Origin of the sequence: Laedolimicola intestinihominis, assembly GCF_040096155.1 — a bacterium.
Classification (GTDB): Bacteria; Bacillota; Clostridia; order Lachnospirales; family Lachnospiraceae; genus Laedolimicola; species Laedolimicola intestinihominis.
In genome coordinates, this window is record NZ_JBBMFE010000006.1 from 1 (window position 1) to 57671 (window position 57671).

A 57671-nucleotide genomic window follows, 5' to 3' on the forward strand; every position below is an offset into this window, starting at 1 on the left:
TCCCGCTCCGGATAGACCACCTCCGCGCCGATTTTCTCCAGAACAGCGCCCTGATCCTGACTGGTGGCCTTGGAAATCACGTGGGGCACGCCCAGGGAAACCACGTTCAGGGTGGTCAGGATACTGGTATCGATACGGCTGCCGATGCAGACGATGACGGTATCGCAGTTTTGGATTCCCACCTCTGACAGGGTAGCCTTGGAAAGGTTGTCGCAGACAAAGGCGTACTCCGTGTATTGCCGCATAGCCTTGACCTTTTCTTCATTCTGATCAACGACAATGACCTCTTTCCCGGCCTCCGCCAGAGTGATGGCAAGAGCAGTTCCGAAACGGCCCAGGCCGACGATTCCAAAGGTAGAATTTGCATTTTTCTTCATCTTTTTCGCTTCCTCATTTCTATAATGATAGCAGGCAAAAGAGCCTGACAAAACATGTTATGTTAACCGATGGTGATGGATTCTTCCGTGTATCGGGCGTTCTGCTCCGGCCGTTCAATCCACATGGCAATAATCGTAAATGCGCCCAGTCTTCCGATAAACATCAGGAAAATCAGGAGCAGCTTGCTGGCTGCATGCAGATTGGCCGTGATTCCCGTGGACAGTCCTGCGGTGCCGAAGGCGGAGACAACCTCAAAAAGTAGCTGCCTCATTTCAAGGGAAGGCTCCAGGAGACAGAGCAGAAAGGTTCCGATGAGAACGACACTGAGGGACAGCTGGGTAATCAGAAAGGCCCGGGAGGTGTTTTCCGGGGAAATACTCCGGTGAAAGGCTCCCATGTGCCGCTTATTCAGGGCACTCCGCATGGTCTGTATCAGGATGAAGAAGGTGCTGGTCTTGATACCGCCTCCGGTGGAGCCTGGGGACGCGCCGATAAACATCAGCAGAATCATCACAAAGAGTCCCGCATGGGAAAACTCATTTATAGGGTAAGTGGCAAAGCCGGCAGTCCGGGGGGTGACGCTGTTGAAAAACGCGCCAATCCAGGGCATATGCTCCGTAAAACGAAAGACCAGGGTACCCGCAATCAGAAGCGTCAGGGTGGTGCTTATGACTACCTTAGAGTGGAGGGTCAGCTTCCGGAAGGAACGGTTTCTCAGGACGTCCAGGATCACCAGGAAGCCCAGGCCGCCGAAGATAATCAGGCCGCCGGTAACCAGGTTCAGCAGGATATCGTTCTGGTAAGGAATGAGGCTCTGGCCACCGCCCAGAATGTCGAAGCCGGCGTTATTAAAGGAGGAAATGGAATGAAAGATACTGATTCCGAGCGCCTTCAGGGGCGGATAGTCCCGGACAAAGACCGGAAAGCTCAGAAGCGCACCTACTGTTTCGAAAATTAAGGTGGTAAGCAAGATAGCCTTTAACAGCCGGACGATGCCCCTGAAGTTGTCCACATTGAGGGCTTCCTTTAAGAGAAGCCGGCTCTTAAAGCCTACCCGTCGTTTGGTAGCTAGCATAAGGCCTGCGCCCATGGAGGTGAAGCCCAGACCGCCGGTCTGGATCAGCAGCGCCAGAATCACCCGGCCGAAGACCGTATAGGTGTCTCCGGGGTCTACGGTCACCAGGCCTGTGACACAGGTGGCGCTGGTGGCGGTAAAAAGCGCATCCAGAAAGCTGGTATGGACGCCGGGGCGCAAGGATACCGGCAGCATGAGGAGACAGGCTCCGGTCAGGATAATCAGGAAAAAGCCCGCGACAATCAGTCTTGCGGGCGGCTGGTTTTTAATAAAGCGTAAAATATGTTTCATAGGATCTCCCTTGATTTTTAACGACATGTCTCTATTATACGAGGAAAAGGTGGAAGGAACAAGAGATTCGGGAAAATTTAAAAAAAAATCAAACTCTATTTTCAACGCCAACGGTCAGCAGAGTTGACATACTAACGTAATAACGTATAAAATAAGGTTGTAAAATTTTATGGAAGCGCTCCATTATAAAATGCAGGTGATATCATGAAAATAACCTATATCAACCACAGTGGCTTTTTGGTTGAATCCGGCGACTGCTACTATATTTTCGACTATTACAGGGGTGAATTGCCCTCTCTCGACAGAAAAAAAGAGGTGATTGTCTTTTGCAGTCACTTCCATAAGGATCATTTTAATCCCAAAATCTTCGAAATGCTTGACCATATGGGGATGACGTATCAGGCAATTTTGGCGAAAGATATACGCAACAGGAACCACCTGTCGAATATAAAAATTACATACGCCTATCACGATCAAACCTATGAACTGGATCATGGTACCCGGGTCGATACGTTACTTTCTAACGATAGCGGCGTCGCATTTATCGTTCAAACGAAAGAGGGCACGATTTACCATGCCGGCGACTTAAATGACTGGTATTGGGAAGGAGAGCCGGAAGCGGATAACCGGCGGCTCACTTCGGCGTATCGTGCGGAAATCCGGAAAATTAAGGGTATGCACTTTGACGCTGCATTCGTTCCCCTTGATCCGAGGCAGGAAGCCCGCTATGCCGATGGAATTCTGTATTTTCTGGAAAATGTAGATTGCAATGCTGTTTTTCCCATGCATTATTGGGAGGACGCCAGCGTAATAAAGCGGTTTATCACAGAATATCCGCAATACAAATCACGTATAAAAAACACAGAATGCGCAAAAGGAGAAGTGCTATGAAATTTAAGATGATTCATGAAAACTATAATGTATCCGATCTGGACCGTTCTATAAAATTCTATAACGAAGCTCTCGATCTGCACGAAGTGAGACGAAAGACGGCCAATGATTTTATCATTGTATATCTGAGTAATGAGGTAAGTGATTTTGAGCTGGAGCTTACCTGGCTGAAAGAGCATCCGCAGCCCTATAATCTGGGCGAATGTGAATTTCACCTGGCATTCCGGGCGGACGATTATGAAGAGGCGCATAAAAAGCACAAGGAGATGGGCTGCATTTGCTTCGAAAATGAAGAAATGGGGATCTATTTTATCGAAGATCCGGATGGCTACTGGCTTGAAATTTTGCCGTAAAGCTGTCTGTTATGAAAACGCTGCAATTTTTTTGGAGGAAATGGCACTTGCACCACCTACGAAACCGTGTTATGATTTAGCAGTGAATAGTAGTGAAACAAATGTTAGCAAAGGCTAACCTTTGAAAACAGGAGGACAGTTTGATGTCAATTTTGGTAACAGGCGGTGCAGGCTTTATCGGAAGCCACACCTGTGTAGAGTTATTGAATGCAGGCTATGAAGTAGTAGTTGTAGATAATCTGTATAATGCAAGTGAAAAAGCGCTGGAACGCGTGGAGCAGATTACAGGAAAGAAGGTTACGTTCTATGAGGCGGATATTCTGGATCGTGACGCCCTGAACGCCATCTTTGATAAGGAGCAGGTTGAATCCGTTATTCATTTTGCAGGCTACAAGGCCGTAGGTGAGTCGGTACGCAAGCCCATCGAGTATTACTATAATAATATTACCGGAACTCTGATTCTCTGTGACGTGATGAGAAAGCACAACGTAAAGAATATTGTGTTCAGTTCCTCTGCTACCGTATACGGCGACCCGGCATTCATCCCGATTACCGAGGAGTGCCCAAAGGGTAAGATTACGAACCCGTACGGACAGACCAAGGGCATGTTGGAGCAGGTACTGACCGATATTTATGTATCCGATCCGGAGTGGAAGGTGGTACTGCTTCGCTATTTCAACCCGATTGGAGCTCACAAGAGCGGTCTCATCGGCGAGGATCCGAAGGGTATCCCGAACAATCTGGTTCCCTATGTAGCGCAGGTAGCCATCGGCAAGCTGAAGTGTCTGGGCGTCTTTGGAAATGATTACGATACTCCGGACGGAACCGGCGTGCGTGATTATATTCATGTGGTAGACCTGGCAAAGGGCCATGTGGCGGCAATTAAGAAGGTGGAGGAAACCGAGCCCGGCGTACTGATTTACAATCTGGGCACCGGCAAGGGCTACAGCGTCCTGGACGTGGTGCATGCCTTTGAAAAAGCCTGCGGCAAGGAGATTCCCTATGAAATCAAGCCCCGCCGTGCGGGCGATATTGCTACCTGCTACGCGGATCCCACCAAGGCGAAGAATGAGCTCGGTTGGGTAGCGCAGTATGGCATCGAGGAGATGTGTGAGGATTCCTGGAGATGGCAGACCATGAACCCGAACGGTTATGCAGACTAAATTTTTCATAATATAGAACTGTTTGGGGATACTGCTGCTTAAGCGTGGCAGTGTCCCCTTTTTGGGTTAAAAAGTATCCGGAAGAAGCTGTCGCTGGCAGGTTCTGCAGGTGAAAATAAAATACAAAGGGAGAAGCAACATGAGAAAAGGATTTGACAATGACAAATATCTGGCTATGCAGTCGGAACACATCCGGGAGCGTATCGCCAAGTTTGATAATAAGCTGTATCTGGAATTCGGCGGAAAACTCTACGACGATTACCATGCGTCCCGTGTACTGCCGGGCTTCGAGCCGGACAGCAAGCTGCGGATGCTGATGCAGCTTGCCGATCAGGTGGAGATCGTTATCGTAATCAGCGCAGAGGATATCGAGAAAAATAAGGTACGAGGCGACTTAGGTATCACCTACGATTCTGATCTGCTTCGTCTGAAAGCCATTTTCGAGTCCAAGAACCTCTATGTGGGCAGCGTCTGCATTACACACTACGCAGGCCAGTACAGCGCCCAGATGTTCCAGAGTCGTCTGGAGAAAATGGGCGTGAAGGTGTACCGTCACTATCTGATTCCGGGCTATCCGAACAATATTCCGCTTATCGTAAGCGATCAGGGTTATGGACACAACGAATACATCGAGACCACCAAGCCGCTGGTAGTTGTCACCGCGCCGGGACCGGGAAGCGGAAAGATGGCTACCTGTCTGTCCCAGCTTTATCATGAGCACAAGCGGGGCGTCCGTGCGGGCTACGCCAAATACGAGACCTTCCCCATCTGGAACCTGCCCCTCAGCCATCCGGTCAATCTGGCTTACGAGGCTGCCACCGCAGACCTGAACGATGTGAACATGATTGACCCGTATCATTTGGAAGCCTACGGTGAGACTACGGTCAACTACAACCGTGATGTGGAAATTTTCCCGGTACTGCGCGCCATGTTCATGGAGATTTACGGCGACTGTCCGTACAAGTCCCCCACCGACATGGGTGTCAATATGGCCGGCAACTGTATCGTAGACGACGAGGCCTGCCGTGAGGCGTCCGGACAGGAGATTATCCGCCGTTATTACCAGACTCTGGTGAACATTGCAAGGGGTAAATCCAAGGAAGAAGAAGCTTACAAGATCGAGCTTCTGATGAACAACGCAGGCGTAACCGTGAAGGACCGCAAGGTGGTACCTGCAGCCCTGACCCGTGCCGAAGCCACCGGTCACACCGCTGCAGCCATGGAGCTGCCCGACGGCACCATCATCACCGGCAAGACCAGTGAACTGCTGGGCGCCTGCTCTGCCCTGCTTATCAAGGCCCTGAAGCATTTGGCAGGCATTGACGAGGATGTGCTTCTGATTACGCCCAATGTGATCAAGCCTATTCAGAAGCTGAAGGTAGATTATCTGGGCAGCCGTAACCCGCGTCTTCATATGGAGGAGGTGCTCATCGCCCTTTCATCCAGCTCCGAGAGCAACCCGCTGGCCGACCTTGCCCTCCGGCAGCTCCCGAATCTCCGCGGCAGCCAGGTCCACACCTCCCGTATGCTGAGCGCAGCCGATGAGAAGACCTTCCAGAAGCTGGGCGTGATGCTGACCTCTGAGGCGAAATAGATATAGAATATGAAAAGGTAGAGCTGGCGTCAGGCGGCTCTGCCTTTTTTATGTAACAGAAAATTCATCACATATTAATCCTATTGACAAAGTAGGAATACAAGTATATGATGAATGAAATACAGAATTAGAAGAAGCCGCTCCGACAGCCGCCAGGCCTTTCGGAGGGAGTACAAGGAGACGATGAAGCATGAGCGATATTTCCAGAGAAGAGGCATTTGCCTTATTAAAAAAGTACAATCAGGATCCCTTTCATATCCAGCACGCACTGACGGTAGAAGCCGTGATGAAATGGTACGCACGGGAGCTGGGCTACGGTGCAGAGGAGAAATACTGGGGCGTCGTAGGCCTGCTGCATGATATTGATTTTGAACTGTATCCGACGGAGCATTGCCTGAAAGCGCCGGAGCTTCTGCGGGAAGGCGGCGTGTCGGAGGATATCATTCACGCAGTCGTTTCCCATGGCTATGGAATCACCGTGGAGTGCGGCAAGACCCTGGATGTGGAGCCGGTGCAAGAGATGGAAAAGGTGCTGTTTGCAGCAGATGAGCTGACCGGTCTTATCTGGGCAGCTGCACTGATGCGTCCGTCCAAGAGCACCAAGGATATGGAACTGAAATCTCTGAAGAAAAAGTACAAGAGTAAGGGCTTCGCGGCAGGCTGCTCCAGAGAGGTTATTGAGCGGGGCGCCGAGCAGCTTGGCTGGCCGCTGGAGAAGCTGCTGACTATGACGCTTCAGGCCATGGCGGACAGTGAGGACGAGATCAACCGGGAGCTGGAAGCGGAAACTGCTCAGCTATATGCGAAGAGATGAGCGGATCTTTTTACCTCGGGAGAAGAGGGGAAAGCTTGCTTGATTTTATGTAAACTATAATAACCTTTTGAAAGATAAGCAGAGGAAAAGGTAACATGAAAAAAGCATATTATCACTTACCGGGCTTGTTTGAATTCTACGAGTTGTATCAGGTATTCCTGCCATTATTCCGTCGGCACCGGAACTGGTTTTACGACTGGTGCGATATCGGCTCCATCTACGGCGCTCCGGCGGACTGTATCTGGGGCGGCGGCCGCGCCGGGTTTGGGGAAGCAGAGCCTAAGGAGGTTCTGGAACTCATGCAGGGATACGGCATTTCTGCTCGGTTGACCTTCAGTAATTCGTTGCTTCGGGAGGAGCATCTTTTCGATAAAAAATGTAATGCGCTCTGCGCTTTATTCGAGCAGAAAAGTGCGGTACAAAACGGCGTCATTATCCACTCGGATTTGCTGCTGGATTATTTAAAGAAGACCTATCCGGGACTTTATTTTGTCTCTTCTACCACAAAGGTTCTGACGGATTTTCAGCAGTGCCATAAGGAAATTGAACGAACGGAGTTCCGATATGTGGTGCCGGATTTTCGCCTGAACAAGGCACTGGATAAATGGGAGACATTATCACAGCCGGAGAAAGACAAGGTCGAATTTCTCTGCAACGAATGCTGCCGGCCCGGCTGCAAAGATCGGAAGCAGTGCTACGAGGCCGTCAGCCGCAAAAATCTCGGAGAAGACGTGGAGCACAACTGCCCGGCTCCGAACGCTGCAGAGGGCTATCGCTTTTCTAAAGCCATGAAAAATCCGGCTTTCATCAGCATCGACGACATTCGTACCAGATACCTGCCTATGGGCTTTTCCCAGTTCAAAATCGAAGGCCGGAGCCTCGGCAGCGCCCTGATTCTGGAATTTCTGCTCTATTATATGACAAAGCCGGAGCATCAGTTGGAGGTGCGGGAAGAGATTTATCTGGATAATATGCTGGATCTTTTTTAAAGGAAATTCTGTTTCAATTAAAAGGTTGGACAGGAACGAACATAGAAAATAAGCGGAGGAGTATCGGATTCCGGATCGGAGTCTGCAGATCGCGGAGCTGCTGAGAAGAGCGTAAAATGAGAGAACACAAAAGAGGTTATACATGGATACATTTGTAATGCTGGAGGAATTGCTGGAGCAGGATCAGTTTGAATTATTGCCAGCAAAAGAGGGCGATACGGAGCGCAGGTTAGTTTATCTGATGAACGATGCCGTGGAAAGCTTTCTGGTATTTCGTGGCGCAGCGCTGACCGGCCATTATCTGGAGGATTATGAGGGAGCGCTGACCTGGTCCATGAGTCGGGATGCGGCCAGGTATGTGCTGGTGGTCCGGCAGGGCGATAACGCGGTGACGTTGCTGTTTGAAAATCTGGATTTGGAGGTGCATCTCTATAATTATGGAGAAATCGCGCATTTCTGGGTGCCTGGATATGAATATCTGCGGCAGTTGGAATATCGGATTGCGATTCTCCGGGATAAATGCGAATATCTGGGGCCGGAATATTGCACCCCGGAAGAGCGGCGACTGGCGCATCTGGCCTATTTTCCACCGCTGAATTACTGCTGTTATCCGGCTGTCCCGGCGAAATACATTGTGCCGATTCCGGATCCGTGGAATCCTTCGGAAGAAGCGTTGAATGTCATGGAGGAGCTGGCGCGGGAATGCGGAAATAAAAAGCTTGGGTGGCGGCTAAAGTTTTACCGAAGACATCCCTGGCCCCTTCTGGCAAAACGGATTGCGGCCATGCTGCATCGCACGGAATGCGAGGAGGTGGTAGACCTGTTGTCCCGGCGATTGCGGGAAGCAGTGCAGGATTATCCCAGACGTTCCTTTGGGAAAGCAACTGATAACGCGATAAAACGGCTGGAGCAGCAGGCCGAAGAGCGTCGGCAGGAGCTGGCCCGACAGGGAATCCGCGCGGAGGTGCTACGGGAGGAACCCTTTACCATCGCGCAGGATAATCTGGAATTCCATGTATATCTGATGATCTGGGAAACCAGAGGACGGGACCGCAGGGTGCGGATTGAGACGATAAAATAGATAGGGAAGGGAAAGAGCATCGATGAAAAAATACATCCCCAGAATTTTCAATATTGCAGTAATTTCTACCCTGGCAGTCAGCCCATTGCTATGGAAGAGTAATTGGCTGAATTCGTGGGGAATTTTATTATTATTCCTGTGCCTGATTTTCATCTGCATGAAACCGGGCTGTTATATGGACATTCTACATTCCCGGCGGCTTCGGACCTGTCAGAACGGTGTGGAGCTTATCTATCTGTTCCTAAGCTCTTGCGTGCTGGCCGGTGGATTCTGGCTGGCGACATTTGCAGGCTGGACGTTACCGCAGGTGAAAGCGGAGGCGGACTGGCGACTCTGGCTGGGAGCGGCGGCAGTTCTGATTCTGGTGGAAGCCGTGGTATTCTGGAGCGGGATTCTACGGATTTACCTGTCTTCGGCGCAGATCGGGATAAAATGGCGCCTTATCGGTATCGTCTGCGGTATGATTCCGGTGGTGCATCTCATCGTCCTGGGCAGGTTGGTAAAACTGGCAGCCCGGGAGGTGCAGTTTGAAAATGAGAAAATCGTGTTGGACGAAAACCGTGCGGCAGATCAGGTCTGCGCGACGAAATATCCGATTCTAATGGTTCATGGCGTCTTTTTCCGGGATTTCCGTTACCTGAATTACTGGGGACGGATTCCGGCGGAGCTAGAGAAAAATGGAACCGTTATTTACTATGGAAATCATCAGTCGGCGGCCTCTGTGGCCGATTCGGGAGCGGAGATTGCGGCCCGGATTAAGGCCGTACTTCAGGAGACTGGCAGTGAGAAGGTGAACATCATCGCCCATTCCAAGGGTGGTCTGGACAGCCGCTACGCCATTTCCAGGCTTGGGATGGCTCCTTATGTGGCGTCCCTCACCACCATCAACACACCCCACCGGGGCTGCGAATTCGCAGACTATCTGTTGAATCTGATACCTGAAAAACAGAAAAATGCTGTAGCAGCCGCTTACAATGCCACGTTGAAGAAGCTGGGTGACGATAACCCGGATTTTCTGGCAGCTGTGGGCGATCTGACAGCCAGCGCCTGCCGGAAGCTGAACGAAGAACTGCCGGATCCGGAGGGCGTCTATATTCAAAGCACCGGTTCCTGCTTGAAGCACGCCTCTGGTGGTCGCTTTCCCCTGAACCTGACCAACCGTTTCGTCCACCTATTTGACGGTGAAAACGACGGCCTGGTAGGGGAAGCTTCCTTCCGTTGGGGCGAAGCATACACCTACCTGACTGCCCCCGGCCACCGCGGTATTTCTCATGGAGACATGATTGATCTGAACCGGGAGAATATCGAAGGGTTTGATGTGCGGGAGTTTTATGTAAATTTGGTGAAGGGGTTAAAAGAAAAAGGATTTTAACACAAACTTAACATAACCTGCGATCTTCTTTTACCTCTCCTTGATAAGGTGATAACAGAAACAAAAGAAAAAATTAACTTTGAGAAGTTATCATGAATGTAATATCAGGAGGGAGTAGAACATGCAACATGTAGAAATGCTGTTTCGTTTTATCGGAGGTCTGGGTATGTTCCTGTACGGCATGAACGTCATGGCGGACGGACTGCAGAAATCCGCGGGCAATAAAATGAAACATTTACTGGAGTTCCTGACCCGGAACCGTCTGATGGGAATTCTGGTGGGAGCCGGAGTGACCGCAATTATTCAGAGCAGCTCGGCGACCACGGTTATGGTCGTCGGTTTTGTAAATGCGGGTCTGATGAATCTGACCCAGGCAGTGGGCGTCATCATGGGCGCCAATATCGGTACCACGGTGACGGCCTGGCTGGTGTCCATGAGCGAATGGGGGGCGTTCCTGAAGCCGGAATTTTTCGCTCCGCTTTTGATTGGAATCGGAGCTTTTATGCTGCTGTTTTCCAAAAAGGAAAAAATCGTGGATGTGAGTGAAATTCTCATTGGTTTCGGCGTACTGTTTATCGGACTGAGCTTTATGTCCGGCGCGATTACTCCTTACCGGGACGCGCCGATTTTCTCTGAGGCCTTCCGGGTACTGGGCCGGAATCCTGTTTTGGGTATGCTGGCCGGTCTGGCGGTTACGGCTCTGATTCAGAGCTCTTCCGCGTCGGTGGGTATTCTGCAGACGCTGGCGGCCAACGGCCTGGTCAACTGGAGCTCGGCGGTATTTATCACCCTGGGACAGAATATCGGTACCTGCGTAACCGCGCTTCTGTCCAGCCTGGGAGCCCATAAGACTGCTAAGCGTGCGGCAGTCATCCATCTGATGTTCAATACCATTGGCGCAATTGTGTTCGGCATTGGTATGTTCATCGTATTTTCCATCAATAAAGCCTGGGCAGCTTCCGATATCAACAGCGTGGGAATTTCCGTGTTCCATACCTTCTTTAATATTACGAATACGCTTCTTCTTTATCCCTTTGGCAATCTTCTGGTGAAGCTGTCCGGAATGATTGTGAAGGACGACGGGGAGGAGGAGCAGGCAGAGGAGGCCTTCGAGCTTCCCCATATCGAATCTCGTTTTCTGGAGACTCCGTCCTTTGCGGTGGAGGGCGCCCTGAAGGAAGTGGTCCGCATGGGCGAGCTGGCGATTGCCCACGTGGAGCTTGTATTTGACGCCATTCGGACCGGCAGCCAGAAACGGGTTGACAAGGCGGTTCGCTTAGAGCAGAATATGAATGAATACGAGAAAAAGATGACAGAATATCTGACGGAAATCAGCAAGGGTTCCCTGACGGATCATCAGCGTCTCATCATCAATGATCTGTTCTACACCGTCAGCGATCTGGAGCGGATCAGCGATCACTGCGATAATCTGGCGGAGCTGACCCAGACCATGATTAACGAAGGACTGCATTTCTCCATGGAGGCCATGCACGGCTTTGAAGAAATCGCCAGCCTGACCGTGGACGCGGTGAAGGCGGCGGTACTGGCCCGTGAGACTGAGAAAATGGCCTACGTGCAGCAGGTGGTTCAGATTGAGGATGAGATTGATGATCTGGAGGAGGATCTCAGAACCCAGCATATTAACAGGCTGGCGCACAATGAATGTTCCGCGGCCCGGGGCGTCATTTTCCTGGATATGCTCAGCAATATTGAGCGGATTTCGGATCATGCAAACAACGTGGTAGGCTATGTGGCAGACGAGAAAGAGGGATAAGCGTGAAAAAGAAGGTTCTGGTAGGCTATATTATTGCGGCAATGATTGCGTTAGTTGCGTTTGAATACGCATTTTGGACAAATGGCTTCAGTTATCTGGAGCATCAGAGCGAGAAAAGCTATCTGACCCAGGCGGAAATGCTGCGGGATTTGTTCCAGGCGGAGGAAGTGGCCGGGGAAAACGGTTACGAGCAGTTCGCGGAGAATTACGCGAAAGCCTACAATATCCGGATCACCATTATAGATTCCGAGGGCAATGTGCTGGGAGAGTCCCAGGGAGCCGGCCAGCTGATGAGCAATCATCTGAACCGGGAAGAGGTACAGAAGGCCCTGGAAGGTCAGAGCAACAGCCTGATTCGGAAGTCGGACACCTTTGACGTGGATTACTGTTACTGCGCGGTACCGGTGGACAGCGGTGATTTTCACGGGGTCATGCGTGTGGCCCTGCCCTTAAGCGAACTGAAAAATATGGACAATGAATTTGTCCGTTCCACCATACTGGCAACCCTGGTGCTTCTGGTGGTCGTTATTTTCCTGGGAGCTTACTTCCGGAAATATGTGCAGGCCATGAAGAAGGTGGAAAATATGCGCCGGGAATTTGTGTCCAATGTGACCCATGAGCTAAAGACTCCGCTGACCTCTATCCGGGGTTTCGTAGAGACCCTGAAGGACGGAGCCATTGAGGATCCGAAAATGGCCCATAGATTTCTGGATATTATCGAGATTGAAACTGAGCGCCTGAGTAACTTGATCAGCGACACCTTATTGCTGTCCGAGATTGAGAGCAAGCAGGACACCAACCGGGAGCCCTGCGATGTCAATGCAGTGATTGCCGAGGTGGTGGAGCTGCTGCAGCCCAAGATCAAAGAGCATGTCCGCCTGATTTTCCAGCCGGATCCGACAGTGAAATTCTATAACTGCAATCGGGATCGGATCAAGCAGCTGTTGATTAATCTGATAGACAACGGCCTGAAGGCCACGGAGTTCGGCGCGGTTACGATAGTGTGTCATACACTGGGAAATCAGCTGGTGCTGGAAATCTCGGATACCGGTATCGGCATGGAGGAGGAGCAGTTAGACCGCATCTTCGAGCGCTTCTACCGGGTAGACAAGGGACGCTCCAAGGCCCAGGGCGGCACCGGACTGGGACTGTCCATCGTGAAGCATATCGTGGAGCTGTATAACGGCACCATCCATGTGACCAGTAAACCGGGCGTCGGAACCGAATTTACAGTGAAGCTGCCCTACTAAAAAAGATCATAGAAATAATGGAAGGCACTGAATCATTGCAGAGGAGATATCATGGCAAAAAAAGTTATATTAACCATAGATGATGAAGAACATATCTTAGATCTGTTGGAGTACAATCTGGAAAAAAATGGATACGAAGTCCTGCGGGCTGAGACAGGAGAAAAGGGCCTGGCGATTCTGAAAACCATGCAGGTGGATCTGGTGCTGCTGGATTATATGCTGCCCGGCATGGACGGGATTGAGGTGCTGAAAAGCCTGCGGGCAGACAAAAACCTGTCTGCTATGCCGGTGATTATGCTGACAGCCAAGGGCGAGGAAATTGACAAGGTCCTGGGACTGGAGATGGGCGCCGACGATTATATCAGCAAGCCCTTCGGTATCCGGGAGCTGCTGGCCCGGGTGAAAGCGCTGCTTCGCCGCAGCTCTCTTGAGAAAATCGAATCAGAGCCGGAGGATAAGATTACGGCGGGGGATCTACTGATTAACAATACATCCCGGGAAGTCTATATGGACGGAAAGCCCGTATTTCTTTCTCTGAAGGAGTTTGAACTTCTCTACCTTCTTGCCAGCCACCGGAATCGGGTATTCACCCGGGAGCAGCTTCTGGAGCTGATCTGGGGCTATGAATATTCCGGCGAAACCCGGACTGTAGACGTCCATGTGCGGAATCTCCGTAAGAAGATCGAAAAGGATCCGGATCACCCCCAGTATATTCAGACCGTGCGCGGAATGGGATACAAATTCGTCTGAAACAGAATAGGAAATGTAAGAAGAAAAGCTCGCGGAGGCGTCAGTGCAGAGACCCTCTGCCGGGCTTTTTTTATTTCCACATAGTTCTGATGGCACAACAAAACCCTTACCGCTTCTTTACATACCCTTAACGAAACCAGGCTTTTACCCTTAACATTGGCGGTCTAAGATGGTAATCACAGGGCGGACAAGAGAAACCAAACGCCCTGGAGAAGAAAAGAGAGAAGAGGCCGGAAACGTTCACCCGGCGAAAAGGAGAAAACATTATGAAAAAGAAAACAGTTAGCTTATTGATGACCATGGCACTTACAGCAGCAATGCTGGCAGGCTGCGGAAGCTCTGAGACCGCAGATACCACAGCAACTGCGGATACTGCGGCAGCGGAAGATACAGCAACAGCAGATTTTGACACCGAAGAGGATATCTCCGTATATTCCCGTGAGGACGGTTCCGGAACCAGAGGCGCATTCATCGAGCTGTTCGGTGTAGAAGAGAAGGACGCCAACGGAGAAAAGATTGACAACACCACCGAGGACGCCACCATCACCAACAATACCTCCGTTATGATGACCGGCGTGGCTGGCGATGATTACGCAATCGGATACGTATCCTTAGGTTCCCTGAACGATACCGTAAAGGCACTGAAAATTGACGGCGTAGAGCCGACCGTAGAAAATATCAAGAGCGACAGCTACAAGGTATACAGACCCTTCAACATTGCGACCAAGGGCGAGGTAAGCGAGGCTGCGCAGGATTTCATTGATTATATCCTGAGCGCAGAGGGACAGCAGATTGTAAGCGATGAGGGATACATCACCATCGACGACGCGGCTCCGGCATTCGCAGGCGGCCAGGCAAGTGGCAGCGTGACAGTAGCAGGCTCCTCTTCTGTATCACCGGTGATGGAGAAGCTGGCAGAGGCTTATATGAAGCTGAACGGCAACGTAAAGATTGAGATTCAGACCAGTGATTCTACCACAGGTATGACCTCAGCTATCGACGGCGTATGCGACATCGGAATGGCTTCCAGAGAGCTGAAGGACACAGAGACGGCAGAGCTTACCGCAACGGTTATCGCACAGGATGGTATCGCGGTAGTTGTAAATAACAACAACCCCATCGACAACCTGACCAAAGACCAGGTAAAGAGTATTTACGTAGGCGAGACTACTTCCTGGAGTGAGGTAGAGTAAGCAAAAGAGGGCAAATGATATGAAACAGGCGGCTTGGAAAGCGCGTATCAAGGAAGTATTTATGCAGGCGGTGTTCTTCATAGCCGCCTGCACCTCTATTCTGGCAGTAATACTCATTTGTGTATTTCTGTTTGCCAACGGACTTCCGGCCATCGGAAAAATCGGACCGATGGAGTTCCTGCTGGGAACCAGATGGAAGCCGGGCAACAACATTTTCGGAATCCTGCCCTTTATTCTGGGCAGTATCTATGTGACAGCGGGAGCGATTCTCATCGGAGTTCCCATCGGAATCCTGACCTCGATTTTCATGGCGTACTATTGCCCGAAGAAAATTTACCGTCCTCTGAAGGTAGCCACCGAGCTGCTGGCCGGAATCCCGTCGGTCGTGTACGGCTTTTTCGGTATGATGGTTCTAGTTCCCCTGCTCCGGCAGATTCCCCATTGCAAGGGAAATGTCATGCTGACCGCATGCATCCTTCTGGGTATCATGATTCTGCCGACCATCATCGGAACCACGGAAACGGCTCTTCGGAGCGTACCGGCCATGTACCATGAGGGAGCGCTGGCACTGGGAGCAACCAAGGAGCGGAGCGTATTTACGGTTATCGTCCCGGCGGCAAAATCCGGTGTGCTGACCGGGATTGTACTGGGAATCGGCCGGGCCATCGGCGAGACCATGGCAGTTATTATGGTAGCCGGAAATCAGACTAAGATGCCGGAAAGCCTGTTTAAGGGCGTCCGTACCATGACGGCAAATATCGTCATTGAGATGGGCTACGCCACAGACCTGCACCGGGAGGCTCTGATTGCCACGGCGGTTGTGCTCTTTGTATTTATTCTGATGATCAACTTAAGCGTATCACTGTTAAGGAGGGGCGGAAATGGAAGCAATTAACAAGCAGACGGCAGGCGATAAGCTCCATGCCCTGCGGAAGCATCCGGGTTCCCTGATTCTGTTCCTGCTGGTGGTGCTGGCAGCCTGCGTAACCTTTGCCGTACTGATTTTCCTGATCGCCTACATTCTGATCCGGGGCGTACCCTATCTGACGCCGGAGCTGTTCTCCCTGCATTACACATCGGACAACGTTTCCCTGATGCCGGCTCTGTTCAACACCATCGAAATGATTTTCCTGGCGCTGATTCTGGCGGTTCCCGTGGGAATCTTTTCTGCCATTTATCTGGTGGAATACGCGAAAAAGGGAAATAAATTCGTCGGCGTGGTGCGGGTAACGGCGGAGACGCTGTCGGGTATTCCCTCTATCGTCTATGGCCTGTTTGGTATGCTGTTTTTCGTAACAAAGCTGAAATGGAGCTACTCCATGCTGGCAGGCGCTTTCACCCTGGCGATTATGATTCTTCCGCTGATTATGCGGACTACGGAGGAAGCGTTGATTTCTGTACCGGATTCTTACCGGGAGGGAAGCTTCGGACTGGGAGCCGGAAAGCTCCGGACCGTCTTTCAGGTGGTACTCCCCAGCGCGATTCCGGGTATCCTGGCAGGTGTGATCCTGGGAATCGGCCGTATCGTGGGCGAGACGGCGGCGCTGATGTACACCTCCGGAACGGTAGCCAAGTATGCGGGAGCCATGGAATCGGGCCGTACCCTGGCTTTACATATGTATGTGCTGACCAGTGAGGCCCTGCATGTGGATCAGGCGTCAGCCACAGCCGTAGTGCTGCTCATCATCGTAATCGGAATTAACGCGTTTTCAGGCTTCATCGCAAAGAAGCTGGCGAAGAAGACAGGAGAAGAATAAAGTATGGGTATTATGAACATTGAGAATCTGGATCTGTTCTACGGGGATTTCCAGGCGCTCAAAAATGTAAATATGGAGATTGAGAAAAATGAGATTACCGCTTTCATCGGACCATCCGGCTGCGGTAAATCTACCTTCTTAAAATCCCTGAACCGTATGAATGATATGGTGGCCGGCTGTAAGATTACCGGAAAGGTAACCCTGAATGGCCAGGACATTTATAAGGGAATGGATGTGAACGATCTGCGCCGCAGAGTCGGCATGGTTTTCCAGAAGCCGAATCCATTTCCTATGAGCATCTATGACAATATTGCCTATGGTCCCCGGACCCACGGAATCCGGAATAAAGCGAAGCTGGACGAAATCGTGGAGGAATCTCTGCGGAATGCAGCTATCTGGGATGAGACCAAGGATCGTCTGAAAAAGAGCGCCCTGGGCATGTCCGGCGGACAGCAGCAGCGTCTCTGTATCGCCAGGGCCCTGGCTGTGAAGCCGGAGATTCTGCTGATGGACGAGCCGACCTCCGCGCTGGATCCGATTTCCACCTCCAAGATTGAGGATCTGTGTATGGAGCTGAAGAAGAGCTTTACGATTGTGATGGTGACCCACAACATGCAGCAGGCAGCGCGTATCTCTGACAAGACCGCATTCTTCCTGCTGGGCGAGGTGATTGAGTACGGCAACACGGATCAGATCTTCTCCATGCCAAAGGATACCCGTACCGAGAATTATATTTCAGGAAGGTTTGGTTGATGTTATGAGAGATTTTTATGAAGAACAGCTGAATGAGCTGCATACACAGATGATCGCTATGGGCGGTCTGTGCGAAAAGGCCATTTCCAATGCTACAAAAGCTCTGACAGACGGCGATCTGCAGCTGGCAGAGGAAATTATGAAGAATGACGCCATCATCAACCGCCAGGAGCGGGACATCGAGAGTCTCTGCATGAAGCTGATTCTCCATCAGCAGCCGGTGGCGGGGGATCTCCGCCGGGTTTCCGCGGCCCTGAAAATGGTGACGGATATGGAGCGTATCGGCGACCAGGCGGCAGATATCGCAGACATCGTCATTGATATGAACGAAAAGCTTCCGGATAAGTTCCTGCATGTGTGCAAGATGGGCGTGGCTGCCATGAAAATGGTGACAGACAGCGTTACGGCTTATGTGGAAGAAGACCTGGAGCTGGCCCGTCAGGTGATTCGGGATGATGATATTGTGGACGGACTGTTTTTAAAGGTAAGAGGGGAAATCCTGGACGCCATCCGCGACGGCGGCAGCAAGGGCGAGGAGGTGCTCGATCTGTTCATGATCACGAAGTATTATGAGCGGATCGGCGACCACGCCACCAATATTGCAGAGTGGGTGGAGTATTCCATTACCGGGGAGCGGTCCAACGAGAATTAAATATCGTCTGAATGCTTGAATTTCTGAGAAAGCTGTGATATAGTTATCTCAGGCAAATGATAGCAGTATTCCGAGAGAATACAAAATGAAAGCCAGAGAGCGGAAGCTCTCTGGCTTTCTTGTCATTTATGGCTGACTTGTTAATTAAAATTATCAGAAAATAATAAAATATTTACACAAATAAAACAATAAAAGAAGAAAAAACTTAAAATAAATTAAAAATAAGTATTGACAAACGGAAGAAGTCCCGCTATAATACAATTAAAGATAAGGAACACGAAAAACAAGACAAAAGCTTCAGAAGAAAGGAAGCGAAAAACAACTCAACTATCTTCTTAAATATAACCCAGTTATATTTAACATAGAGAATGAGTAATCTAAGTAAAGGAGGTACAGTCCAACAGGAACGTAACGAATCACCCTATAATCTGAGAAAAGAGAGGTACGGACCGCCGAAGACTTAAGAGGGACTTCCTAAGAAAGCTTTCAGAAAGATGTCAATCTTAATCAAAAGCAGAATTACGGAAGGCAGGAAAAAAGGTAACCGTAAATCAATCGTTCGATGAGAATCGGTAAAAAAGAAGAAAAAGCCGGATGAGAAAGAAGGAAGAAAAAGCAAACCGGTATAAATGAACTTTACAGAAGATCGAAAAACAAAAACCGAAGACAGAAGAAATCGAACGGAAAAAGTCTATGAGACTTCAAAATAAAAAGAAATAAAAGAAACTGAAAACAGAATAAAGAAATGAGGTATTAGTCCAATGGACAGCATAGTTTAGCAGCGGGTATCAATGAAAGCAGAGTTGATGCCCGCTGATTTGTTGTGTGGGAAAATTCCCCTACTAAAGCATAACACAATATGCTATAATCCATATAGACATCGCGTACCATCATATAAACGCAGTGAAATTCACAGAAAAACGATATGAGGTATCGCAAAATATACAAGGGGAATGATAAAGATGAAGTTTCAAAAAAATAAACAGGGTTTTACCTTAGTGGAGCTTATTGTTGTACTGGTTATTCTGGCAATTCTTGCAGCCTTGCTTGTGCCGGCTTTGACCGGATACATTGACAGAGCCAAAGAAAAGAAAGTGACGGCAGAAGCAAAAGGCATCTGGACTGCCGCGCAGGCAGCGGCTTCTGAGTATTACGGACTGCATATCAATGACACAGCGATGCAGAAGTCTATGACAAATTCCTGTACAATCAATGGGAAGAGATACGTTAATCTGGGCAGAATCTCAAATTCGACATTTTCGGATGAACTGAAGAAGTGGCATACAAAAAATTTGACTGCCAGCCAGATGATTGGCCAGCAGGTACTGATCTACCTGGAAAGCACCGACAAGACGAATCCCCAGTATCAGTTTGGCAATGCCAGTGTTCCGATACAGGGGCAGTCTCTGAAGGTAAATATGAAAAACAATTTTGGAAGCAACGTACCTGGAAATGCAGTATTTATCCAGATATTTTATGATGAAAACTGCAGAGTTCTTGCGCATAACTTTGGGAAAGAGGGCTATCTGGTAACCATGACGGAGGGACAGGCTCCTGTCTGTGAGAAAAACGGAAAGGTGCTATAAAGATGGGCGAAAACAAGGAAGGAGAACGCCATGTCCCTGCAATTCATTTTCGGCAATTCCGGCGCGGGAAAATCCTATACTTTATTTCGGAGTGTGATCGAGGATTCCATCCGGCATCCGGATCAAAGCTATCTGGTGATCGTGCCGGAGCAGTTTACCATGCAGACCCAGAAGGAGCTGGTGCGGCTGCATCCGGACGGCGGTATCCTGAATATTGACATTTTAAGCTTTCAGCGGTTGGCTTACCGAGTGTTTGAGGAGACCGGAACCCGGGTGGGAAAGGTACTGGAGGAGACCGGTAAGAATCTGGTGCTGCGGAAAATCGCCCAGGAGCGAAAAGGGGAACTGAAGGTCCTCGGTGGGAATTTGAAGAAAATGGGGTATATCAGTGAGATTAAATCACTGATTTCCGAGCTGACCCAATACGCAGTGACGGAGGAGGCGCTGGCGGATTTCCTGGAGAAGAGTAAGGAGAAGCCTCATCTATATTATAAATTGTGCGACGTGCAGGTCCTCTACAAGGCGTTTCACGCCTATCTGGCGGATCAGTATATTACGGCGGAGGAGCTGCTGGAGGTGCTGTGCCGGGTGGTGGAGCGCTCAGAGATGATCCGGGAGAGCGTCATTGTGCTGGACGGCTTTACCGGCTTCACGCCGATTCAGAATAAGTTGATGCAGAAGCTGATGCTGTACGCAAAGAAGGTTATGGTGACGGTGACCATCGATGAGAGGGAGAATCCCTATCATGTGGAGGGGGAGCACCAGCTTTTTTACCTGAGTAAGAAGACTGTGGCGGGATTGAAGCGGCTGGCACAGGAAGTGGACGTAAAGGAAGAAGAGCCTGTCTGGGTTCATCCCGGGGAGAAGAGCCGGTTCGCGGCAGGCGGCGAGCTCCAGTGGCTTGAGCAGAATCTGTTCCGGCTGCGGTGGCAGCGATATCCGCAGAATTCCGGGCAGATCAGCCTTCACATTTTAAAAAATCCCGAGGAGGAGGTCGCCTGGGCAGCAGGCCGGATCCGGGAGCTGATTCGGGAGAAGAATTATCACTACCGGGATTTTGCCCTGATTACCGGAGACATGGAGAGCTACAGCCCGGTGCTGGAGCGAATACTGGCGGATTATGAGATCCCCTGCTTCCTTGACAATAAGCGCAGCATCCTGAAGAATCCCTTTGTAGAATTTATCCGGGCGCTGCTGGAGATTGCGGAGCAGGATTTCTCTTACGAATCGGTGTTCCGGTACCTGCGGAGCGGCCTGTCCGGTATGGAGCCGGAAGAGGTGGATCTGCTGGAAAATTATGTGCTGGCGCTGGGTGTTCGCGGCGCGAAGCGATGGGAAGAACGTTTTATTCGTAGTTATAAAGGACTCACGGAGGAAGAACTGGAGCAGATTGACAGTTACCGGGCAAGAGTGGCAGAGGACTTACTTCCCTTTGTGAAAATACAGCGGAAAAAGGCGGTGGATGTCCGTACCAGGACGACGGCGCTCTATGAGTTGATTGCGAAAAAAGGGATTCAGGGCAGACTGGCGGTCTTTGAGGAACGCTTCAGGCGGGAACATAATCAGGTGCTGGCCAAGGAGTATCATCAGATATACGGAATCCTGATGGATTTGCTGGATAAGCTGGTGGATCTGCTGGGTGAGGAAGAACTGACCATTCGGGAGTATACGGAGATTTTGGAGGCCGGTTTTGCGGAGGTCAGGGTCGGCGTGATCCCGCCCGGAGTCGATCAGGTCATGGCCGGAGATATGGAGCGTACCCGTCTGAAAGACGTTAAGGTACTCTTTTTCCTGGGCGTCAATGAGGGCAGCGTTCCAAAGAATATGTCCCGGGCAGGTCTGTTATCGGATATGGAGCGGGAACAGCTTCGAATATCCGGTATGGAGCTGGCTCCGACAGCCCGGGAGCAGGGCTATATTCAGCGGTTTTATCTGTATCTGAATCTGACGAAGCCATCGGACCAGCTTTATCTTTCCTGTACGCTGCTGGACAGCGGCGGCAAGGCGCTTCGTCCGTCCTATCTGATGAATGTGATGAAACGGTTATTCCCGGAACTGGAATTAAAGCAGGAGACGGTGCAGCGGGAAAACGGACTTCCGCGAACGGAACGGGAGGGCGTGCGCCTGCTTATCGAGGGTCTGAAAGAGTACAGGGAGGGGCGGGGCAGCGCGCAGTTCTATGAGCTGTACCGCTGGTACGCGAAGCAGGAGCGGTACGAGGAAAAGCTGACCCAGCTTCTGGACGGGGCATTTTCTGCCCATCAGGATACGAAGCTTGGCAAGGCAGTAGCCCATGCCCTGTACGGAACGGTGCTGGAGAACAACGTGACCAGACTGGAGCAGTACGCAGCCTGCGCTTACGCCCATTTCCTCATGTATGGATTGAAGTTGTCCGAGCGGGAGCAGTACGAGTTTGCGCCGGTGGACATGGGAAATATTTTTCATGAGACGCTGGAGGCATTTTCGAAGAAGCTGGATGCCAGCGACTATACCTGGAAGACCCTGCCCCGGGAAGTGGCGGATGAATGGGTGGAAGAATGTCTGGCCTCTTTGACCGTAGATTATGGCAATACGGTATTGAACAGCTCTGCCCGCAACAGCTATATGATTCGTCGAATGGCCCGGATTCTGAAACGGACGGTCTGGGCGCTTGGGGAGCAGATTCGAAAAGGGATGTTTACACCGGAAAATTATGAGATTTCATTTTCCGGCGTGTCGGATCTGGAAGCCATCAATATCGAATTATCTCCGGAGGAGCAGTTGAAGCTCCGGGGACGGATCGACCGGGTGGATACCTGCGAGGATGCGGAGCATGTGTATGTGAAGGTCATTGATTATAAGTCCGGAACTACGTCGTTTCAGCTGTTGGCGCTGTACCATGGACTGCAGCTGCAGCTGGTGATTTATCTGAACGCGGCCATGGAGCTGATGAAGAAGGAGCATCCTGACAAAGAGGTACTCCCGGCTGGCGTACTGTATTATCAGATACAGGATCCGGTACTGGATATGGATGGAGAGGAAGCGGATGTGACAGCCCGGGTACTGGAGAAGCTGAAACCAAATGGGCTTATCAATGGGGATCCGGAGATTATTAAGCGCCTCGATCAGTCTATGCCGGGACGGTCACAGGTGCTGCCCATTGCTTATAATAAAGATGGTTCCCTGCGTGCCGGTTCTCCGGTGGCCAGCGGCGAACAGTTCGCGGCACTTTCGCGTTATGTCAACCGAAAAATCCGGAAGATTGGCTCAGAGGTGCTGGATGGCCGGATGGACGTGAATCCATACGAACTGAAGGGGAAGACGGCCTGCGATTACTGCGCCTACAGCGGCGTCTGTGGGCTGGACAGCAAGACCGGGGGCTTTCACAGGCGGAGACTGCCTATTTTCGGGGATGATGAAATCTGGAAGCGGATAGAGGAGGAAGAACTGTGAGCGTCAGATGGACCGAGGAACAGAAAAAAGTCATTGATGTGAGAAATAAAAATGTGCTGGTTTCTGCGGCTGCCGGTTCCGGTAAGACGGCGGTTCTGGTGGAACGGATTCTTTCTCTGGTCTGCGGAGAGGGCGAGGACGAAAAACCGCTGGATGTGGACCGGCTTCTGGTGGTGACCTTTACGAAAGCCGCTGCGGCGGAGATGCGGGAGCGTGTGGGGCTGGCCCTGGAGAAACGGCTGGAGGCGGATCCGGAAAATGAACATCTGCAGAAGCAGCAGACGTTGATTCACAGCGCGCAGATTACCACCATTGACAGCTTCTGCCAGTATGTGATTCGAAATTATTTTCATCAGATTGATCTGGATCCGGCGTTCCGTATCGGGGACGAGGGCGAGCTGAAGCTATTGAAAGGTGATGTGGTGCAGGAGCTTCTGGAGGAGCATTACGGCGCTGAGGATCCGGAAGAACGGGCAAGATTCACGGAATTTGTGGAGGTCTATGCCACCGGAAAAAGCGATGTGGCCATTGAAAATCTGATTTTGCAGCTCTATGAGTTTGCGGTGAGCTATCCCTACCCGAAGCGATGGCTTGCGGAGTGTATGGAGCCTTATAGGGCGCAGACGGAGGGAGATCTGGAGCGTAGTCCCTGGATGCAGTTTTTGATGAATTATGTAAACCGGACATTTGCGGATCTGGAACAGGAAATTCGGAGAATGCTGGATATCTGCCATCTGCCTGGTGGACCTTATATGTATGAAGATGCGGTACAGGCGGATTTGCTTCAGGTGCAGGAGCTTCTGAGCTGCCGTGGTTATGAGAACATCCGGGAGCGGTTGACGGATCTTTCCTTTGCGCGGCTTTCCACAAAGAAGGATCCGAATGTGGAAGAAGAACGGAAGAATCAGATTAAGGCCTTTCGGGAGAGTATGAAAAAGAGCCTGAAGGACCTGAAAGAGAAGTTTTTCAATCTGCCCCTTACCGGTGTACTGGATGTAATTCAGAAGGCGGCTCCGACGACGGCGGTGCTGCTTTCCCTGACGGCGGAATTCGCAGATCGGTATCAGGAGAAGAAGCGGCTTAAAAATCTGGCGGATTTTCCGGATCTGGAGCATCTGGCACTGGAGATTCTGGTGGAGGATGTGGAGACCGGAGAGGATAGCAGGATGAAGATTGTGCCGACCGACGCGGCGCGGGAGCTGTCTGCCCGGTACGCACAGATTATGATTGACGAGTACCAGGACAGTAACCTGATTCAGGAGATTATTCTAAACAGCGTAAGCCGCGGACAGGGCATTCCCAATGTGTTCATGGTGGGTGACGTGAAGCAGAGCATCTACCGGTTTCGTCTGGCCAGGCCGGAGCTGTTTATGGAGAAGTATCATACTTATCCGCAGAGTGATGAGGCGGCGGAGATTCGGATTGATTTGCATAAGAATTTCAGAAGCCGGAGAGAGGTGCTGGAGGGGACGAACGATGTCTTCGAGAAGCTGATGACGGAAGCCGTGGGCGGCATCACCTATGACAGCGCGGCGGCGTTGTATCTGGGAGCGGAGATGCCGGAGCCGGAGAGTGGAATTAACGTGTCAGAACTGTTATTGTTAGAGAAAAACAAGGATTCCCTGCCCGAGACAGAGGACACGGACCAGGCCGAGCTGACCGACCGGGAGTTGGAGGCCCATGCGGCAGCCGACTGCATCCGCCGGGTCATGGCAGAGGGAAAAGTCTGGGATCGGGAAGCCGGAGCTTTTAGATCAGTGCGCTATGGGGATATTGTGATTCTGCTCCGCAGCCTGACCGGATGGGGTGATGTGTACGCCCGGGTATTGAACGCGGCGGGTATCCCGGCCCATACGGAATCCAGGACCGGATATTTTACCACGATCGAGATTCAGACCCTGTTAAATCTTTTGCGTATCGTGGATAATCCCAGACAGGATATCCCGCTGGCGGCGGTGCTGAAATCTATGATTGGCGGATTTACGGATGTGGAGCTGGCAAAGATTAAGAGCGCGTATCCGGATGTGAAGTTTCATGAGGCGTGCAGAAAGTATGCAGAAAAGAAAAAGAAGGAAAATGTAAAAAAGCAAGATGCAAAAGGGAAGGATGCGGAGTGTACAATAGAAGTACAAATCCAGGAGAAACTTCAGACCTTCTTCCATAATCTCCGCACCTACCGCGAACATGCCGAATTCCTCCCCATCCATGAACTCATCGAGGAGCTTCTCAGGATCACCGGCTACGGCGACTACCTGGCGGCAGAGCCGGCGGGGACCCAGCGGGAGGCCAATGTGCGGATGCTCATTGAGCGAGCCATTGCCTTTGAGAAGACCAGCTACCGGGGACTGTTCCATTTTGTAAGGTATATGGAGCAGCTGCAGAGCTATAAGGAAGACTTCGGCGAGGCCGGTATTCTGGGTGAAAATGAAAATGCGGTCCGTATTATGACCATTCACAAGAGTAAAGGTCTGGAATTCCCTGTTGTCATCGTGGCCGGACTTGGCAAGAGCTTTAACCGGCAGGATATCCGGAGCCGGGTCGTGATTCACCCGGAGCTGGGCGTAGGCGTAGATTGGGTGGACGCCGAGCTTCGTACCCGCACCGCCTCGCTCCCCAAACGGGTGCTGCAAAAGGCTCTGGATCTGGAGATGCTGGGAGAGGAGCTGCGCGTCCTCTATGTGGCATTTACCAGAGCGAAGGAAAAACTGATTCTGCTGGGCAGTGCGGCAAAGCTGGAGGAAAAGATGGGAAAAAGCCTGTCTTTTCGCACGATTTCCACGGCAGGAACTTACCTGGACTGGGTGCTTCCGGCTGTGGCGGGAAGTGGGGAGAGTCCCTTCGAAGTAAAAACAGTGACACTGGAAGGTCAGACGGAAGAAGCGCTGATCCGGCAGATGGAAAAGGAAGAACAGTGGGAGATTTTCGCCCACCCGGAGGAGCTTCCGGGAACAGACGAGGAGTATGCGAAGCTTCTGGAGAAACAGCTGTCCGACACTTACCCGTGGCAGGAGGATATCACCCTGCAGGGCAAGTTCAGTGTATCAGAATTGAAGAAAATGGGACAGACGGAAGAGGAGGATGCGGATACCCTTCTCTATCCGGCGGAAGAAATTGTGCCTTATATTCCGCGGTTTATGTCAGAGAAGGAACCGATCAGCGGAGCAGCCAGAGGTACGGCTTATCACCGGGCTCTGGAATGTCTGGATTTCCGGGAATTGTATCATTCGGAAAAGGTGAAGGAAGGACTGGCGCGGCTGGTGGAAGAGGGGCGGATGACGCAGGAGCAGGCGGACGTGGTACGCCCCTACGATATCTATGCCTTTGCACGGACGCCGTTGGCGAAGCGCATGAGCGCAGCCCGGGCTCGGGAAGAATTCCATACAGAGCAGCCCTTCGTAATCCGGATGCCCGCCCGGGAGCTTGAAATCGGCTGCGGAAGCGACGAGCCGGTTCTGATCCAGGGAATCATTGACGCCTGGTTCTATGAAAAAAATGAAAATGGGGAAAACGAGATCGTGGTTGTGGATTATAAGACCGATTTCGTGAAAGACGGTGGAGAACTTCTGAAAAAATACAAAAAGCAGCTGGATTATTATCAGCTGACCCTGGAGCGGCTCACCGGAAAACGGGTAAAGGAGAAGATTATTTATTCCTTCTGCCTGGAAGAGGAGATACATGCTCTCCGGTTGAATCCCCACAATAGATTGTGTATAATGAGCGGAGAAAAAACGTCAGCTTGCAGTTCCGCACAAATTGATTATTACGAAAGATAGATAAAGGAGTAACGACATGCCAGTATTCGATTTTAACAGCGCCCCGGCAGGCGCCCCGAAGGAGCCGGAGTGTACCTATACTACATACCGCACTAATTGCACAGAGGCCAGCCCGGAGCAGCCGATTCTTCTGCTTGACAATACAAAGCGTCAGTGGGAGCATCATTCCTGCGGCGTATTCACGAACCCGGCCAAGCAGACGGCCTTTGAATTCAAGGAAGAAGACGGAAAATTCAACGCGGATATTCTTTTGATTGACGCCCGTTTTGTGAGCCTGATCAAATGGCTGGGCGAGCATCAGATCCACGTACGCCTGTCCGGTGCCAACCGGGAGGACGGATATGCCGTATACAAGATTCGGGAGACAGCCTTTGGCGGCGGCACCAAGCTTTCCGCAGAGGACGGCTTTCTGCAGTTTATGATCGACCGGCTTTTTGCCAGCAACGCGCCTTCCGAGGAAGAAACGGATGAAGATCAGGACGAGGTCGGCGACGACATGAAGCTGACCAGTCTCCAGAGCATCACTGATTTCATGACCTGTGCAGGCCGTACACTTCCGGACAATATTCAGCTCTGGGCCAGAAGAAACCTGGCGGTGGCCCACTCCCATGAAGTATCCCCGGAGGAAAAGCGTCACGCCCAGAGGGCCCTGTCCATTATGATGAATATTCAATGGAAGAGCAATTATTTTGAAGCCATTGATCCGAAGGAAGCCCGCAGAATTCTCGATGAAGAGCTCTACGGCATGGAGAAAGTAAAGCAGCGTATTATCGAAACCATCATACAGATTAACCGTACCCATACACTTCCGGCTTACGGACTGCTTCTGGTGGGACCGGCCGGAACCGGAAAATCCCAGATCGCCTATGCGGTGGCGCGTATCCTGAAGCTGCCGTGGACCACCCTGGACATGAGCTCCATCAACGATCCGGAGCAGCTGACCGGAAGCTCCCGTGTCTATGCCAACGCGAAGCCGGGTATCATCATGGAGGCGTTTTCCATGTCAGGCGAGTCCAATCTGGTGTTCATTATCAATGAGCTGGACAAGGCCAACGCCGGAAAGGGCAACGGCAATCCCGCAGATGTGCTGCTGACACTGCTGGATAACCTGGGCTTCACCGACAACTACATGGAATGTATGGTGCCCACCGTAGGCGTGTACCCAATCGCCACAGCCAACGATAAGAGCCAGATCAGCGCGCCGCTCATGTCCCGTTTTGCGGTGATTGATATTCCGGATTACACGGAAGAAGAGAAAAAGGTGATTTTTTCCAAATTTGCGTTGCCGAAGGTGTTGAAGCGCATGAGCCTTCGTAAGGATGAGTGCATCGTGACGCCGGAAGGCCTGGACGCAGTCATTGCCAAGTATGCGGATACGACCGGAATCCGCGACCTGGAGCAGGCGGCGGAGCATATCGCGGCCAATGCGCTGTACCAGATTGAAGTAAATGAAGTAAAAGCCGTGAAATTTGATGCACAGATGGTGGAAGAACTGTTAGGATAAAATTTTATATAAGACGAACGAAATGGCGCAGGTTACCCCATGGGAAGCTGCGTCATTTTTGAGATCGGAAGCTATCTGTTTCATTTTGTGAGGTATGGGGTTCTTGCTGCGTTTTTCGCAAGAGAAAATATCCCATGACTCCGTCAAAATTTCCATATTTACAAAAAGAAAGGTAGATAGTATGCTCTAGTGAGGGAGAGATTTACCATGAGTGAAAATATGAAACAATCAAAGGGGATTGAAATGGTCAGCGGTTCGCTGCGGAAAAGACCATTCATACGGCTTTTTTGCTCTGCGGCCTTATAGGACTTCTGACAGGCGGAATCTGTTTTTCCTTTGCGAAGGGGATGCTGTCGCTGATGAACACCAAGCCGGAGCTTATTGATGGTGCGGTTTTATATCTGAAAATCTATGCCGTCGGCATGCCGGCTATGGGTATCTACAATTTTGGCAACGGCGTCATGAGCGCTTCGGGCGATACAAAGCATCCGCTGATGTATCTTGCTTTTGCGGGTGTAATCAATGTGATTCTGAACCTGTTTTTCGTTATTGAGTGTCACATGGCGGCGGAAGGCGTGGCTCTGGCCAGCGCTATTTCCCAGTATCTGTCGGCATTTCTGATTCTGGCACATCTGATGAGGCGCTCAAAGCGGTGTAAATTCCTTCGATGCAGTGACCGTATCGGGAAATGCGGCAGCCACCAACGCAGATACCATTATTTTCAATGTGATGTACGCTTTTTATACCGGCTGCACCAGCTTTATGGGGCAGAACCGCGGCGCCGGGCAGAGAAAGCGGGTGTTAAAAAGCTATTTTATTAGTTTGTTTTATTCCTTTGCCATCGGCGCGATTCTGGGCGGCTTGCTTTTTGTGTTCGGGCGGCAGTTTCTAAGCCTCTTCGCCACCGAGGCGGCGGTCTTGGATGTGGGCATGCAGCGAATCCGGATTATGGCCTTTTCCTATATGATTTCGGCTTTTATGGACTGCACCATTGCGGCCTCCAGAGGACTTGGAAAGAGCGTGGCGCCGACGGTCATCGTGATTTTGGGATCCTGCGTGTTTCGAATTGCATGGATTTACACGGTTTTCGCATATTTTCATACGATTCCGTCACTTTATCTGCTGTATTTCTTCTCCTGGACGATCACGTCGGTGGCGGAGATTCTTTACTTTGTACACACCTGGCGGAAAATGGTGCGTGAGGGGCAGTTATAAGGACAGCCTAAGGGAAATGATTTCGCGAGTCGCGTGAATGGAACCACAGAAAATGAGTATTTGAGGAACAGGTATGGAAAATTTTGAAGATAATTTGTTTTTAAAGGCCAATCTGGAGAAAGAAATTCCGATTCTGCGGACGCAGATCCAGAATCTCTACGAGCAGCTTGACCGGAAATTTCACCTACAGGGGGCTATGGTGCCGATTACCTTCGGCATGGATACGGACTGTCTGGGCTCCTACACCCGGGGCAGTCACAATGAGAAGGAGCATTTTCATTTTTCTCTGCTTTTTATCGGCTATGCGGTGAAGCATCCGCTGAGCAAAGAGGAGCGGACAGATCTCTACCGCCATGAATACGCCCATTACATGCAGTACAATATGCCGATTCCGAAGCAGTATCAGTGGCAGTCAGGCACCCACGGCAGCGCCTGGAAATACTGTTGTTCCCTGGTGGGCGCAGCACCGACGCCCTATTACAAGGCAGGCGAGGCATTGATGAAGCATAATTACGACAAGGTCCTGAAAAATCCGATTCACGATAAGACGGTCCCTCTGCGGGATCGGTATCGGCGGGAGCAGGAGCATAAGAAAGCGAAAGACAGCGTAATTCAGTATCAAATCGGTGAGCAGGTGTCTCATCCCAAATTCGGGCATGGCAGGGTGGAAAAAGTAGAGCAGAAAACGGGCTCGGTGAATCTGCATATCCGGTTTGAAGATGGGGTGCGGAAGATTGATCAGAAGTGGCTGATTCGGTCGAAGTATCAGAAAAAAGGATTGAATCTTGATCAATCTCAATGATTCGTCGTTTCAAAAGCATTAAAAGCATCAAAACGGCGTGGTTTTGCTTGCGTACAGTGGAATATGGGAGTATAATGATATCAATATTTTCGCTTGAGTTTAAAAGCTTTAATAGGATATTCGGCAAACCAGATGAAAGTCTGGGACGCAAAGCTAAAGGGCCTGTAAAATGGCAGCCAGTTGCATGAAATGAGGTGCACTGTCTGTTTGGCAGTGCTTTTTTATGGTAAAATAAAGCTTCATCAGATACATAGGAATTGTTGGATATTTTGATATTGTAAAAAAGGAAAATAGCAGAATAGCAGGAATAGAAGAAAAATGAAAGGAAAAAGAATAATTGCAGGCATTTTGCTTGCGGGAATTTTAGCAGTCACCCTGACAGGGTGTAAAAATACAGACAGCAGTAAAAAAGAAACCGAAAAGCCGGTCATTACACTCGGCAGCGACAGTTATCCACCCTATAATTATCTGAATGAGGATGGTGTGCCGACGGGCATAGATGTAGAACTGGCTACGGAAGCATTCAAAAGAATGGGCTATCAGGTGGAGGTTGTCCAGATTAACTGGGAGAAGAAAAAGGAACTGGTGGAGAGCGGAGAGATTGACTGTATCATGGGTTGTTTTTCCATGGAAGGACGCCTTGACGATTATCGCTGGGCGGGACCGTACATAGCAAGCCGTCAGGTGGTTGCGGTAAATGAGAACAGTGATATCTATAAACTGAGTGACTTGGAGGGAAAGAACCTGGCTGTCCAGTCCACAACCAAACCGGAAGGCATCTTCCTGAATCGGACGGATGAGAGAATTCCAAAGCTGGGTAATCTGATCAGCCTGGGACACAGGGAGCTGATCTATACGTTTCTTGGAAAAGGATATGTAGATGCAGTTGCAGCACACGAGGAATCTATCGTTCAGTATATGAAGGATTATGATGCAAGCTTCCGTATTCTGGAAGAGCCTCTGATGATCACCGGAATAGGTGTCGCTTTTGCAAAAGATGATGACAGAGGAATCTGTGAGCAGATGGGGCAGACGTTGGAAGAAATGCGTCAGGATGGCACATCCCTGAAAATCATTGAAAAATACCTGGATGATCCCCGGAAGTACCTGGAGGTGGATGATCTTGGATATTAAGAGAAAGAAAAAAGAAAAACGGATCCAGCTGCTCGGAGGTTTGATTGGAATCTGTGTGGCAGTAGTCTCTCTGTTTTATTTCTTCCACGCAGAAAAAGCGGAAGCAGAGAAAAGAATGGTGGAGATTGTAAACTATGTGAAAGTGCAGTGCTCCACCTACACCCATTATAATGAATCTTCGGAATCCAAAAGTCTTCTCCGTGCCATTGAAAGTGCTAGACAGATGAGCACGAATATCGATACGGAAATAGAAAACGGCGGTCAGCTAAGTCGGGATTTTCTGAAAGAAAACCTGCAGACTCTCTGGGTGGATGGTATCATTATACTGGATGCAGAGGGAAAGATGGACTGTGAATACAGTATGGATGAGTCTCTGACTAATGAGATCACGGAGTATCTGCAAAAAGACATTATCATGGATTTTGACGGATATGAAGAAAGAACTTATTCAGAACGGTTTAACAGGAAAGACGGATCACATATTGACATTGCAGCCTGTGCCAGAAAAGATGCACCAGGTATCGTTGCGACCTATTATTACACATCTCCTGAATTTGCCAGAAACTATACGCTGACGATACAAGGGCTTTTAAATGGTTATAGTGTCCAGAAAGATGGAACGATTATTGTTGCAGACGAGGGAATCGTTGTTGCCAGCAATGATGAGAGCCTGTTAGGGCAGAATACAACCGACAACGAAGTTGTTCAGGCAATGAAAAAGCATACAGACAGTCAGCACATTTATCATTTGAAGAACGAAGGAGCCGGATGCTACGGAATCATGCTGAAGCAGCGTGATTATTATATCTATGCGTATCTTTCGGATACGGAAGTATTCAGTAATCTTCCATTAAGTGTGATAAGTGTTATTTTTCTTTATTTTCTGATATTCAGCACATTCTGGTTCTGGACATACAGAATAAAGCAGGCACATCAGAAACAGGAACAGGAAAAAGATGAAAAATATAAGACAGAACTTCTGATAGCTGCAAAAAAGGCAGAAGCCGCCAATGAGGCAAAAACGGAGTTTCTCCAGCGGATGAGCCATGATATTCGGACTCCGATCAATGGAATCTGCGGTTTGGTCAATATGGCAGACCATTACGCAGATGATATGGAGAAGCAGACAGAATACAGGACAAAGATTAAAGAGGCATCTAATCTGTTGCTGGAGCTGGTAAACGATGTTCTGGACATGAGTAAGCTTGAGTCAGGTGAAATCGTTCTGGAAGAGATTCCGTTTAATCTGAGCAGTATTTTCAGGGAAGTATTTGTTGTGATCGAGCAGATGGCTGCAGAACAGAATATCCGGATCATGTGGGAGAAAAAAGAAATTACACACCGCGATTTTATTGGAAGTCCGGGGTATGTGAAACGTGTGATGATGAATATTCTGTCGAATGCGGTGAAATATAACAGAGAAAACGGAGAAATTTATATCAGCTGCATAGAAATTCCATCCAAACAGCCCGGAATGACGACAATGGAATTTGTCTGCCGGGATACAGGAATCGGAATGACTGAGGAGTTCCAGAAACGTGTGTTTGAACCATTTGCACAGGAACACACAGGAAGCCGAACAAAATTTACAGGAACAGGCCTGGGAATGCCGATTTCAAAGAAGCTGGTCGAAAAAATGGGCGGAACGATTACCTTTGAAAGTGAAGAAGGTGCGGGAACCACATTTGTGATCCGGGTTCCGTTTAAAATAGATCCGGATGTGGATAAACGTGAAGAACAGAAGAATGTATCCGAAAAATCTATAAAGGGGCGGCATATTCTTCTGGCAGAGGATAACGAGCTGAACATGAAAATTGCAGAGTTTATGCTTCAGAATGAAGGTGCTGATGTGACAAAGGCATGGAATGGACAGGAAGCTGTTGAACTGTTCAGAAATAGTGAACAGGGTGAATTTGATGTTATTCTTATGGACATTATGATGCCGGTCATGAATGGCTATGAAGCTACAAAGAGGATCCGGGCTTTGGACAGAGAGGATGCAAAGAAAATACCAATCATTGCAATGACAGCAAATGCGTTTACGGAGGACAGAATAAGAGCAAAAGAAGCAGAAATGGACGAACATATCTCTAAGCCTGTTGATGTGAAGCTATTGGTAAAGGTAATTCATGAATTGCTGAATTAGCGGAAAATAATTTCAGATAGGGGATTCGTAATGAAAAAGAAAAAATGGAACAGAGCTTTGGCTGTGCTTTTTGTGATGATGACTGCCGTAACACTTCTTTCGGGCTGCGGCAGCAAAAGCGCGGAAAAAGAAGATGCAGAAACAATCACGGTGTATTTATGGAGCACAAGCCTGTATGAAAAATATGCGCCATACATCCAGGAACAGCTTCCGGACATCCAGGTTGAATTTGTCGTGGGAAATAACGATCTGGATTTCTACAAATTTCTGAATGAAAATGGTGGATTACCGGATATTATAACCTGCTGCCGCTTTTCCCTGCACGATGCAAATCCCCTGAAAGACAGTCTGATGGACCTTTCCACAACCAATGTGGCAGGCGCTGTCTATGACACCTACCTCAGCAATTTTATGAATAAGGATGGAAGCGTAAACTGGCTCCCGGTGTGTGCGGATGCCCATGGATTTGTGGTGAATAAAGATCTTTTTGAAAAGTATGATATTCCTCTTCCAACAGATTACGAAAGCTTTATCTCTGCCTGCCAGGCATTTGACAAAGTGGGCATTCGCGGGTTTACGGCAGACTATTATTATGATTATACCTGTATGGAAACACTGCAGGGGCTGTCTGCATCAGAACTTTCTTCCATAGATGGACGTAAGTGGCGTACCGCCTACAGTGACCCGGATAATACAAAGAGAGAAGGTCTGGACAGTACCGTCTGGCCGGAGGCTTTTGAACGTATGGAGCAGTTTATCCGGGATACCGGTCTGAGCCGGGATGATCTGGATATGAATTACGACGACATCGTTGAGATGTATCAAAGTGGTAAGCTTGCCATGTACTTCGGCAGCTCTTACGGTGTAAAAATGTTTCAGGATCAGGGTATAAACACAACATTTCTGCCATTCTTTCAGGAGAACGGTGAAAAGTGGATTATGACTACGCCATATTTTCAGGTGGCTTTAAACAGCGACCTGTCAAAGGATGAAGCACGTCGAAAGAAAGCAATGAGGGTACTGAATACAATGCTTTCAGAGGATGCACAGAACCAGATCATTTACGATGGACAGGATCTGTTAAGCTACAGTCAGGATGTGGATATGCAGCTTACGGAATATCTGAAGGATGTGAAATCTGTGATCGAAGAAAATCATATGTATATCCGAGTTGCGTCAAATGACTTTTTTTCTGTTTCCAAGGATGTGGTTTCCGGGATGATCTCAGGAGAGTACGATGCAGAGCAGGCCTATGAGGCATTTAACAAGCAGCTTCTTGAAGAGAACTCCACTTATGAGAATATCGTGCTGGATTCACAGAAATCCTATTCCAACCGTTTTCATAGCAGTGACGGAAATGCAGCATATTCTGTTATGGCAAACACCTTGCGCGGCATTTATGGGACAGATGTGCTGATCGCAACCGGAAACAGCTTTACAGGAAATGTGCTGAAGGCCGGTTATACTGAAAAAATGGCCGGTGATATGATCATGCCAAATGGTCTTTCGGCTTACAGCAGTAAGATGAGCGGAGCTGAACTAAAAGAGACAGTGAAAAGCTTTGTAGAAGGCTACCAGGGTGGTTTCATTCCGTTCAACCGCGGCTCTCTGCCTGTGCTCAGCGGTATTTCTGTGGAGGTCAAAGAAAGAGAGGATGGTTATACACTGAGCAAAGTTACGAAGGACGGAAAACAAATTCAGGACAAGGATACCTTCACAGTAACCTGTCTTGCGATACCAAAACACATGGAAGCGTATCCGGCAGGTGAGAACATTGTATTTGATGGAGGCGATGCCACTGTAAAAGAGACCTGGACAGGATATATTTCAGATGGTGATGCCATTCTTGCAGAGCCAGAAGACTACATGACTCTGAGGTGAGAAGAATGGATATTAAGAATCATAACACAGACAGAAAGAAGCCTGTCATGAGAAAACGATTAAGGATAGAGGTCTTTATTGTTGCTTTTGTGGGAATTGTTCTGCTGGTTTTCCAATATTTTAGATTTGTGTCGAAAACTATTTATGAGGAAAGTGTTTCTCATCTGACAGAGGTTTTTCATCAGTCTGATAATATGCTGCGGGAACTGACAGATAAGAACCTGACCTATCTTCATATGTGGGGTGAGAATCTGCAGGATATTTCCAACGAAGACGAAATTCGTGATTATATAAAGAAAGCGCAGGCAGATGCCGGCTTTTTAGACTTCTTTTTCCTGTCAGCAGACGGAAACTATAAGATGACAACAGGAGAAACAGGGTATCTTGGATTACAGGAAAATATGGAAGAGGAGATCCGGCAGGGAAATGATGTGATAGCGAATGCAGCAGTTCCCGGAAAATCTCAGCTGCTAGTTTTTGCCACTCCAAGATCTCATGGGATCTATCAGGATTTTGAATATGATGCGATCGCCATTGCGTATGAAAATGCTGATATCGTAGATGTGCTGGATATTTCTGCTTTCAATGGAAATGCTCAGAGTTTTATTGTTCATCCGGATGGCCGTGTTGTGATTGATCATTCTTCTGAGTCATGGGGAAATGTGTATAGTTTTTTCGGTGTCCTGAGAGAGCATTCAGATATGTCCGAAAAAGAGATTAATGAGCTTTTGGAGAAGTTCAAAGCGGGACGTACCGATGCGATGCTGCTGAAGCTGGATGGAAAGAACTACTATCTGGTCTATGAAAAATCGAATATTCAGGACTGGGTGTTTTTGGGGCTGGTCCAGGCGGATATCGTCAATGCCAGTATGAACAGTCTTCAGCATAGTACAATACTCCTTGTCGGTGCGATTGTATTCTGTATTGCTGCATTTTTTATCAGTCTGATTATTCAAAAAGGCAGAACAGACCTCAGGAAAAAGGATACGGAGATTCTGTATCGTGACGAACTGTTTCAAAAGCTTTCCATGAATGTGGATGATGTTTTTCTGATGCTGGATGCAAAAACCTACAAGACGGATTACGTCAGTCCAAATGCAGAAAAATTGCTGGGCATTACAGTAGAACAGATCCATAAAGATATTTGTATTCTGGGAAAACTGCATCCTGAAGAATCTGAAGCTTCCAAGAAGAATTATCTGAAAGAAATCAAGGTTTATGAGCAAAAGGAATGGGATTTTGAATGTGTTCATCAGAAAACAGGGGAAAAACGATGGTTTTATATTGTTGCAATGGGCAGCGAGGTAAACGGGCAAAAGAAATATATCCTGGTTATGTCAGATCGTACCTCTGACTGGAAAATGAATCAGGCACTCTCCGAGGCGGTACGCGCAGCGGAGACAGCAAACAGGGCAAAGAGTACCTTCCTCTCAAATATGTCTCACGATATCCGGACGCCTATGAATGCGATTATCGGTTTTTCGACACTTGCTGTAAGTAATATTGATGATCAGAAAAGGGTTCGGGATTATCTGGGCAAGATCCTTTCCTCCAGCAACCATCTGCTCTCGCTGATCAATGATATATTGGATATGAGTCGTATTGAGAGCGGAAAGCTCCATCTGGAAGAAACAGAAGTCAGTCTGTCAGATGTGCTTCATGATCTGAAGACGATTATCAGCGGGCAGATTCATGCGAAGCAGCTGGAACTTTATATGGATGCCATGGATGTTACGAATGAGGATGTCTACTGTGACAAGACTCGACTGAATCAGGTGCTGCTGAATCTCTTGTCTAATGCGGTTAAGTTTACACCGGCAGGCGGAACGGTTTCTGTCCGTCTCAAACAATACCCGGGGACAGTAAAAGGCAGTGAATTGTACGAGATCCGGGTAAAGGATAACGGAATCGGCATGAGTCAGGAATTTGTACAGAAGATTTTTTCTCCTTTTGAGAGAGAGCGGACTTCCACAGTCAGCAGAACCCAGGGTACAGGACTTGGCATGGCGATCACTAAAAATATTGTGGATATGATGAACGGAAGCGTTGAGGTTCAGACAGAAAAGGGCAAAGGCACTGAATTTATTGTTCGTTTGCCATTTCGGATTCAGGCTGAGCGCCACCATACAGAGAAGATCGCAGAATTGGAAGGCCTTAAGGCACTGGTTGTAGATGATGACTTTAATACCTGTGACAGTGTGACAAAAATGCTTGTGAGGGTCGGAATGCGTTCAGAATGGACACTTTCCGGCAGGGAGGCGGTTCTCCGTGCACGTCAGTCGGTGGAACTGGGAGATGCGTTCCACGCTTATATCATTGACTGGCGACTGCCGGATATGAATGGCATTGAAGTTACCCGCCAGATCCGCAGTCTTGGTGATGATACACCGATCATTATACTGACGGCTTATGATTGGTCTGATATCGAAGTAGAAGCAAAGGCAGCAGGAGTGACTGCATTTTGTGCAAAACCTTTATTTATGTCAGATATCAGAGAGACTTTGATGAGTGCTATTGGCCAGAGTCAGTCCGAATCAGAGGATTTGGTTCTTCCGGAAGCAGGTTCGGATTTCAGAGGCAGATGCATACTGCTTGTGGAAGACAATGAACTGAACAGTGAAATTGCGGTGGAGATTCTCAATGAATATGGCTTTCTGGTTGATACTGCAGAAAATGGCACAGAGGCAGTGGAGAAAGTTAAGAATTCGACACCAGGAAATTATGATCTGGTACTGATGGATGTGCAGATGCCGGTAATGAATGGATATGAGGCTACAAAACAGATCCGTGCGCTGGATGATCCGGCACTGGCGGGAATCACTATCCTTGCCATGACAGCCAATGCCTTTGATGAGGACAGAAAGAAAGCCCTGGAATGCGGTATGGATGGATTCTTATCCAAACCAATTGTGATAGAGGAGTTGATCAGCATCTTACACGACAGCCTGCAGGATTAGGCAGCAGCAACAGAACTTATCGGGCAGAAGAAATTGTGTTGGAAGAAATGTATATAGATAATACCTTGCCGGACTTCATTTTCGATGGAGTCCGGCTTTCTGTATCCGGAAGCAGTATTTCCTGTTCCGGCAAAAAGAATGGAAATTGAGCTTGAAATGCGTTGATAATTTTGCCGATAATATGGTATACTATGTAATAGATTAACGTAGTTTTTGGTGGATTTTATGGTGGAGGATCATAGATGCGATATCTTTCAGTTGCTGAAATAGCGAAAAAGTGGGATGTGTCAGAGCGTAGTGTCAGAAATTACTGCGCCCAGGGGCGTGTGAATGGTGCGTTTCTTACCGGTAAGACATGGAACATTCCGGAAAACGCAGAAAAACCGGAGCGTACCAACAAAAGAAAAGAAGGACCGATTACTCTGTTGGATATTCTGAAAGAGCAGAAGGCAAGTAAATATTCCGGCGGGATCTACCACAAAACACAGATTGATTTGACATACAATTCCAACCATATGGAAGGAAGCCGCCTGACCCACGATCAAACCCGATATATCTTTGAAACCAATACCATCGGTGTAGAAAAAGAAGTTCTGAACGTGGACGACGTGATTGAAACAGCAAATCACTTCCGCTGCATTGACATGATCATTGATCATGCAAAAGCAGCGCTGACGGAGAAGCTCATCAAAGAGCTTCACTTGGTTTTGAAGAACGGCACCAGCGATTCCAGAAAAGATTGGTTTGCTGTTGGCGATTATAAGAAACTTCCGAATGAAGTCGGCGGCATGGATACCGCCCTTCCGGAAGAAGTTGCCGATAAAATGAAGGCCCTGCTGACAGAATATAACGCCAAGGAAGAAAAGACCTTAGAGGATATTCTGGACTTCCATGTGAAGTTTGAGCGGATTCATCCGTTCCAGAACGGCAACGGGCGTGTAGGCAGACTCATTATGTTCAAGGAATGCCTGAAATACAATATCGTTCCGTTCATCATTGAGGACAATCTGAAGATGTTCTATTACCGTGGATTGATGGAATGGGACAATGAAAAAAGCTATCTGACAGATACCTGTCTGACCGCACAGGATAAGTATAAAGCGTATTTGGATTATTTCAGGATTGGGTATTAAGCAAGAAGTGAGGTGCAGCTATGTCGGCAGGATTTACCGGGCATGATGAAAAGTCTCATATCGTCTCATAAGCCCCGTTTTTAAGCGTTTTGTGTGTTGCGATCTCAAATTTACCAAAGATTTACCAATATTTCTGGAGAGTCAGACTTTGTTGATAATGCGGACGGAAAATCAGAAGACAAAGCTGTTCGTGCTGCGAGATATATAACGACCGTGGTTGATAAATTGCTGAACCCTGTCTTAGATCGGGAAATTAAGCACAGGATTTCGTGTGGCATTGGAATACATACAGGTGAGATTACGCTATCAAAAGTTGGCATGAAATCCGTAAAAGTCGTTCCTTTCATGATACTGTACGGCCCCCAGATTGAGGTCGCAACATGATGACCAACACCGGTAACAGCCAGAAGAACGACCAGTACAATGGCACAGGTACGCTTCAATTTGCGGTTATGAAAGTAAATAGCGGACTCTCGCTCAGGCAGTAAACCTATGGAGCGTTTACCTTGCTTCTTTTTACAGGATTGAGTTGTTCCAACCATGCATAAAAGCTTTCCCATACCTGCATTTCTGTTTCCTGACGTCTGTCTTTTCTCTCTTCCGGAGTAAGGTCACGGAACTGCTTTTCCAAAAAGAAAAGCTTGTTGCAGTATGCCAGACCAACTTCAGCCGGGATCATGCTGGGGATTTCCTCTTTCTTAGGAAGAAGCGGCTTTTTGATTTCTTCCTCGGAATTGATATCCAACAGCTTCAGCTTTTTCCGACGCTCCGCTTGGCATCCTCGCCGTTCAGAGACGAGAGTTAATTATCGAGGAAGTTCACATTATGAATACAAGACAATCAAAAAAACAATCGTAAAAAAATACGATTGCATTTTTGCGTATTTCTGCATATAATATATTCAATAAGAACGAAATGGAGGCGATTGATATGCGTGAAACAAGAATAGTGGAGTTCAAGGAAACGATTACGAACACATTTTTAAAAACAGTCAGTGCCTTTTCAAATTATGATGGCGGAACCATTCTTTTTGGTGTAGATGATGATGGAAATATAAAAGGTTTGCCGGATGTCAAGCAAGCTTGTCTGGATATTGAAAATAAAATCAATGACAGCATTACACCGCAGCCGGATTATACGCTTGAAATACAAAATAATGACCAGACGATAAAACTTACTGTGAAAAGTGGACTTCAGAAGCCGTATCTATATAAATCGAAAGCCTACAAGCGGAATGATACAGCAACGATAGAAGTAGACACTCTGGAGTTTTCAAGGCTGGTACTGGATGGAAAAAACATTCGATTTGAAGAATTGCCTTGCAAAGATCAGGAACTGTCCTTTGAAATTTTACATCGTAAACTGAAAGAAACTGTCCGGATTGAAAATTTTGATAAGGATACGCTGAAAACATTAAACTTATATGACGATGTAAATGGATTCAATAATGCGGCAGGAATTTTGGCAGATAAAAATCATTTCCCCGGAATTGATATTGTCAAATTCGGAGAAAACATCAGTATCATTCAAAAGAGATCAACCTTTGAAAATATATCGGTTTTAGAGGTATATGAAAAGGCAATCGAGGTATTCAGAGACTATTATCAATACGAAGTAATACAAGGTGCCGATCGAAAGAAAATGGAGAAAATACCGGAAGCTGCTTTTCGAGAAGCAATCGCCAATGCTCTGATTCATAGAGTATGGGATGTGGATTCACAAATCAGAGTTTCGATGTTTGATGATCGAATCGAAATTGTTTCTCCTGGTGGATTACCGTCTGGAATCACAGAGGAAGAATATCTGTTTGGAAAGCTTTCTGTTTTAAGAAATAGAAATCTTGCCAATGTATTTTATAGATTAGGATTCGTAGAGATATTTGGAACGGGAATTACAAGAATAAAACAACTCTATGCGGAAGCTTTGATAAAACCGGATTTTGAAGTTTCGGAAAATGCTATAAAAATTGTGCTTCCGATATTTGAAAAAAATGCTGATCTGACAGAAGATGAAATTGTAGTTTATAAGCTTTTGAGCAAGACGATGCTGAAGCCGATCAGCGAAGTTGCACCGTATGTACCTTTTGGTAAATCAAAGACAACAAAGATACTGAAAGGTATGTGCGAAAAAGGTGTGATCACAGTGGAAGGAAAAGGCAAGGGTACAAAATATATCATTAGTTAAGTCATAGATTCCTGAAACAATGTTTCGGAAATTCAAAGAAAGCAACAGGTAGTAACAACTTGCTCAATCTTGCTCTGATTTGCCACAATCTGTAATTTCAGAGCATATCACAATAACCACGGAAATCCCTTGCAAAACAGGGCATTCCGGGGCAATTCAAGGAGAAATAAAACAATGATAAAGGTACTTTTTATCTGCCACGGCAACATCTGCCGCAGCACCATGGCTCAATACGTTATGCAGGATCTGGTCACCCGCCACGGCCTTGCGGAGCATTTTTACATCAATTCCGCTGCCACCAGCATGGAGGAAATCGGTAACCCGGTGCATCGCGGTACCCGGGCGAAGCTGAAAGAGGTGGGTATTCCCTGCGGAGACCATCGGGCGGTGCAGATGCAGCGGTCCGATTATGACAAATATGATTATATCATCGGCATGGATAGCTGGAACCGCCGGAACATGATGCGGATTCTTGGCAAAGACCCCGAAGGAAAAGTGTCTTTGCTGTTGGATTATACAGACCATCCGCGGGATATTGCAGATCCCTGGTATACGGGGAACTTTGATGCGACCTATGACGATGTAAAAGCGGGCTGTGAAGCCCTGTTGACACATATTCAAGAGACAGAAGGGAGAAAATGATAATGATAACCATTGAAAAAGAACTCTGCGTTGGCTGCGGAAAATGTGTGAAAGACTGCATCGCCCACAATATTATTTTAAAAGACGGAAAAGCAGAGCCTAAGCGCGACTGCTTCCTCTGCGGTCATTGCGTGGCCGTCTGTCCCAAGGCCGCTGTATCCATTCCGGAATACGACATGGTTGAAGTGGAAGATTATGAAAAGGACAGCTTCATACTGAACTCGGATGTATTACTTCACGCTATTAAATTTCGCCGCAGCATTCGTGATTACAAGGACTGTAAAATTGAGCCGGAGAAAATCGAGAAGTTGATTCAGGCGGGCCGTTATACAGCCACAGCTAAAAATAACCAGAGCAGCCATTTTATTCTGGTGCAGCAGGAGCTTTCAATTTTAAAAGAATTGGTTTGGGATCACATTGACGCGCTGACGAAGATCCCGGCAACAGAGCTTCCGAAGGAACTGATCCCTTTTGCCAGCTTCAACCGTCACAGGAAGGAAGATCCGTCTGACGATTTCCTGTTCCGCAATGCACCCGCTGTCCTGTATATCACTTCCGACTGGGAGCTGGATGCCGGACTGGCGGCCCAGAACATAGAGCACATGGCCATCGCCCAGGGTCTGGGAGCCCTCTACAACGGCTATCTTCAGCGTATCAGCGATCAGAATGAGAACCTGAAAAAATGGCTTGGCATCGAAGGAGAACACATCAAAGCCTGCATGCTTTTGGGCTACCCGAACATCACCTATGCCCGCACTGCGCCGCGGCGTGAAGCCCATGTAACCATTCGCTGATAGAAGATAATAAGAAAGGGCAAAGGAAAGGCCGGGAGAATATTGTCTCCCGGCCTTCGTTATGGATACTTATTTATGCTGGTTCTGGTATTCCAGTGCCGCCGCTACAAATCCACGGAACAGAGGATGGGGACGGTTTGGTCTGGATTTCAGCTCCGGATGAGCCTGGGTAGCCAGGAAGAACGGGTGCTCTTTCAGTTCAATCATTTCCACAATTCTTCCATCCGGCGAAATACCGGATAAAGTCATACCTGCCTGTCGCAGTACTTCACGATAATCATTATTGACCTCATAACGATGGCGATGACGTTCATGAATGGTCTCATCACCGTACAGTTCATAAGCCTTTGTATCCTTGTCCAGAATACAGGGATAAGAACCAAGCCGCAGGGTACCGCCGATATCCTCGATTCCATCCTGATCCGGCATCAGGTGAATCATCGGGTGTGTGGTATTGGGATCCAGTTCCACACTGTGGGCGTCGTCATATCCGATGACGTGGCGCGCAAATTCTACGATGGCCATCTGCATGCCCAGACACAGGCCCAGGAAAGGAACGTTATTTTCACGCGCATAGCGGATAGCAGTGATTTTGCCCTCAATACCACGATCGCCGAAGCCGCCCGGCACCAGAATGCCATCCACATCAGACAGATACTCCGCTGCATTCGCGTCGTTAACCAGCTCGGAGTCCACCCATTTCAGCTCTACTACAGAGTGGCTGGCGATACCGCCGTGCTTCAGGGCCTCCACCACGCTGATGTAAGCATCATGGAGCTGGATATATTTTCCAACGATGGCAATGCGAACCTTAGAAGTCGGATGACGGAGCGCGTCCACCATAGCTGTCCAGTCTGTCAGATCCGGCTCCGGACAGGGCAGATGCAGACATTCGCAGGCCACCTGCGCCAGATGCTCCCTTTCCATGGCCAACGGAGCCTCGTAAAGATATTCCACATCCAGGTTCTGAAGTACGTGAGAGCTGGGGACATTACAGAACAGCGCGATCTTGTCCTTCAGATGATTATCCAGCGGATGCTCACTTCGGCAGACCAGGATATCCGGCCAGATACCCATACCCTGCAAATCCTTCACAGAAGCCTGAGTCGGCTTGGTCTTCAGCTCGCCGGAAGCTTTGATATAGGGAATCAGGGTTACATGGATGAGAATGGCATTTTCATGTCCTACGTCATGCTGGAACTGTCGAATGGCCTCCAGGAACGGCTGACTTTCGATATCGCCCACGGTACCGCCTACCTCAATAATGGCAATATGCGTTTCATCCTCATTGAAATTGCGGTAAAAACGGCTCTTGATTTCGTTGGTAATATGGGGGATAACCTGCACTGTGCCTCCGCCGTAATCGCCGCGGCGCTCCTTGTGCAGAACAGACCAGTAGATTTTACCGGTGGTAACGTTCGAATTCTTTGTCAGAGATTCATCAATAAAGCGTTCATAATGACCAAGATCCAGGTCTGTTTCAGCACCGTCGTCAGTCACGAATACCTCGCCGTGCTGAACAGGGTTCATGGTGCCGGGGTCAATGTTGATGTAAGGGTCAAACTTCTGCATAGTCACTTTGTAGCCACGGGCTTTCAGAAGACGTCCCAGAGAAGCTGCTGTGATGCCTTTACCGAGACCGGATACAACACCGCCGGTGACAAAGACGTATTTTACAGGCATGTGCGATTCCTCCTTTTGTTATATTTCATAGTGGGATAATAGGTTTCCAAAAATAACTGATTTATTATACTACTGGAGAATGAAAAAATCCAGATAAAAGGAGCCGAAAAAATTAGGGAAATTTCTGTGATTCAGCAAAAAAACAGCAGGAAGGGAGACAGCTCAGCCGCACCACTCGCAAAACCGTTACTGTTCACTTCGTTCTCGGTAACACGCTTCGTGATGCACAGAACCTTGGGCTGAACTTGTTTACAGAAATTTCAGATCTTCCTGTATTGCTTTATCCTTTTCCTGACATTATAATAGAGGTGTTATGTTTGGAAAATAGAGTCTATTTTTCAGAACGTAATCTACAAGGAGGAGAAATATGGAAGAACATAACAACAATTCCAACCGCCCCTCCGGAGGCGGAGATAACAATAAGAATCCGAAGAACCGTCAGAGTATCCTGATGTTCCTCATCATCGCCATGGTAGCGATTCTGTTCTGGAACTACATCGGAAGTATGGGTAACAGCAGCAACATCATCACCTATGACGAGTTCGTACAGATGCTGGACGACGGCAAGGTAGAGAAAGTAGAAATCAACTCCAACAGCCTGAAAATCACAGCCAAGGAAAAGGATGCGCTGGGAAGGCAGCAGATCTATACCACCGGAATTGTACCGGATTATCAGCTCCAGGAGCGCCTGGAAAAAGCGGGAATCGAATATTCCGCACCCATCGAGGACATGAAAGAGGTTATCCTGTCCGCAGTGATTAACATTGTACTGCCGATTTTGTTACTCTGGGGCGCTTTCGCCCTGATTATGCGCAGAATGGGCGGCGGAGGCGGCATGATGGGCATGAACGTCGGCAAGAGCAAAGCCAAGGTTTATATTGAAAAAGACACCGGCGTCACCTTCAAAGACGTAGCAGGCGAAGAAGAAGCGAAAGAATCCTTACAGGAGGTTGTAGACTTCCTGCACAACCCCGGAAAATACGCCCAGATCGGAGCTAAGCTCCCCAAAGGAGCCCTGCTGGTAGGCCCTCCGGGAACCGGAAAAACCCTGCTTGCCAAGGCCGTGGCAGGAGAAGCGCATGTACCGTTCTTCTCCCTGTCCGGATCCGATTTCGTAGAAATGTTCGTCGGCGTGGGAGCATCCCGTGTCCGCGATCTGTTCCAGGAAGCCAAGAAGCATTCCCCCTGCATCATCTTCATTGATGAGATCGACGCCATCGGAAAAAGTCGTGATGGCCGCCTGGGCGGAGGAAACGACGAGCGTGAGCAGACCCTGAACCAGCTTCTCGCGGAAATGGACGGCTTCGACAGTCACACGGCGTGCCTGGTACTGGGAGCGACCAACCGTCCCGAAGTCCTTGACCCCGCGCTTTTGCGTCCGGGCCGCTTCGACCGCCGTATCATCGTAGACAGACCGGACCTGAAGGGACGTGTCGATATCCTGAAGGTTCATTCCAAGAATGTGAAAATGGATGAAACCGTCGATCTGGACGCCATCGCCCTGGCCACCAGCGGAGCCGTAGGATCCGATCTGGCGAATATGATCAACGAGGCGGCCATCCTGGCAGTCAAAAACGGTCGCAAGGCCGTATCCCAGAAAGACCTCTTCGAATCCGTAGAGGTAGTCCTGGTCGGTAAAGAAAAGAAAGACCGCATCATGAGCAAAGAAGAGCGCCGCATCGTATCCTATCACGAAGTGGGACACGCCCTGGTCAGCGCCCTTCAGAAAGACGCCGAGCCCGTTCAGAAAATCACCATCGTACCCCGTACCATGGGAGCCCTGGGCTATGTGATGCAGGTACCTGAAGAAGAAAAATACCTGAACACCAAAAAAGAAATCGACGCCATGCTGGTAGGCCTCCTGGCAGGCCGCGCCGCCGAAGAAATCGTCTTCGACACCGTCACCACCGGCGCTGCCAACGACATCGAAAAAGCCACCCGCCTGGCCAGAGCCATGGTCACCCAGTACGGTATGTCCGAGAAATTCGGTCTCATGGGTCTGGAAGTCCAGGAAAACGAATACCTGAACGGTCGCACTGTCATGAACTGCGGCGACGCCACCGCAGCCGAGGTAGATACCGAAGTCATGAAGATCCTCAAAAAATCCTATGAGGAAGCGAAGCGCCTCCTCAGCGAAAACCGTGAGGTCATGGACAAGATCGCTGACTTCCTGATCCAGAAAGAAACGATCACCGGTAAGGAATTCATGAAGATCTTCCGTGAGGTCAAAGGCCTTCCGGATCCGGACGACGACACTCCGACCACCATATCGAACAACGAACCAGAAGCATAACGTAACACCTTTCAAAGACAGGCCTGGGCGGAAAAATACATTTCCTAAGGAGCCCCTGATGTGGGGCGAACGGGGAAAAGTATTTTTCCGTCCAGGCCGTCCGTATAAAAGGAGTCCCACCCCATGCAATTCAACATCGAAGAAGAGTTAAAAAAACTCCCCGCCAAACCCGGAGTCTACCTCATGCACGACGAAGCTGACGCCATTATCTACGTAGGCAAAGCCATTTCCCTGAAAAACCGCGTAAAACAGTATTTTCAGTCCAGCCGCAACAAAGGCCCCAAGATCGAGCAAATGGTTACCCACATCGCCCGCTTCGAATATATCATCACCGATTCCGAGCTGGAAGCCTTAGTATTGGAATGCAACCTGATCAAAGAGCATCGTCCCAAATACAACACCATGCTCATGGACGACAAAACCTACCCCTATATCAAGGTTACAACCAACGAGCTCTACCCCCGCGTCCTGTTTTCACGCATGCTGAAAAAGGATAAAGCCAAATACTATGGCCCCTACACCAGCGCCGGAGCAGTCAAAGACACCATCGAACTGATCCATAAGCTGTACAAGATCCGCACCTGCCACCGGGTACTTCCCAGAGACATCGGCAAAGACCGACCCTGTCTCAACTACCACATCCATCAGTGCGACGCTCCCTGCCAGGGCTACATTTCACAGGAAGAATATGGAAAAAATATTGCCAAAGTCCTGGACTTTCTGAATGGAAACTATGCGCCCCTTTTGAAAGAGCTGGAGGAAAAAATGCAGGCCGCTTCAGACGCCATGGAATTCGAAAAAGCTATCGAATACCGGGATCTTCTGAACAGCGTTAAACAGATCGCCCAAAAGCAGAAAATCACTAACAGCGATATGGAAGACAAGGACATCATTGCCATGTCCGCCGATGGCTGGGACGCCGTGGTTCAGGTCTTCTTTATCCGGGATGGCCGTCTGATAGGACGGGATCATTTCTACCTGAAAACCTACGACGGAGAACCCAAAAGCGCCATTCTCGGCAGCTTCATCAAGCAGTTTTACGCCGGAACCCCGTATATTCCCCGGGAGCTGATGCTGGAATGTGAGGTCGAAGATCATGAACTCATCGAACAATGGCTGACTGCCCGCAAGGGCCGCCGGGTGCGTTTACGCGTCCCCAAAATCGGCGAAAAAGAAAAACTGGTGGAATTGGCCAAAAAGAACGCAAGCCTTGTCCTGAGCCAGGATCGGGAGCGTATCAAGCGGGAAGAAGGCCGTACCATCGGAGCCATGAAAGAGATTGCTGACATCCTGGGCATGCATGGAATCCAACGCATCGAAGCCTTCGATATCTCCAATACCAATGGCTTCGAATCTGTCGGTTCCATGATCGTTTACGACCATGGCAAGCCCAAACGCAGCGACTACCGCAAATTCAAAATCCGCACCGTGAAAGGCCCCGACGACTATGCCAGCATGCGTGAGATTCTGACCCGCCGTTTCACCCACGGTATGGAAGAAAGCCGGGAGTTGAAAGAAAAAGATATGCCCGAAGAAATGGGCAGCTTCACGAAATTTCCGGATCTGTTGATGATGGACGGAGGCCGGGGGCAGGTCAACATTGCCCTGCAGGTACTGGATGAGCTGGGCCTGGATATTCCGGTCTGCGGTATGGTCAAGGACGATAACCACCGCACCCGCGGTCTCTATTACAATAATGTAGAGCTTCCCATTGACCGCAGCTCCGAAGGCTTCCGGCTGATTACCCGCATCCAGGACGAAGCCCACCGCTTCGCCATTGAGTACCACCGTTCCCTTCGAAGCAAAGAACAGGTACATTCCGTCCTGGATGACATCGAGGGTATCGGACCGGCCAGAAGGAAGGCACTGATGCGCCATTTCCAGTCGCTGGAAGCCATACGGGAGGCCGATGTGGAAACCCTGGCAGACGTTCCGTCCATGAATCGGGCGGCGGCGGAAAAAGTATGGAAATTCTTTCATTGAAATAACAGAAAAAATTGCCCATTGAGATGAAGGATATGCCTTGTCCCCTCAGGCAACAGTGTGATAAAATAGAGATAACATCCGTGACAGGACATTTCGTATAAAAATGAAAATAAAGAAGAGAGAGGAAACAAACATGGGAAGTGTACAAACTGTAGACATGACTTTGATGGTAGAGAAGCTGAAGCTGAAGAATCTGACGCCGGATATCGATCTGACCGGTATGAAGCTGTCGTCTCCGGAGATTAACCGCCCGGCCATTCAGCTGTCCGGTTATTTCGCGCATTTCGCTACCGAGCGTGTGCAGATTCTGGGATATGTGGAATACACTTATCTGCAGAGCAGAAGCGATGAGGAGAAAAAGCCGATTTATGAGAAGTTTTTCTCCAGCAATATTCCCTGCGTTGTCTACACCTCCCGCACCGAGCCGGAGCCCTACGCGCTGGAAATGGCCAACAAGTACAATGTACCGGTCTTTTATTCGGATAAAAAGACATCGAACTTCATGGCGGCTATCATCGGCTGGCTGAATGTCCAGCTGGCGCCCCGTATTTCCATCCATGGCGTGCTGGTAGACGTATACGGCGAGGGCGTGCTGATTATGGGCGAGAGCGGTATCGGTAAGAGTGAGGCTGCACTGGAGCTGATTAAGCGTGGTCACCGTCTGGTTACCGACGACGTGGTAGAGATTCACAAGGTCAGCGACGATACCCTGGTGGGCCGTTCCCCGGAGATTACCAAGCACTTCATTGAGCTGCGCGGCATCGGTATTGTGGATGTAAAGACACTGTTCGGTGTGGAGTGCGTCAAGGAGACCCAGACCATTGACATGGTCATCAAGCTGGAAGACTGGGATAAGGACAAAGAGTACGACCGTCTGGGACTGACCGAGGAGTATACAGAATTCCTGGGCAATAAGGTGGTCTGCCATTCCCTGCCCATCCGTCCGGGGCGGAACCTGGCTATTATCGTAGAGACTGCGGCAGTTAATAACCGTCAGAAGAAGATGGGTTACAACGCGGCGCAGGAATTGTACCGTCGTGTGCAGGAAAGCATGACAAGAAAGAATTAAAAGGATACTGGGGGATATAAGATATGAAAAAATATTGTTTTGGAGCTGATATCGGCGGAACAACCATGAAGCTGGGACTCTTTGACGCGGATGGCATGGTTCTGGATAAATGGGAGGTGCCGACCCACACAGAAAATGAGGGCGAAGCGATTCTGCCGGATCTGGCAAAGACCATTTTGGATAAGATAGAAGAGAAGAAGCTGAACAAAGAAGAAATCGCGGGTATCGGCGTAGATGTACCGGGACCGGTAGCTGCGGACGGCAGTGTTCCGCATACTGCCAATCTGGGCTGGGGCTACAAGGCTGTTACAAAAGAACTGACAGAGCTTACCGGACTGCCCTGCAAGGCAGGCAATGACGCCAACGTGGCAGCCCTCGGCGAAATGTGGCTGGGTGGTGGAAAAGGGCACCGGGACGTGCTGATGATTACCCTGGGCACCGGTGTCGGCGGCGGTATCGTCATCGACGGACAGATTCTGGTGGGAGCCCACGGGGCAGGCGGCGAGATCGGTCATATCCATGTAAAGGACGGCGAGGAGAGCTGCTGTGGCTGCGGCAACAAGGGCTGCCTGGAGCAGTATGCGTCCGCTACCGGTATTGCACGCCTGGAGCGGGAGTGGCTGGAAAAGAGCAACGAGCCTTCCGTCCTGCGCGACCATGATATCAGCGCAAAGTCCGTCTTTGACGCAGTGAAAGAGGAAGATGATCTGGCCAAGAAGATCGCGGATGAATTCGGCGATTACCTGGGCAAGGCGATTGCTTCCATGACTGCGGTTCTGGATCCGGAAGTCATCGTTATCGGCGGCGGCGTCTCCAAAGCAGGTCCGATTCTGCTGGATTATGTGCGCAAGCACTACCAGCCGGTAGCATATAAGTCTACCCGTGAGACTACCTTCGCCCTAGCGGAGTTGGGCAACGACGCAGGTATCTATGGCTGTGCCAAGCTGATATTGGGATAAGCGAAAGACGGCATATTTCGACTGATTTTGTGCAAATTACAGAAAATCCAGCAAAAATTACCGATATTTTTCGACAGCAGAAGGTATTGACTTTTTCGGATTCCCGTAGTAGAATCATCTCAACAAAAGATAATACATATTGAAAAACTAATGATAACAAAGGCGTTACCAATTCCCGTGGTAACGCCTTTTTCCTATATTTCAGGGCACCAGGCCCTATCTCTCCCTTTTATTTTATTCGACCTTGCGGTTGCGCTCTCCCGGCGCAGCCGGACAAGTCGAATACACAAAACTATAAGGTTCAAAAAATTCGTAAAAGCCGTACGCCTGCTTGCAGGAACGGCTTTTGTTGTCGAAAATGTATATTTTTTTCAATAATAAACGTAAACTTAAAGGGGCGTTTTCGTTTCTTTCCCGGTTGTGTTCTTCCGGTAATATTGCTATAATAAAAATAATATGCAAGAAAATATGAATTAAAGGATCGTTTAAACGTATGAAGAAGCTTACGAAAGAAAACTGGATGGAAATCGCCTTCTTTGCCTTTATCCTGCTGGTCTTTACTGCCTGGGCCTGGATTCTGCCCTTCAACGAGGGGCCGGATGAATATATGCGTTCCCGTATCGTGGATTATATCGTGGAATACGGCAAGCTGCCGACCGGCTATCAGCAGGAGATTATGGACTACTCCTGGGGCTTCACCTATGGTTTCCGGCCTATCCTTCCCCAGATGGCAGAGGCTGTCCTGGTACGCGTGGCCATGATCTGGACAAAAGACGCCTTTTCCCTGATCTTCGCGGGCCGTCTGGTCAGCGTGGTCTGCGGCATGGTTTTCGCAGGTTACGTTCGGACCATTTCCAAGAAGCTCTTTGACCGGGCGAATATGCAGTGGCTGTTTACATTGCTGACCGTCTGTCTTCCCCAGGCGTGCTTTCTGTTTACGTATCTGAACTGTGATTCCATGGCGCTTATGGCGTCGGCCATGATTTTATGGTATATGATAAAAGGGATGGAAGAACGGTTTCCTGTAAAAAACTGTATCTGGATTGCAGTATCCTGTTCTGTCTGCATCCTGTCCTATTACAATGCCTACGGCTTCCTGATTACAGCTGCGCTTATTTACCTGGGCTGCCATTTGAAATGGAGCCGTGAGGCAGCGAATCCGAAGGAGAAAAAAGAAATCTGGAAGGTTTTCTGGAAAAAAGGTTTTCTGATTCTGGGGATTGTTCTGATTCTGGCGGGCTGGTGGTTTGTGCGGAATTATTTTCTGTATGACGGGGATATTCTGGGACTGAAGACCCAGGATCAGTACGCAGAGCATTACGCCATGGATATTCTGAAGCCGTCGAACCGGCAGAACTATCGGAATCAGGGATATTCCATGGCCTATATGCTGTTTCATTCCGACTGGGTTATCTCTGTCATAAAGAGTTTTATCGGTGTATTGGGGCCTCTGTGGTACGCTCTCCGTTGGTGGATGTACGTAGGTTACGCACTGATTTTCGCTGCGGGAATTCTGGGAATACTGGCCGAGGCTGTGGGAAAATGCCGCAGCCGGAGAAAGAAAAGCCCGGCGGATCCGGAGCGTCTGTTCTGGCATCTGGGATTACTGGTAGCGATTCTGGTGCCGAATGTGCTGAATTTCTGGTACTCCTACGCGACGGATTATCAGCCCCAGGGTCGCTATAGTATGCCTATGCTGGTTCCGCTCATGTACTATATTGTCCGGGGTGTAAGCTTCTGGATAAAATGGCTGGAGCAGCGGGCCAGAGAGGCGGTGCGCCGCGTTCCGTCTGTCCTGGTGACGCTTACGTGTCTGTGGATCGCAGGCTGCGCCCTGTTCTGCGTGGTGAAAATTATGTGGCCTGCCTATAAAGACGTGGAGGATAAATCTGTGGTGAAGGTCTACACCATGGAAGAACTCTACGGGGATGACTGGGAAGAAAAGACAGATAATTAAAAAAGCCCCTGAAAAGGGAGGATGCCAGGCAGCTGCTCTGCCTGGCATTTATTATGAAAAAGTTTATTCAAAATAAGGTAATAAGCGTTTATTAAGTATTTCTTTATCTTATGTTGTTATTATATGGGCGGAAAATGAATGTGATATGAGCACTAATTGAACGATTTTTAAAAGAAATATGAATAAAATATGAACGTGAAACAGGGAACGCGACAGACGAGAAGCAGAAGCTTGTGCGTAAATTTGTGAAAAAACTAAAAATTTTATAAAAATTTCGTGAATAATTTTGGATAATCTTAACATTGACAGTTTCTGGAATGTTTGATTATAATATTGCTCATATCAAAGGAGATTTGGAAGCGGAAATTCCGCGAGCCGGGTCTCCTTTTTTTATACCGTTCTGCAGGGAATGTATTACAACTCCGGAGCCCTTCAGAATAATCTGTAAGAAAGAGGAGGAAGTGTTATGACCCAGGAAATTTTAAGCGCAATCGACGGTCAGTTATTTGCCGTCTGGTTCCTGATAGGAGCCGCACTGGTATTCTGGATGCAGGCAGGCTTTGCCATGGTGGAGGCAGGGTTTACCAGAGCCAAGAACACCGGTAATATCCTGATGAAAAACCTGATGGACTTTTGTATCGGTACAGTTGTATTTATTCTGATTGGATTCGGGCTGCTGCTCGGCGAGGATGTGGCAGGATTCATCGGAAAGCCCGGCTTCGATATTTTTACCGCATATGAGAATTTTGATTATTCCAATTTCGTATTCAACCTGGTATTCTGTGCGACCACAGCGACCATCGTATCCGGCGCTATGGCAGAGCGTACGAAGTTCTTGTCCTACTGTGTATACTCCGGCATCATTTCCGCACTGGTGTATCCGATTGAAGCGCACTGGATCTGGGGCGGCGGCTGGCTCTCCCAGCTTGGCTTCCATGATTTCGCAGGCTCCTGCGCCATCCACATGGTGGGCGGTCTCAGCGCTCTGATTGGCGCGAAAATCCTTGGACCCCGTATTGGAAAATTTGTAAAAGATAAAGACGGCAAGATTACAAAGGTAAACGCGTTCCCCGGACACAACCTGCTCCTTGGCTGCCTCGGCTGCTTCATCCTGTGGCTGGGCTGGTACGGCTTCAACGGCGCTGCCTGCACCAGCGTAGAGCAGCTGGGAAGTGTATTTCTTACCACAACGGTCGCACCGGCTGTGGCAACCGTCGTATGTATGGTGTTTACCTGGGTTCGCTATGGTAAGCCTGATGTATCCATGTGTCTGAACGCTTCCCTGGCAGGTCTGGTAGCCATTACAGCTCCCTGTGACGTGACAGACTGCTTCGGCGCTATCGTCATCGGTGCAGTAGCCGGCGTCCTGGTGGTCTTCGGCGTATGGTTCCTGGATTATGTACTTCGCGTAGACGATCCTGTCGGCGCGGTAGCCGTTCACTTCATGAATGGTATGTGGGGAACTATCGCAGTCGGTTTGTTCGCTACTACCAGCGCTCCGGGAAATGATACCCTGACCGGTCTCTTCTACGGCGGCGGCTTCACACTCCTTGGAAAACAGCTTCTCGGTATGTTCTCCGTCCTGGCATGGACCGCAGTTACCATGACGCTGGTATTCTTCTTCATCAAGGCAGTCTTTGGACTTCGTGTCAGCGAGGAAGAGGAGATTGTGGGTCTGGATTCCATGGAACATGGACTTCCGTCCGCATACGCAGGCTTCAGTATCATGGATATCTCCAACACCATGACTATGGAGGTCAACGAAAATACAAACCTGGGCGTGGGCGAGTACGAGGCGGCTTCTGAAGCTCAGAAGAACGCGGCGGTCAAGGTGGTACAGACTCCCGTGTCTGCGACAGGTATTTACAAGGTATCTATCATCGCAAAGCTGTCCCGGTATGATCAGTTGAAGAAAGCCATGAATGACATCGGCGTGACAGGCATGACTGTGACACAGGTTATGGGCTGCGGCATCCAGAAGGGCGCTGGCGAGAAATACCGTGGCGTCGAGATGGACGCAACCCTGCTTCCCAAGGTCAAGGTCGAGGTCATCGTCGGCAGCATCCCGGTGGATACAGTCATCGAGGCGGCCAAGAAAGCCCTGTACACCGGTCACATCGGAGACGGCAAGATCTTTGTATACAATGTGGATAAGGTGGTCAAGGTCCGCACCGGCGAGGTGGATATGGATGCCCTGCAGGATGTAGAATAAGACAATAAAATAAGAAAAGCTATGAACCATACTGCTAAAAGAATGGTTCATAGCTTTTTTCATTTATCTCATTTCCTATCTTAAGCTCTTAAGCCTTCTTAAATCCCGCTCTCTTTCTCAGGGTCGGATCCAGGATCTTCTTACGGATTCGAAGGGACTTCGGTGTAATCTCCAGCAGCTCGTCCGTGTCGATGAACTCCAGGCACTGCTCCAGGCTTAAGACTCTCGGGGTGGTCAGCTTCAGTGCCTCGTCGGCGCTGGAGGAACGGGTGTTGGTCAGCTTCTTGGTCTTGCAGACATTCAGCTCGATGTCCTCCGCCTTGCCATTCTGGCCGATGATCATGCCGGCGTAAACCTTCTCGCCCGGTCCGATGAACAGGGTACCGCGCTCCTGGGCATTGAACAGACCGTAGGTAATCGCTTCTCCGGCCTCAAAGGCAATCAGGGATCCCTGCTTCCGGTACTGAATATCTCCCTTGTACGGGCCATAGTTCTCAAAAATAGTGTTCAGCACGCCGGTTCCCTTGGTGTCGGTCATGAACTCGCCTCTGTATCCGATGAGGCCTCTGGCCGGAATCAGGAACTCCAGACGGGTGGAACCGGAGCCATTGCTGTGCATATTGATAAGCTCGCCTTTCCGCTCGCCCAGCTTCTGGATAACATTTCCCGCATACTCGTCATCCACGTCGATGTAAGCGCGTTCCATGGGCTCCAGCTTCTTGCCGTGCTCATCGTAGTGATACAGAACTTCTGCCTTGCTGACTGCGAACTCATAACCTTCGCGGCGCATATTCTCGATAAGGACGGACAGATGCAGCTCGCCGCGTCCGGATACCTTGAAACGCTCAGTGGAATCAGTCTCCTCCACACGCAGGCTGACATCCGTGTTCAGCTCGCGGAACAGACGGTCACGCAGGTGACGGGAGGTGACATATTTACCCTCTTTACCGGCCAGAGGGCTGTCATTTACCAGGAAGTCCATGGAAATGGTCGGCTCGGAAATCTTCTGGAACGGAATGGCTACCGGGTTTTCCGGAGAGCACAGGGTATCGCCGATATGGATGTCCGCAATACCGGAGATAGCTACGATGGAACCGATAGTGGCTTCATTCACATCTACCTTATTCAGACCGTCAAACTCATAGAGCTTGCTGATTTTTACCTTCTTGAACTTGTCCGGATCGTGGTGGTTCACCATGACCATATCCTGGTTGATGCGGATAGTTCCGTTATCCACCTTACCGATACCGATACGGCCCACATACTCGTTGTAGTCGATGGTGCTGATCAGTACCTGGGTTCCGGCTTCCGGATCTCCCTCCGGAGCGGGGATGTAGTCGATGATAGTCTCGAACAGCGGAGTCATATCCTTCGGCTCATCGTCCAGGCTGCGCATTGCATAGCCTGCTTTCGCAGAAGCGAAAATGAACGGGCAGTCCAGCTGCTCGTCGGAAGCGTCCAGATCCATGAACAGCTCCAGAACCTCGTCTACCACCTCAGTCGGACGGGCCTCGGGTCGGTCAATCTTATTGACACAGACGATAACCGGAAGGTCCAGCTCCAGGGCCTTACGGAGCACGAACTTGGTCTGGGGCATAGCGCCTTCAAACGCGTCAACCACCAGAACAACGCCGTTTACCATTTTCAGAACTCGCTCCACCTCGCCGCCGAAATCCGCATGGCCCGGGGTGTCGATGATATTGATTTTTACATCCTTATAAGTAACTGCCGTGTTCTTGGACAGAATGGTGATGCCTCGCTCACGCTCAATATCGCCGGAGTCCATGACACGCTCCGCCACCTCCTGGTTGGCGCGGAATACGCCGCTCTGCTTCAGAAGCTCGTCTACCAGTGTGGTCTTACCATGGTCTACATGGGCAATAATCGCAATATTTCTGATATCTTCTCTTTTCATAAAACAATTCCTCAATGCAAATAAAAATACTTCGTCAACCTTTACAGTTTATCACATTTTCGGCCAATTACAAGGGAAATCTGAGGCTTGCGCGTACTTTTTCGAAAACAACTTAGAAAAAATTTACAGAAATAGTTCTAAATGGAAATATCTGGGCATATATATTTATGAATAATACAGGAGTCCGGCGGAAATCTGCGCGAAAACGTCATTTCCAAAGGGAGAAGAAGGGAGAACACAAACTATGTCAGATAAGGTAATTGAAAACAACCAGGTGTCGGTAA

General features: G+C 49.1%; 43 protein-coding genes and 1 riboswitch (1 of these 44 running past the window's edge). Of the genes, 38 read left to right on the forward strand and 5 right to left on the reverse strand.

Annotation, left to right across the window (positions count from 1 at the left end; translation table 11 throughout):
- On the reverse strand, positions 1-377 hold a 377-nt coding region (locus WMO29_RS07960; protein ID WP_349164392.1), incomplete at its 3' end, for a potassium channel family protein.
- A gap of 62 nt (positions 378-439) precedes the next feature.
- Positions 440-1744: a TrkH family potassium uptake protein gene (locus tag WMO29_RS07965; protein WP_349164393.1), complete on the reverse strand. Its 1305-nt coding sequence runs from the start codon at positions 1742-1744 to the stop codon at positions 440-442.
- 204 nt (positions 1745-1948) lie between these two features.
- Between WMO29_RS07965 and WMO29_RS07970 the strand changes: the two genes are divergently transcribed.
- The 28 genes from WMO29_RS07970 (at position 1949) to WMO29_RS08105 (ending at position 39693) form a co-directional block, all read left to right on the forward strand.
- Positions 1949-2635, forward strand: a complete 687-nt coding sequence (locus WMO29_RS07970; RefSeq protein WP_349164394.1) for an MBL fold metallo-hydrolase — start codon at positions 1949-1951, stop codon at positions 2633-2635.
- A complete protein-coding gene (locus WMO29_RS07975) occupies positions 2632-2988 on the forward strand; it encodes a VOC family protein (RefSeq protein ID WP_178039709.1) in 357 nt (118 codons plus the stop codon). The genes WMO29_RS07970 and WMO29_RS07975 overlap by 4 nt, the downstream gene beginning before the upstream one ends.
- A 143-nt stretch (positions 2989-3131) precedes the next feature.
- A complete protein-coding gene (gene galE / locus WMO29_RS07980) occupies positions 3132-4151 on the forward strand; it encodes a UDP-glucose 4-epimerase GalE (protein ID WP_178039708.1) in 1020 nt (339 codons plus the stop codon).
- A gap of 139 nt (positions 4152-4290) precedes the next feature.
- Positions 4291-5745: a DUF1846 domain-containing protein gene (locus WMO29_RS07985; protein ID WP_349164395.1), complete on the forward strand. Its 1455-nt coding sequence runs from the start codon at positions 4291-4293 to the stop codon at positions 5743-5745.
- A gap of 190 nt (positions 5746-5935) precedes the next feature.
- A complete protein-coding gene (locus tag WMO29_RS07990; protein ID WP_349164396.1) occupies positions 5936-6559 on the forward strand; it encodes an HDIG domain-containing metalloprotein in 624 nt (207 codons plus the stop codon).
- Positions 6560-6654: 95 nt separating this feature from the next.
- Positions 6655-7548 (forward strand): hypothetical protein, encoded by an 894-nt coding sequence (locus WMO29_RS07995; RefSeq protein WP_349164397.1) that lies wholly within the window; start codon positions 6655-6657, stop codon positions 7546-7548.
- A gap of 142 nt (positions 7549-7690) precedes the next feature.
- Positions 7691-8629 carry a DUF3878 family protein gene (locus WMO29_RS08000; protein ID WP_178039704.1) on the forward strand — a complete coding sequence of 313 codons (939 nt, stop codon included), beginning with the start codon at positions 7691-7693 and terminating at the stop codon, positions 8627-8629.
- A gap of 22 nt (positions 8630-8651) precedes the next feature.
- On the forward strand, positions 8652-10001 hold the full coding sequence (locus WMO29_RS08005; protein WP_349164398.1) for an esterase/lipase family protein: 1350 nt from the start codon (positions 8652-8654) through the stop codon (positions 9999-10001).
- Between the two features lie 121 nt (positions 10002-10122).
- Positions 10123-11775, forward strand: a complete 1653-nt coding sequence (locus WMO29_RS08010) for a Na/Pi cotransporter family protein (protein WP_349164399.1) — start codon at positions 10123-10125, stop codon at positions 11773-11775.
- Positions 11776-11777: 2 nt separating this feature from the next.
- A complete protein-coding gene (locus WMO29_RS08015; protein WP_349164400.1) occupies positions 11778-13025 on the forward strand; it encodes a sensor histidine kinase in 1248 nt (415 codons plus the stop codon).
- 51 nt (positions 13026-13076) lie between these two features.
- Positions 13077-13775: a winged helix-turn-helix domain-containing protein gene (locus WMO29_RS08020; protein ID WP_349164401.1), complete on the forward strand. Its 699-nt coding sequence runs from the start codon at positions 13077-13079 to the stop codon at positions 13773-13775.
- A 266-nt stretch (positions 13776-14041) separates the two neighbouring features.
- Entirely contained in the window at positions 14042-14968 is a 927-nt protein-coding gene (locus WMO29_RS08025) for a substrate-binding domain-containing protein (RefSeq protein ID WP_349164402.1), read from the forward strand.
- A gap of 19 nt (positions 14969-14987) precedes the next feature.
- Positions 14988-15863 (forward strand): phosphate ABC transporter permease subunit PstC, encoded by an 876-nt coding sequence (gene pstC / locus WMO29_RS08030; RefSeq protein WP_349164403.1) that lies wholly within the window; start codon positions 14988-14990, stop codon positions 15861-15863.
- Positions 15850-16725, forward strand: coding sequence for a phosphate ABC transporter permease PstA (gene pstA / locus WMO29_RS08035; RefSeq protein ID WP_349164404.1), 876 nt, complete (start codon positions 15850-15852; stop codon positions 16723-16725). Before pstC ends, pstA begins: the two co-directional genes overlap by 14 nt.
- Positions 16726-16728: 3 nt before the next feature.
- Positions 16729-17478: a phosphate ABC transporter ATP-binding protein PstB gene (gene pstB / locus WMO29_RS08040; protein WP_349164405.1), complete on the forward strand. Its 750-nt coding sequence runs from the start codon at positions 16729-16731 to the stop codon at positions 17476-17478.
- Between the two features lie 4 nt (positions 17479-17482).
- On the forward strand, positions 17483-18130 hold the full coding sequence (gene phoU, locus WMO29_RS08045) for a phosphate signaling complex protein PhoU (protein ID WP_349164406.1): 648 nt from the start codon (positions 17483-17485) through the stop codon (positions 18128-18130).
- A 962-nt stretch (positions 18131-19092) separates the two neighbouring features.
- A complete protein-coding gene (locus WMO29_RS08050; RefSeq protein ID WP_349164407.1) occupies positions 19093-19716 on the forward strand; it encodes a type II secretion system protein in 624 nt (207 codons plus the stop codon).
- A gap of 30 nt (positions 19717-19746) precedes the next feature.
- Positions 19747-23148, forward strand: a complete 3402-nt coding sequence (gene addB / locus WMO29_RS08055; protein ID WP_349164408.1) for a helicase-exonuclease AddAB subunit AddB — start codon at positions 19747-19749, stop codon at positions 23146-23148.
- Positions 23145-26921: a helicase-exonuclease AddAB subunit AddA gene (gene addA / locus WMO29_RS08060; protein ID WP_349164409.1), complete on the forward strand. Its 3777-nt coding sequence runs from the start codon at positions 23145-23147 to the stop codon at positions 26919-26921. The genes addB and addA overlap by 4 nt, the downstream gene beginning before the upstream one ends.
- Positions 26922-26937: 16 nt before the next feature.
- Positions 26938-28425 carry an AAA family ATPase gene (locus WMO29_RS08065; RefSeq protein WP_349164411.1) on the forward strand — a complete coding sequence of 496 codons (1488 nt, stop codon included), beginning with the start codon at positions 26938-26940 and terminating at the stop codon, positions 28423-28425.
- A gap of 287 nt (positions 28426-28712) precedes the next feature.
- Positions 28713-29246, forward strand: coding sequence for an MATE family efflux transporter (locus tag WMO29_RS08070; RefSeq protein ID WP_349164413.1), 534 nt, complete (start codon positions 28713-28715; stop codon positions 29244-29246).
- Positions 29140-29640, forward strand: a complete 501-nt coding sequence (locus WMO29_RS08075) for an MATE family efflux transporter (protein ID WP_349164529.1) — start codon at positions 29140-29142, stop codon at positions 29638-29640. Before WMO29_RS08070 ends, WMO29_RS08075 begins: the two co-directional genes overlap by 107 nt.
- A 73-nt stretch (positions 29641-29713) precedes the next feature.
- On the forward strand, positions 29714-30442 hold the full coding sequence (locus WMO29_RS08080; RefSeq protein ID WP_349164414.1) for a hypothetical protein: 729 nt from the start codon (positions 29714-29716) through the stop codon (positions 30440-30442).
- A 112-nt stretch (positions 30443-30554) separates the two neighbouring features.
- Positions 30555-30630, forward strand: a riboswitch (cyclic di-GMP riboswitch).
- A gap of 130 nt (positions 30631-30760) precedes the next feature.
- Entirely contained in the window at positions 30761-31576 is an 816-nt protein-coding gene (locus WMO29_RS08085) for a substrate-binding periplasmic protein (protein WP_349164415.1), read from the forward strand.
- Positions 31560-33722: an ATP-binding response regulator gene (locus WMO29_RS08090; protein ID WP_349164417.1), complete on the forward strand. Its 2163-nt coding sequence runs from the start codon at positions 31560-31562 to the stop codon at positions 33720-33722. The genes WMO29_RS08085 and WMO29_RS08090 overlap by 17 nt, the downstream gene beginning before the upstream one ends.
- Before the next feature lie 30 nt (positions 33723-33752).
- Positions 33753-35603, forward strand: coding sequence for an ABC transporter substrate-binding protein (locus WMO29_RS08095; RefSeq protein WP_349164419.1), 1851 nt, complete (start codon positions 33753-33755; stop codon positions 35601-35603).
- 5 nt (positions 35604-35608) lie between these two features.
- Positions 35609-38560: a hybrid sensor histidine kinase/response regulator gene (locus WMO29_RS08100; protein WP_349164420.1), complete on the forward strand. Its 2952-nt coding sequence runs from the start codon at positions 35609-35611 to the stop codon at positions 38558-38560.
- 242 nt (positions 38561-38802) lie between these two features.
- Positions 38803-39693 carry a Fic family protein gene (locus WMO29_RS08105; protein ID WP_349164421.1) on the forward strand — a complete coding sequence of 297 codons (891 nt, stop codon included), beginning with the start codon at positions 38803-38805 and terminating at the stop codon, positions 39691-39693.
- A gap of 490 nt (positions 39694-40183) precedes the next feature.
- Here the strand turns inward: WMO29_RS08105 and WMO29_RS08110 are convergent, their stop codons facing one another.
- Positions 40184-40372, reverse strand: coding sequence for an IS66 family transposase (locus WMO29_RS08110; RefSeq protein WP_349164422.1), 189 nt, complete (start codon positions 40370-40372; stop codon positions 40184-40186).
- Positions 40373-40623: 251 nt separating this feature from the next.
- Here WMO29_RS08110 and WMO29_RS08115 point away from each other — a divergent pair, with 251 nt between their 5' ends.
- From WMO29_RS08115 to WMO29_RS08125, 3 genes are all read left to right on the forward strand, one after another.
- A complete protein-coding gene (locus WMO29_RS08115) occupies positions 40624-41877 on the forward strand; it encodes an ATP-binding protein (RefSeq protein ID WP_308562508.1) in 1254 nt (417 codons plus the stop codon).
- A gap of 174 nt (positions 41878-42051) precedes the next feature.
- Complete coding sequence (locus WMO29_RS08120; protein ID WP_349164423.1) at positions 42052-42519, forward strand: low molecular weight protein-tyrosine-phosphatase; 468 nt, start codon at positions 42052-42054, stop codon at positions 42517-42519.
- A gap of 2 nt (positions 42520-42521) precedes the next feature.
- A complete protein-coding gene (locus WMO29_RS08125; RefSeq protein WP_349164424.1) occupies positions 42522-43313 on the forward strand; it encodes a nitroreductase family protein in 792 nt (263 codons plus the stop codon).
- Between the two features lie 69 nt (positions 43314-43382).
- On the opposite strand, the gene pyrG is transcribed toward WMO29_RS08125, so the two are convergent.
- Positions 43383-44996: a CTP synthase gene (gene pyrG / locus WMO29_RS08130; protein WP_349164425.1), complete on the reverse strand. Its 1614-nt coding sequence runs from the start codon at positions 44994-44996 to the stop codon at positions 43383-43385.
- 367 nt (positions 44997-45363) lie between these two features.
- Here pyrG and ftsH point away from each other — a divergent pair, with 367 nt between their 5' ends.
- From ftsH to WMO29_RS08160, 6 genes are all read left to right on the forward strand, one after another.
- Positions 45364-47289, forward strand: coding sequence for an ATP-dependent zinc metalloprotease FtsH (gene ftsH, locus WMO29_RS08135; RefSeq protein WP_349164426.1), 1926 nt, complete (start codon positions 45364-45366; stop codon positions 47287-47289).
- 123 nt (positions 47290-47412) lie between these two features.
- Entirely contained in the window at positions 47413-49272 is a 1860-nt protein-coding gene (gene uvrC, locus WMO29_RS08140) for an excinuclease ABC subunit UvrC (RefSeq protein ID WP_349164427.1), read from the forward strand.
- 136 nt (positions 49273-49408) lie between these two features.
- The gene (gene hprK / locus WMO29_RS08145; RefSeq protein WP_349164428.1) at positions 49409-50344 is read left to right on the forward strand and encodes an HPr(Ser) kinase/phosphatase; all 936 of its coding nucleotides are present in this window, start codon (positions 49409-49411) and stop codon (positions 50342-50344) included.
- A gap of 23 nt (positions 50345-50367) precedes the next feature.
- Positions 50368-51303: an ROK family glucokinase gene (locus tag WMO29_RS08150; protein ID WP_349164430.1), complete on the forward strand. Its 936-nt coding sequence runs from the start codon at positions 50368-50370 to the stop codon at positions 51301-51303.
- A gap of 493 nt (positions 51304-51796) precedes the next feature.
- Positions 51797-53260 carry a DUF2142 domain-containing protein gene (locus tag WMO29_RS08155; RefSeq protein WP_349164431.1) on the forward strand — a complete coding sequence of 488 codons (1464 nt, stop codon included), beginning with the start codon at positions 51797-51799 and terminating at the stop codon, positions 53258-53260.
- A gap of 466 nt (positions 53261-53726) precedes the next feature.
- Positions 53727-55472, forward strand: a complete 1746-nt coding sequence (locus WMO29_RS08160) for an ammonium transporter (RefSeq protein WP_349164433.1) — start codon at positions 53727-53729, stop codon at positions 55470-55472.
- Positions 55473-55560: 88 nt separating this feature from the next.
- On the opposite strand, the gene typA is transcribed toward WMO29_RS08160, so the two are convergent.
- Complete coding sequence (typA, locus tag WMO29_RS08165) at positions 55561-57387, reverse strand: translational GTPase TypA (RefSeq protein ID WP_178038894.1); 1827 nt, start codon at positions 57385-57387, stop codon at positions 55561-55563.
- Between the two features lie 244 nt (positions 57388-57631).
- Between typA and WMO29_RS08170 the strand changes: the two genes are divergently transcribed.
- Positions 57632-57671 carry the 5' portion of a single-stranded DNA-binding protein gene (locus WMO29_RS08170; RefSeq protein WP_349164434.1) on the forward strand. It continues 587 nt past the right edge of the window, so 40 of the gene's 627 nt are visible here — the first part of the coding sequence; the start codon lies at positions 57632-57634; the stop codon falls past the right edge of the window.

Bases quoted from the DNA above. Each gene is read 5' to 3' on its own strand.
- WMO29_RS07965 (WP_349164393.1), bottom strand. From the start codon at position 1,744: ATGAAACATATTTTACGCTTTATTAAAAACCAGCCGCCCGCAAGACTG.
- WMO29_RS07970 (WP_349164394.1), top strand. From the start codon at position 1,949: ATGAAAATAACCTATATCAACCACAGTGGCTTTTTGGTTGAATCCGGC.
- WMO29_RS07975 (WP_178039709.1), top strand. From the start codon at position 2,632: ATGAAATTTAAGATGATTCATGAAAACTATAATGTATCCGATCTGGAC.
- galE (WP_178039708.1), top strand. From the start codon at position 3,132: ATGTCAATTTTGGTAACAGGCGGTGCAGGCTTTATCGGAAGCCACACC.
- WMO29_RS07985 (WP_349164395.1), top strand. From the start codon at position 4,291: ATGAGAAAAGGATTTGACAATGACAAATATCTGGCTATGCAGTCGGAA.
- WMO29_RS07990 (WP_349164396.1), top strand. From the start codon at position 5,936: ATGAGCGATATTTCCAGAGAAGAGGCATTTGCCTTATTAAAAAAGTAC.
- WMO29_RS07995 (WP_349164397.1), top strand. From the start codon at position 6,655: ATGAAAAAAGCATATTATCACTTACCGGGCTTGTTTGAATTCTACGAG.
- WMO29_RS08000 (WP_178039704.1), top strand. From the start codon at position 7,691: ATGGATACATTTGTAATGCTGGAGGAATTGCTGGAGCAGGATCAGTTT.
- WMO29_RS08005 (WP_349164398.1), top strand. From the start codon at position 8,652: ATGAAAAAATACATCCCCAGAATTTTCAATATTGCAGTAATTTCTACC.
- WMO29_RS08010 (WP_349164399.1), top strand. From the start codon at position 10,123: ATGCAACATGTAGAAATGCTGTTTCGTTTTATCGGAGGTCTGGGTATG.
- WMO29_RS08020 (WP_349164401.1), top strand. From the start codon at position 13,077: ATGGCAAAAAAAGTTATATTAACCATAGATGATGAAGAACATATCTTA.
- WMO29_RS08025 (WP_349164402.1), top strand. From the start codon at position 14,042: ATGAAAAAGAAAACAGTTAGCTTATTGATGACCATGGCACTTACAGCA.
- pstC (WP_349164403.1), top strand. From the start codon at position 14,988: ATGAAACAGGCGGCTTGGAAAGCGCGTATCAAGGAAGTATTTATGCAG.
- pstA (WP_349164404.1), top strand. From the start codon at position 15,850: ATGGAAGCAATTAACAAGCAGACGGCAGGCGATAAGCTCCATGCCCTG.
- pstB (WP_349164405.1), top strand. From the start codon at position 16,729: ATGGGTATTATGAACATTGAGAATCTGGATCTGTTCTACGGGGATTTC.
- phoU (WP_349164406.1), top strand. From the start codon at position 17,483: ATGAGAGATTTTTATGAAGAACAGCTGAATGAGCTGCATACACAGATG.
- WMO29_RS08050 (WP_349164407.1), top strand. From the start codon at position 19,093: ATGAAGTTTCAAAAAAATAAACAGGGTTTTACCTTAGTGGAGCTTATT.
- addB (WP_349164408.1), top strand. From the start codon at position 19,747: ATGTCCCTGCAATTCATTTTCGGCAATTCCGGCGCGGGAAAATCCTAT.
- WMO29_RS08065 (WP_349164411.1), top strand. From the start codon at position 26,938: ATGCCAGTATTCGATTTTAACAGCGCCCCGGCAGGCGCCCCGAAGGAG.
- WMO29_RS08080 (WP_349164414.1), top strand. From the start codon at position 29,714: ATGGAAAATTTTGAAGATAATTTGTTTTTAAAGGCCAATCTGGAGAAA.
- WMO29_RS08085 (WP_349164415.1), top strand. From the start codon at position 30,761: ATGAAAGGAAAAAGAATAATTGCAGGCATTTTGCTTGCGGGAATTTTA.
- WMO29_RS08090 (WP_349164417.1), top strand. From the start codon at position 31,560: ATGATCTTGGATATTAAGAGAAAGAAAAAAGAAAAACGGATCCAGCTG.
- WMO29_RS08095 (WP_349164419.1), top strand. From the start codon at position 33,753: ATGAAAAAGAAAAAATGGAACAGAGCTTTGGCTGTGCTTTTTGTGATG.
- WMO29_RS08100 (WP_349164420.1), top strand. From the start codon at position 35,609: ATGGATATTAAGAATCATAACACAGACAGAAAGAAGCCTGTCATGAGA.
- WMO29_RS08105 (WP_349164421.1), top strand. From the start codon at position 38,803: ATGCGATATCTTTCAGTTGCTGAAATAGCGAAAAAGTGGGATGTGTCA.
- WMO29_RS08110 (WP_349164422.1), bottom strand. From the start codon at position 40,372: ATGATCCCGGCTGAAGTTGGTCTGGCATACTGCAACAAGCTTTTCTTT.
- WMO29_RS08115 (WP_308562508.1), top strand. From the start codon at position 40,624: ATGCGTGAAACAAGAATAGTGGAGTTCAAGGAAACGATTACGAACACA.
- WMO29_RS08120 (WP_349164423.1), top strand. From the start codon at position 42,052: ATGATAAAGGTACTTTTTATCTGCCACGGCAACATCTGCCGCAGCACC.
- WMO29_RS08125 (WP_349164424.1), top strand. From the start codon at position 42,522: ATGATAACCATTGAAAAAGAACTCTGCGTTGGCTGCGGAAAATGTGTG.
- pyrG (WP_349164425.1), bottom strand. From the start codon at position 44,996: ATGCCTGTAAAATACGTCTTTGTCACCGGCGGTGTTGTATCCGGTCTC.
- ftsH (WP_349164426.1), top strand. From the start codon at position 45,364: ATGGAAGAACATAACAACAATTCCAACCGCCCCTCCGGAGGCGGAGAT.
- uvrC (WP_349164427.1), top strand. From the start codon at position 47,413: ATGCAATTCAACATCGAAGAAGAGTTAAAAAAACTCCCCGCCAAACCC.
- hprK (WP_349164428.1), top strand. From the start codon at position 49,409: ATGGGAAGTGTACAAACTGTAGACATGACTTTGATGGTAGAGAAGCTG.
- WMO29_RS08150 (WP_349164430.1), top strand. From the start codon at position 50,368: ATGAAAAAATATTGTTTTGGAGCTGATATCGGCGGAACAACCATGAAG.
- WMO29_RS08155 (WP_349164431.1), top strand. From the start codon at position 51,797: ATGAAGAAGCTTACGAAAGAAAACTGGATGGAAATCGCCTTCTTTGCC.
- WMO29_RS08160 (WP_349164433.1), top strand. From the start codon at position 53,727: ATGACCCAGGAAATTTTAAGCGCAATCGACGGTCAGTTATTTGCCGTC.
- typA (WP_178038894.1), bottom strand. From the start codon at position 57,387: ATGAAAAGAGAAGATATCAGAAATATTGCGATTATTGCCCATGTAGAC.